We start from the raw sequence: 57671 nt of genomic DNA on the forward strand, positions 1-57671 counted from the left end.
GGCAAGTATGTGACGCCGGAATTAAGTGCCCAGATACTCGATGCAGGACATAACATTGACTATGTAGATGCTGAATCCGTCATGGAACTGGGTGTGAATTATCCCGTTCTGATTTTGCCGCATGTGACCCGGCTGTCACCGGCAGTCATTGCCAAATTGAATGATTATGTGCGTGTTGGTGGCAAAATCATTGCGGTGGGCAGCAAGCCATCGCTGGCACCAGGCTACCTGGATGCGGCGCGCATCAGTGCAGAAGTGCAGGCTGCATCAGATACCCTGTTTGCCAATCAGGACAAGGTAAGCCTGGTCAATAGCGATAGCACCTTAGGCGTTGCTTTGAAAGCTGCTATTCCCGCAGATATGGAGTTGAGTGCAGAAAAAGAAAACATAGGATTCATTCGCCGCCAATTGACTGATTCGGATGTCTATTTCATCGCCAACACCAGCAATCGCGATGTAACTGCGAATGCTGCCTTCCGTAGCAAGTACAAGACAGCTTACTGGTGGAATCCGTACGATGGCAAGATCAGCAATGCTGATACCAAGCCGGTTTTACGTCTGGCTCCGTATGAATCACGGGTGCTGGTACTGACGGATACGCCGCAGAATGCAACACCGGAACCAAAGCTGGCAGATGCCACCACCGTTGTTGATTTAAGCCGTGACTGGAAAGTGCAGTTCAGTGAAAAACCACAGGCGGTAAACATGTCCAGTCTGCGTTCATGGACTGAAGATGAAGCAACGCGTTATTTTTCTGGTATAGCAAGCTATACCAAAGATCTGGAATTGAACGCGGTACAATTAAAGGACAGCAGGCTGACATTGGATTTCGGTCCTGGCACTCCACTGGAGGTGACGCCCAAAGTTCCTAGCGGCATGCGTGCCATGCTTGACAGTCCTGTGCGGGAAGCTGCCATCGTCTTCGTCAATGGCCAGCGCGCCGGTTCCGTATGGAAACCGCCTTATCAACTGGATATCAGCAAATTGCTGCGTGCCGGTAATAACCGTCTTGAGATACAGGTCGCCAACCTGGGATTGAATGCCCTGGCTGGCCATGCCTTGCCGGACTATCGCTTGCTGTCTGCCAGGTATGGACAACGATTCATACCGCAGGACACACATCTGATACAGGCTCAACCTGCCGGTATTTTTGGACCAGTCAAGCTAATAGGCGCGAAGTTGCAATGAAATCCTTGGTCCGGCGCTGGTTGCGCCATACTGACATGGTATTTGTCTTGCCGACGCTCTTGCATCTGGTGGTTGCTGCAGTATTGATGTTCTTGTTGATGTTGACATCGTTGACCGCAGTTGCAAAAGAGATCAGTACTGACATCTATGGTGCCAAAGGTGATGGCAAGACGCTCAACACCCTCGCCATACAAAAAGCAATTGACGCTGCGGCTAAAGAGGGTGATACGCTGATTTTTCCGGCTGGTACTTACCTGACCGGGGCCTTGTTCCTTAAAACTGGCGTCATGCTGCGTCTGGACAAGGGTGTTACCTTGCTAGGCTCACAAAACATACAGGATTACCCTGTCATGCCTACCCGGGTTGCCGGTATAGAGATGAGCTGGCCAGCAGCGCTGATCAATGTGTACGAACAAAGCAAGGTTGCCATTACCGGTGAAGGTGTGATTGACGGTGACGGCAAGGTATTCTGGGAAAGTTACTGGAAGCTGCGCAAGGCCTATGAACCACGTGGCCTGAGATGGGCATCGGATTATGATGCTGGTCGCCCTCGCTTGTTGCAAATCTACAAGGCATCTGATGTGCGTGTGGGCGATGGCTTGCTGTTGCGTCGCTCAGGTTTCTGGACTTTGCATATCTGTTACTCGAGCAAAGTTGTCGTAGATCGCCTCACCATCCGCAATAATGAAGGCGGACATGGCCCATCCACTGACGGCATAGACATCGATTCATCCAAAGACATTCTGGTCCAGCATGCAGACATCGCAGTCAATGATGATGCGATCGTCTTGAAGGCCGGGCGGGATTCTGACGGCCTGCGGGTTAATCGCCCAACGGAAGATGTGGTCATACGCGATATCACTGTCAGGGAAGCAGTTGCCGGATTGAGTTTTGGTAGCGAGACTTCAGGCGGATTCCGACGTATAGAAGCATATCGCTTCACGGTAATGAAAGATGTACCCGTAGGCATACTGTTCAAATCAGCACATACACGTGGTGGTTTTGGCGAAGACCTGAATATTCATGATTTTGTCATGAATGACGTGCCAGTGGTATTGCGCGTGATCATGAACTGGAACCCCCAATACAGCTATGCCAAGATTCCTGATGATGTGAAGGATGTACCGGCTTACTGGAAAGTACTGGTCACGCCAGTACCAGAAAAAGACGGCATATCCAGACTGCGTCGCGTCAATATCTCCGGCATCAAGGCACGCGGTGCAAAAACCGCTTTTGAAATTGAAGGATATGCGCAAGCTCCGCTTGAGGATTTCAACCTCAGCAGGCTGGACATTGAGGCGAGCAGCGGTGGTTTTATCCGTTATGTAAGACGCTGGAAGTTGTCAGACTCCAGACTGGTTTTTGAAGATGGCAAACCGGTACAGATATCAGTAGATTCAGAAGTGTCGGGACTGACTGCAAACAGCAAGACATCCGACCTTGCAAAGTAAGAATGAATTAAACAACAATAAAATAAAGGAGAACACTTTGAAAATTAAAAAGAAATATCTGATGCTTGCCAGCCTGGGTTTTGTCGGCAGCATGTTGCCAGCCTTGGCTTTGGCGCAGAATTATCCACTCCCTACACCAGCCATGCAAGCCATCATTGACAAGGATACTTCACGTTATTTTGGTGATGCGCCTGCCGATGGTGGCCCTCTGGCAACCGATTTGTCCGCAGAGCTGGAACCGGCAGCAATAGAAAAAGTCTTGCGCAAGGTGGCTGATTGGCAGCTGGTCCGGTCGCAGGGCCACTTTGGTCGTATCTGGACATCCAGCGTAATGTACACCGGCTTCATGGCAGCATCAGAAGCAACAAACGACAGTAAATATAAAGACGCCATGCTGGCCATGAGCCAGCAACATCAATGGCAGTTGGCGAAGCGTTTGCCAAATGCGGATGACCAGAGTGTGGCGCAAACATATCTGGATCTGTATTTCCTCAACAAGCAGCCAGAATTCATCGCTCCGACCAAAGCTGATCTGGATACCCTGATTGATCTGAAGACTCTCAAACCAGGTGATGACCGTTTGCCGTGGTGGTGGTGTGATGCCTTGTTCATGGCACCGCCGGTATGGGCGAAAATGTATGTGGCGACAGGCGAGCGCAAATACCTGGATTATGTGCATAACCAATGGAAAAACACCTACGACCTGCTGTACGACAAACAAGAACACCTGTACGCCCGCGACGTCAGCTATATCAACAAGACCGAACCCAATGGCAAGAAAATTTTCTGGTCACGCGGCGAAGGCTGGGTCATGGGTGGCATCGCCAGGACACTGGACTATATCCCCAAAGATGATCCACAACGCCCATTCTACATACAACAATTACGTGAAATGTCAGCCCGCTTAGCGCAGTTGCAGGATGAAAATGGCCTGTGGCATGCCGGTTTGCTGGACCCGGCAACTTACCCCTTGCCAGAAATTTCTGGCTCAGCCCTGTTTGTGTATGGCATGGCCTATGGTATCAATCGCGGCATTCTTGATCCCAAAGAATATCAGCCAGTGATCGCCAGGGCATGGAAAGGTATCCTGAAACATGTATATGCAGATGGCCGATTGGGTGGCATACAACAAACTGGTGCCGAACCGGCCTTTTACAGGCCTGCATCCAGCTTTGATTATGGCGTCGGTGGCTTCATGCTGGCCGCTGCCGAATTGAAGAAGATGGTCGCAGTCAAACCAGCTAAATGAAAGCAGGAGAGCCAGCCATGATAACCCGTGCTTTCCGCATGAAGCTGAAACCTGGCAATGTAGAGGAATATCAGCGCCGCCATGATGAGTTATGGCCAGACCTGGCAGATGCATTGCACGCTGCAGGTATTTATGATTATTCCATTTTTCTGGATGAAGAGACCTTGCATCTGTTTGGCGTACTCAAATTGCATCCCAACCACCAGATCGATGACTTGCCTGCGCATCCTGTTATGCGGCATTGGTGGGATTACATGGCGGACCTGATGGAAGTCGAAGCCGATAACCGCCCCCAGCAATTGGCATTGAAACCCGTATTTTATTTCGAGTAAATAAGAAATCGCCAGCCTGTACATGACATGGGCTGGCGATTTTTGTATGTCTGTGTCGCTTATTTCCTGCTACTTATTTTTCTGATTGGTTGTCGGATTGCAGTATTTTTCTATCCCTCAGCCATTCTTCGGCACGATGCGGCCAATCGGATGCATTGCCGTTACCAAGACGCATACCCATGCCATGTGTGCCACGTTCAAACAACAGCATTTCTGCTGGCACGCCTGCTTTGGTCAGGGCCTGATAAAACAGGATGCTGTTTTCGACTGGAACGGTTTTGTCATTCTGGGTATGGATCAACAAAGTAGGGGGTGCCGTGCTGCTGACCTGTTTTTCCAGTGACATCAACTGCATGGAATCTGCGCTGGGTGATGCACCCAAAAGGGCTTTGCGAGATCCAGCATGTACTGACGGGTCTTGCATTGTGATGACGGGATACATCAGTATCATAAAATCAGGGCGTGCATTGACACCATCAAGTGCAGCACCGGTGCGTCCCAGTGGGTGATCAAACAGCGTGCCAGCACTGGCTGCCAGATGGCCGCCAGCAGAACTACCCATGACACCGATGCGTTTTGGGTCTATGCCATATTGCGTTGCGCTGGAACGTACCAGGCGAATGGCGCGCAAGACATCCTGCAAAGGGGCAGGGTGACCAAATTCTGCCAGGCGGGATTTCAGCACAAAGCTGCTGACACCCAGAGTGCTGAGCCAGTGGGCGTATTGCTCGCCTTCGCGCAGGGTAGACAGGCGTACATAGCCACCACCGGGGCAAATGATCACGGTACTACCGTTTTTTCTGTCGGCAGCAGCAGGGTAAAAAGTCAGGGTAGGTTCGCTGACATTCGAGGTACGGCCATCAGCCACTTGTTCTGGTCCTATGCTTTTCGCTCCAGGCACGCCTTCTGGCCACAGGGAGATGGAACTTGATTGTGCATGAGAAGAAAAAGCCGACAGGGCCAGTAACAAAGTAAAAAAAAGTCGTGTCATGGTAGTAAATGAAGTATGTTATAAAAAATATCAATCCCATTTGAGAAAGAACATCATGCGTCAACTTTCCCGTTTTTTGAAGCCTTTTCAATTATCCGTATTGCCTGTCGCATCCATTCTGTCTCTCATGGTCAGCCCCGTTGCCAATGCAGATGAACTGTTCAATGGCCGTGATTTCAAGGGCTGGGAAATTCAAACTACACCCGCAAGCAAGATTGAAGAAGTGTTCAGTTTCAAGGCTGACGGCGTTATTGTTTCTACCGGCAAGCCTTCGGGCTATATCGCCACGACAGAAAGCTATAAAAATTTTTCACTGCATGCAGAATGGCGCTGGACTGCTGCTCCTGGTAATGGCGGTGTGTTGATACACATCAGCTCTGGCCCCAAAGACAAGGTCTGGCCACTGAGCCTGCAAATCCAGACCAAATACAAAAATGTCGGCGACCTGTTGCCCATGGCCGGTGCCAGCTTTGCCGAACCCCTGACTACGGCCGAGGGAGCTTACCCTCCCATCAAGGCAAAACTGGCTGATAGCGAAAAGCCGGTTGGTGAATGGAATAGCTGCGACATTCTTGCCAGGGATGGCACTGTTGAAGTCAAGATCAACGGCATCGTGCAAAACAGGATCAGCAAATCCAGCCCGGATTCTGGCCACATCGGTTTTCAGCTTGAAGGCACTGCATATGAACTGCGCAAAGTGCGCGTTCAAAAACTGGATTGATGCTCGCCGCATGATCTGAATACGCCTGTCAATTCATATCAATTTGGCACAGGGATAATGCAGATATTCAGCGCCCGGTTATCTGCAGACAGCATGGCTGACTGAATCTCTATCTTCTTGCCGTCAGGGCTGAATGTAGGGTGAGGGTGGTCCGCCGCCGTGTCCTTGTGCCCGGTACTGAGCAAACTCATCTTGCCGCTCAGACGGTCTATCAGATAGATGCTGCGGCTGAAATCATCACCAACCGCCCAGCGACCATCACTAGATCCATGCACATGCCACAAGCCGCTTCCTGATGGTGTTTGTCCCGCGATACGCATTTCACGTGTGCGCAAATTCACTATGGCAAGACCGCTGGGTTTTTCACGTGTGCCAGCGTTGCCCCAGCCCGGATCTTGCCCTGGGTTGGCGCCCTCAACGGCAGTACCTTTGTTGGCACTAGTATTTGCTCCCCCGATGCTGCGATGACCCATAATCGCCATTGCCACTTCATCTTTTGAAATGACAGCTTCATGGGTTACCCATTCATAGTCAGCTTCAGGATAAAGCGGGCGCAAGCCACTGCCGTCTGCCATCACTACCCAGGTGCGCTGAGGTGATTTGCCGCCGGTTTCCCAGCAAAAAATAATCTCACCCGGATTCCATAGGTTTGCCTGGATATGACCGATCTGGAACGGTACCGAGATAACGTGGCGTATCTCCCCCGTCTTGACATGCATTTTTGCAATGCCGCCAGGGCCAGCACCCATGTTTCTTGGGCCGAAACTTTTTTCTACACGTGCATTTTTAGCCAGGTATTTTGCCGCCTCCTGAGACGTCTCACGGAAGTATATCCATTCATCGGCAGCATCCAGTGCCAGGTCGGCAGCTTGTCCGACTTCAGCAGGTACTACGCCGCATATACGCTGGTAGCTTTCTGCCGACTTCATCTTGCCAGCTTTGCTATCGGCAAATACCGCAGCAAGATCGACCTCTACCAGTTCAGTCGGCGAGACCTGACGTGGTCGGCCAGCTTTTCCTTCGCGTGGAGATTTATCCGTACTACGCATGAAATACAGTTTCATGGCACGTGTCGATACATTCAGCATGCCGGTATAGCCACCTTCAGACACCTGCACGATATCCCCGGTTTGCTCATTGACGGCCATCGCTTCACCTTTTGCGATGCCTGAACGAAAGATCAGCCATTGCCCGTCCGAAGTCCACTGTGGATGGGTAGGGTAGATTTTGGAATCGCCATGCGGCTGGCTAGTCAAGAATGTCAGCATCACCCCTGTGACCGGGTCTTTGATTACTTTGCGTTCGCTAGGGAAGCGATGGCCTATTTGCGCAAAGGCAGGTGTAGAGCAAAGACAGGACAGGCACAAGAAGAGAATTGGAAAGAGAGTCGAGAAACGGGAGGTCAAGATGCGAACAGATAAGCGGTTCATGGAATTTTGATATGTGTGGGAGTAATCGGTTAAATCCCGGATGATCATTCTCTTAATATGTTTGAATGGAATGACATCAGCGCTGCATATTGTGCTCGTTTTTCAGGCAAATTTTCCAGAAATTGCATCGTCCAATCAACTTGATCATTTTTTTGATTCTTTAAGCAAGTCTTGCAGTCAATTACAAGCTCTCGCATAAAATGAAATCATATGAAGAGGCTGTTCAGATCCTTGTATTCTGACCTGTGTATGATGATCAATGTCCATCAGTCCTCCTATAGTCGACGATACTTAACCATTATTCCTGTCATCCATTTATGAATACCAGTATGTCTGCGGTGCGCCGCCTGATCTGTGTCAGTGTGTTGGGCTGGACTTGTTCTGCCATGGCACAAACTACACCGCCGCCTGCGGTGAATACAGACCCTAATGCAGCAGCGCGTATCGTATTGCCTGAACCAGCAAATCTGCATTTGCCTTCGGTTTTCTTTATTGGTGATTCAACCGTGCGCAATGGCCGGGATGATGGCCAAAACAAAGGTGCAGAAGGGCAGTGGGGCTGGGGTAATCCTATCAAGGCCTATTTTCAGGCGGATAAAATCAATGTCGTTAACCGTGCCATCGGCGGTCTCAGCAGTCGCACTTATCTGACCGGTGGACACTGGCAAAGAAGTCTGGCATTGATGAAACAAGGTGATTTCGTCATCATGCAATTCGGCCACAATGATAATGGTCCATTGAACGATACCAGTCGTGCAAGAGGAACTATCAAAGGTGTAGGTGAGGAGGTAGAAGAAATCGACAACCTGCTGACCAAATTGCCAGAAACAGTACACAGCTATGGCTGGTATTTGCGCAAATTTATTGCAGAAGCCAGGGCAAAAGGCGTGCAGGTCATCGTATGTTCTCCTATACCCCGCAAGAACTGGGATGCAAATGGAAAAATCAATCGCAGCAAAGCCAGTTATGGTGGCTGGGCTGAACAGGTGGCGAAACAGGAAAAAGCGGATTTCATCGATCTGAATGAAAACATTGCCGCAGCTTATGACGCCATGGGTAAGGATGACGTGATGAAGCTTTTCCCCGTGGTGATACCGGATGAACATACCCACACCAATCTGGCCGGTGCAGAATTCAATGCACGAATGGTCGTGGCGGGTATCAGGACCTTGCAGTATGCCCAATTGAAAAACTATTTGAATGATAAGTCAGTCGATCTTAAATTGCCTGCTGCATCACCAAAATAGTCATTTATAAAATGATACTCATGCTTCATGTTCGAACAAACCTGCGACCGGTTTGCACGGCTATTTCAACTCTCGTTGTCATGATTCTGGCTTTGCCTGCAGTTGCGCAGACTACAGAAGCATCTTGCAGCCAGTGGGGCAAGCCTGGAAAATTAATTTATCAGGATGATTTCGATACCGATCTGAGGCAGTGGCAGATAGAGTCTGCTGACGCAAAGAACTCCGACATTAGCGTTGCCAATCACCAGCTTTTGATCGATGCAGCGAAAGGGGTAACGGTGTGGTTCAAACAAAAACTATCTGGCGATATCTTGATCAGGTATACGCGCAGTGTCGTCATGGAACAGGGTCGCAATGACCGACTGTCTGACCTGAATCAATTCTGGATGGCGACTGACCCGCGTAATCAAAACATCTTTACCCGCAAGGGCGTATTTGAACAATACGATGATTTACGCCTGTATTACGCCGGTATAGGCGGCAACACCAATACCACGACCAGATTTCGCAAATACCAGGGCAATGGTGAACGTACCCTGCTGACCGAGTTGATTGGAAGCGACGCCTTATTGCAGGCGAACCGGGACTACGTCATAGAAACTACGGTGTATCAGGGCTGCACGCGCGTTCTGGTTGATGGCAAAGTGTTCTTTTCATACAAGGATAAAGACGCCCTGCGGGATGGCTACTTTGGATTCCGCACGACACAATCCCGACAACAAATACGTGATTTCAAGATTTACCAACTGGATTGAATACCCACAAGATTTATTTAAAGACCAAAAAAGATGATAAAGATGAGACAGAAAAAACAATCCGGCCTGCGTTCAACATTCAAATTATTGGCCATCGCAGGCATCAGCTGCATACTGCCATTCAGCATGAATACAGTAGCTGCCGCCGGTAAAATAAATAGCGCAAACAACGCAGCCAAGCCAGCCAATGACGTCACTGCACCACTGCATTTGATGCAACCAGATTACCCAACGCCGTATGGACAACCGACAGCAGAAGATGTCAAAAAAGTGCTGTACCGTGTGCATACCTATCTGGACAATGTTACGCCCGCAAAAATTATTGATAGTAAAACAAAAAAACAGATCACTGATTTTTCCCAGATCAATGACGATACGATATTGGCCCCCGGTGATTACCGTCTGACCAGCTATGAATGGGGAGTCACTTACGCAGGCATGCTGCTGGCTGGCAGTGCCACGGGTGACAAGCGCTTCAGCAATTACGCAAGTGAGCGCCTCGGTTTGCTGGCAGACCTGGCACCGCATTACATTGCGCGCCTGAAGGCCAATCCCAAGAGCCCGTCACCTATCCGTTCCTTGTTGCAGCCTCATGCGCTCGATGATGCGGGTGCCATGTGTGCCGCCATGATCAAAGCCACCAGGGATGGTGTCTCGAATAAATTGTCCGGTCTGATTGATATTTGCAGTAGCTATGTCAGCACCAAGGAATTCCGCCTGCCGGATGGCACGCTGGCACGCAACCGTCCACAGCCGAATACCTTGTGGCTGGACGATTTGTTCATGAGCGTACCAGCCTTGGCGCAAATGGGTAAATTGACAGGAGACAGCAAGTACTATGACGATGCCGTGAAACAGGTAAAACTGTTTTCTGAACGCATGTTCAACAAGGAAAAAGGCGTGTACATGCATGGCTGGGTGCAGGATATGGGTGTACATCCGCAATTTCACTGGGCCAGGGCAAATGGCTGGGCTGTCATGACCCTGGTTGAATTGCTGGATGTACTGCCGCCAGAGCACCCAGGCTATGCTGAGGTGCTGGCGCAATTGCAGGCCCATGTCAAAGGTCTGGCGTCTTACCAGCATGGCACAGGATTCTGGCATCAACTGCTGGACCGTAATGACAGCTACCTGGAAACGTCCGCCACTGCCATCTATACCTACGCCATGGCGCACGCCATCAATCGCGGCTTTATCGACAAGCGCGCCTACGCACCGGTAGTCATGCTGGCATGGAATGCAGTAGCCAGCAAAGTGACGCAAAAAGGCCAGGTGGAAGGTACGTGTGTGGGTACCGGCATGGGCTTTGATCCAGCGTTTTACTATTATCGCCCGGTAAATGCATTTGCCGCGCATAGCTACGGCCCGGTATTGCTGGCTGGTGCAGAAGTTATCAACCTGATGAAGGCCAATACCTTTGAAATCAATGATAGTTCACTGCAGATCAAGTTGGTAAAACCCTGATTTTAATTTACAGAAAATAGATTGATAATGTATTAAGGGGGAGGTTGTTGATATTATTGCCTTACCATTACTTCCTTATTTTTATATAAATAATTTACTTGAAGTTGATGCAAGTGCAATATCGAAAATGATATCAAAAATGCCGAAAATATGATTGGAGAGATTTTTAGGGGCAGCTTAAGATAAAGTCAGAGCATGAATGATAGATGCCACCCCTGAATTACAAAACTACAATTATATTGGAGACTTATGAAATCTCAATTACCTGGCCATGGTAGGGTCAAGACTTGCCGCTTCACTTTAAACGCAACAGTAGCGGCACTTGCCGGTGCCGGCATACTCAGTAGCGCCTCGGTATGGGCGCAAGAGATAATTCCACCAGCCAAAGCTGAAGAAGCTGTCGTTACCGTGACGGGCGTGCGCAAATCTGCGCAAAGCGCCCAGATGATCAAAATGAAATCAGACGAAGTAGTTGATTCTATCGTCGCTGATGAAGCAGGTAAATTCCCTGACAAGAATGTAGCAGAAATTTTAGGTCGTGTGACTGGTGTGCAGATACGCCGTGAATTTGGTGAAGCCAACGCGGTCATTGTTCGCGGCTTGCCAGGCCTGGTTACTTTGCTCAATGGCCGTGAAATGTACACATCCTCTGGCCGCAGTCTGTATCTGGCCGACATTCCTATCGCCATGTTGTCACGCGTGGATGTCTATAAAACCCAGGGTGCAGAAATGGTGGAGGGTGGTACTGCTGGTGTGATTGATGTGCGTACCAGCCGTCCTTTTGACTTCAAGGATTTTTCTTCAAATGTTTCTGCCCGTATAGAAAACCGTGACAAGGCAAAAACCAATGACCCTAATGTCAGCGGCATGGTTTCGAATCGCTGGAAAACCGGTTATGGTGAAATAGGTGCGCTGGTAGGTTTGTCCTATCAGGATGGTCATTATAGTGACGAGGTAACCTGGAATTCTCCACCGGTCAATCGCCCAGGCGGCATCACTGGCCCAGATTCTCTGGGACACGTATTGTATTCAGGTGACCGCAAGCGTCTGGCAGGTAATTTCGCTGCGCAATGGCGCCCGAATTCTGAATTTGAATTGTATGCAGAGGGCATGTCTACCCGTATCGATCATGATGCACAAAGGCAGTTCTTTGTTGCTGATCTGGGCTGGGGTGGTAATCCTGCAGTCTCATTGATACCAGGTACCAAGCAGGCTGCTACTGTCACGTCGACTAACTCTTATCCTTTTACCTTGTCGTCAACGCAGGCACCGCGTGATTATTCCATAGGCACTCAAGGGGCAATAGGTGCGCGTTGGGATGCCACGCCACAATTGCGCATTACAACAGAATTGGCCCGCACAGTCAGCAATTGGCGACAAGAATTCCCCATCATGGACTTCATTGCCTCGCCACTCAGCGTGACAGGTAATACTTATGTCAACGGCGGCGCGCAATTCTACTATCCCGGTTACAACATGATGGACCCGAAGAATTATCGGGTCGCGACTTTGTTTGATAATCATAGCCATTCAGAAGGCCGTTCAACCGACTGGCGTGCAGATGCTGTTTATAATCCTGAAAACGAAGGCTTCTTCAAAGAATTCAGCACTGGTGTCAGGGTCGCCAAGCGTACTGCCTCATATGGACATGAATTGAATGGTTTCATACCAGCACCTGCTGGCATCATGGCAAATTCAGTTCCTGGGTTGGCCTGCGGTTCGCTGCCTATGGCAGGTGATTATGGCCTGGCGCAGTGGCTGACACCATGTGCTGGCTATTTGCATGACAATATCACTGCAGTGCGCAAGATGTTCAACGGCACGGGTGCAGCAACGCTGGAAGACCCATTGTCTTACTACAATAATCAGGAAAATACCTACGCAGCTTATGGCAAAGTACGCTATGGTTTTAATCTAGGTACTGTTCCTTTTGAAGGCACTGCCGGTTTGCGTGTCGTCAGGACAGATTCAGCACTACACGGATTTTCGCAAGCCAATGGTGTCTTGAAGGCGGTCAACAGTGAGCCTTCTTCGACCGATTTGTTGCCGAACTTCACGCTCAAAGCCAATTTGAAATCTGACCTGATTGCCCGTTTTACTGCTGGTAAATCGATACAGCGTCCGGCCTTTGATCAGTTTAATCCCGGGGTCTCGTATAACGTGCCAAGCACCACTGTATTGGCAACTGGAACGGGGGGGAATCCTGACCTGAAACCGATAGAAGGTCACAATTTTGATGCGGCACTGGAATGGTATTTTGCCCCGACTGGTTCCGTTACCGCGACCTTGTTCAGGCATGATTTCAAGAACTATATCGTGGTGGGGTCGACCAAGGAAACCTATAACGGCATCGTGTATGACGTCAATCGCCCACGCAATTTGTCCAGTGGTCGCTTGCAAGGTGCAGAATTGTCTTATCAGCAGTTCTACGATAAATTGCCGGGCTGGATGAGCGGTTTCGGCATGCAGGCGAATGTCACCTATATGCAAGGGGATCTGACCGATGCCAATGGTGTAACGGGTCCTTTTGCCGGTATGTCAAGGTTGTCGTATAACATCGTTGGACTGTATGAAAAGAATGGTATTTCTGCTCGTCTGGCTTATAACTGGCGCGACAAATTTGTCGATACTTTCAATTATCGCGGTCTGGGTTTTGATCTGATCGTGGCACCTATCAAGACGCTTGATGGTTCCATTTCATACAAGATCAGTGAAAACCTGAGTGTGACGCTGGACATGGAAAACATGCTCGACCGCACTTACCATGACTATCACGCCATACCGAGCAATCCACGTGATTTGCGCCGTTATGACCGTACTATAGGTTTGTCAGTCCGCTGGAAAAATTAATCCAATCAATTGATATCCCGGGAGCTTGGGGCCATAGTTGGCTCAGGGCATCCGGGATATGTTTGTTGGTGACGGTGGTTTGCCGTAGGGCGGTTTTTCTGTACTATAAAATACCAGTTTGAAAATTCGTGCGGCAAATGTGGCGCATGAAAAATGTAGTATTACAGTGGATAAAAAATAATGGAGACTCAACAATTATCGACTCTGGAAAAAGTCGGCTTTGGTGCCGGGGATATGGCACTCAATGTCGTGATCTCTTCCATGATGCTGATCATTACTTTTTTCTATACCGATATCTACGGATTGAAGACAACTGACCTGGCTTTATTGTTTGTGGCAGTGAAAGTCATAGGTGCGATTGCTGATCTGGCGATGGGGCAAATGACAGACCGGTATACCCGCAGTAGCGGGCGTTACCGGCCTTATCTTTTATGGTTGGCCATACCTTATGGTGTCAGCGTGTTTTTTGTATTCAGTACACCAGAGTGGGCCTATGACGCCAAGCTTATATGGGCTTATTCGACTTATATACTCATGACGCTGATGACAGCGGGTGTTGGCATTCCCTATATTTCTCTGGTCAGTGCCTTGACGAATGATCCTAAAGAACGGCTGTCGGCGAATGGGTATCGCTTGTTTTTCGCTAAGGTCGGTGCATTTATGGTGACTATCATAGTCCCCATACTGGCGCAAAAATGGGGCGGTGGTAATGCCGCGACTGGCTACCAGGCTGCAATGGCAGTGATGGCATTCATGGGTGTAGCCTTGTTTTTATTCTGTTACTTCACTACCACTGAAAGAGTCACTCACGTGGTGGAAAAACAATCATTGCTGGAACAACTGCAAGTCTTGTTGCGCAATGATCAGTGGCTGATATTGTGCGGCGTCTGCGTAACTGGCACGGTAGGGTATGTCGTGCGCGGTTCGGTAGCGATTTACTATGCCAAATATTATCTGGGCGGCGACACGGCAACGGTGTCGGCATTCTTGTCTGTAGGTGTGGCAGCAGCCATCTTGTCCATGGTGGCATCGACCTGGATCACCAAATTCTATTGCAAGGTCAAATTGTTTCGTTACACCCAGATTGCGGTAGCCGGGATTAGTGTGCTGATTTATTTCCTGGTGAAACCGGGCGATGTGGTGCTGGGTTTTGTCCTGTATTTTTTACTGTCGTTCGTGGTGGATTTGCACGCGCCGGTATTCTGGTCTGCAATTGCAGAGACCATAGATTACGGTCAGGTGAAAACTGGTAAGCGGGTATCCGGTTTTGCTTTTGGTGGTATTTCAGTTTGTCAAAAAGCTGGTATGGCGGTGGCAGGTGGTCTTGTAGGTATTTTGCTCACGTATTTTGATTATCAGCCAAATCACGAACAAACCCAGTTTGCCCTGACAGGTATTGCGCTGATGTTTTCGCTTATCCCTGGTGTGTTTCATTTCATCATGGGGATGTTGATGTTCAAATACCGTATCAGTGATGATTATTATGGCGCAGTCAAAGAAGAAATGCGCAGCAAGGGCTATCTCCTTGCACAAGCCTGAACTGGAGAATGATGTGACCGAAATTTTAAAGCCGCTGATACTGCAGCGTGCCGATCCATATATTTATAAGCACAGCGACGGTTATTATTATTTTACTGCCTCGGTACCGCAATACGATAGAGTAGAAATACGTCGCGCTACTACGATTGCTGGTCTGGCGACTGCGCCAGCGGTAGATGTTTGGCATAAACCCGACAGCGGTCCTTATAGCGAATTGTTGTGGGCGCCAGAACTGCATTTCAATCAGGGGGCCTGGTATGTCTATTTTGCTGCTGCACCCAGCCGTGAAATTAAATATAAACTTTTCCAGCACAGGATGTATGCGCTCCGTAATACGAGCGTCAATCCACTTGAAGGTACGTGGGAATTCATGGGGCAGATAGACACAGGTATCGATACCTTCTGCCTTGATGCCACTACCTTTACGCATAATGAGGTCTTGTATTACCTGTGGGCGCAAAAGGACAACGCCATAGAAGGCAATTCCAATTTGTACATCGCTCCCATGAAAACTCCCTGGCAACTGGCGGGACCACCTGTCATGTTAAGCAAACCGGAGTTTGACTGGGAGATACGCGGCTTTTGGGTTAACGAAGGGCCATCGGTATTGAGGAGAAATGGCAAATTGTTTATTTCATATTCAGCCAGTGCAACCGATGAAAATTATGCCATGGGCTTGTTGTGGGCAGATGAAACGGCGGATTTGCTTAATCCTGCATCCTGGAGCAAGTCGCCAACGCCAGTATTGCAGACTTGCTATGAGCATGGTATCTACGGCCCTGGACACAATAGCTTCACATACGCAGAGGACGGCGATACCGTAATGCTGGTATACCATGCCCGTACCTATACAGAAATTGTCGGCGACCCTCTCTGGAATCCCGATCGCCATACCTTCGTCAAGACCTTAGCCTGGGATGCACAGGGTATGCCGCAATTTGGTAGACCGTCACTGGCAGATTGATCATGATGTCCGCAGAACAATTCACTATTGAAACACCGGTGCCGGGCGTGCAACAAAATATATTTGGCTATCTGGTAGATGGTCAGACCGTTAATTTATATACGCTGCGCAATCGCAAAGGGATGTTGGTCAAGGTAACAGATTTTGGTGGAATTATTACTGGATTGCACGTGCCAGACCGGCACGGCGTATTGGCAGATGTGACACTGGGCTTTGCTGATTTGCTGCCTTATAAAGGTGAGTCTGCATTTTTTGGTGCATTGATAGGGCGCTACGGTAATCGTATAGCGCAAGGGAAGTTCGAGCTTGATGGCAAGCCATATCAGCTTGACTGTAATGACGGTGTAAATCACCTGCATGGCGGACTCGCAGGGTTCCATAAAGCGAAATGGAATGCGACGCCTTTCCAAAAGCCGGATAGTCTTGGCCTCAGCCTGCGTTATTTCAGTATCGACGGTGAGCAGGGTTACCCAGGCAACCTGGATGTGACTGTCACTTATGAACTGGATGACGATAATCAGCTGCATGTCAGTTATCTCGCTACTACTGACCAGGCGACGCCAATTAATCTGACCCAGCATGCCTACTTTAATCTGGCGGGGCAGGGCTCAGTGCTGAACCATGAAGTGATGATTAATGCAGACAGGTATACACCTGTCAATGCTGGTCTGATACCGACAGGAGTAATGGCCCCAGTGGCTGGCACTGCATTCGATTTTCGCCAGGCAAAACCTGTTTCCGCACATATAGCCGATGATGATCAGCAATTGCGCTTTGGCAGGGGGTACGACCATAATTTTGTCTTGAACCAGCCATCGGCAAAAGAAATCAGCCTGGCTGTGCGCATTCATGAACCTGTGTCTGGCCGTGTGCTGGAATTATGGACGGATGAACCGGGACTACAGTTTTATAGCGGGAATTTTTTGGATGGCAGTCTCGCAGGCAAGGGACAGGTTTATGAAAAGTACAGCGGTTTTTGCATAGAGCCACAGCATTTTCCAGACTCACCAAACCAGCCGAATTTTCCTTCAACAGTATTACGACCAGGTGAAGAATATCGCTCAAGCTCAATATATCGTTTTTCTGTTCAGACTTGATAAGGTTGAATAGTGAGAGGCAAAAATTACTATTGCAAACGATCATATGCGTGATTATTTTTTTGCGACGCCATGCCTCACTTCTTCATTTTAAGTAAAAATAATTGAAAAAATCAGCTGTATCAGATACTGAATCCGGGCTAAATCCCGGATTTTTTGCTTGCAGGGATCAATTCGTTTTTATGTGATATCAATTGCAGTATCAATTGCGAATAAAAAGTCATTGGAAAGACATCATTGGAGTCTTTAGTATCTCTACATCAAGTGCAGGTCCATACGTCTATCGCGACCTAGCGCCATAAAAACAAGGAGATACTGCATGTCTGAAACAAAGAAAAAAGTGGCATTACGCTCGACGCAATGGTTTGGTACACAAGATAAAAACGGCTTCATGTATCGCAGCTGGATGAAGAATCAGGGCATTCCTGACCACGAGTTTGACGGCAGACCTATTATCGGTATCTGTAACACCTGGTCGGAACTGACGCCGTGCAATGCGCACTTCCGCAAGCTGGCTGAACATGTCAAACGTGGCATTTTGGAAGCGGGTGGTTTCCCGGTTGAGTTTCCGGTATTTTCAAATGGCGAATCCAATTTGCGTCCAACAGCGATGTTGACGCGCAATCTGGCCAGTATGGATGTGGAAGAATCCATACGCGGCAACCCCATGGACGGCGTGGTATTGCTGGTCGGTTGTGACAAGACCACACCTGCCTTGCTGATGGGAGCAGCAAGCTGTGATATTCCTACTATTGTCGTCAGCGGCGGTCCTATGCTGAATGGCAAGCTGGATGGCAAGGATATAGGTTCCGGTACCGCGGTATGGCAATTGCATGAAGCAGTCAAGGCAGGTTCCATCACCATGCATCAATTCATGGCGGCAGAATCCGGCATGTCACGCTCAGCCGGTACCTGCAACACCATGGGCACGGCATCCACCATGGCTTGTATGGCCGAGGCACTGGGTACATCATTGCCGCACAATGCAGCGATTCCAGCAGTTGATTCCCGCCGTTATGTGCTGGCACACATGTCAGGTATACGCATAGTTGAAATGGTGCGTGAAGATTTGCGTTTGTCCAAAGTGTTGACCCGCGAAGCATTTGAAAATGCCATACGCGTGAATGCAGCAATTGGTGGTTCCACCAATGCGGTCATCCATTTAAAAGCAATCGCTGGCCGTATAGGCGTGCCGCTGGAACTGGAAGACTGGACCAATATCGGTCGCGGTACACCTACCATCGTTGACCTGATGCCATCTGGCCGCTTTTTGATGGAGGAATTTTATTATGCAGGTGGCTTGCCAGGCGTCGTACGCCGTCTGGGTGAGGGTGGTTTGTTGCCACACAAAGACGCTTTGACAGTGAATGGCAAAAGCTTTTGGGAAAACTGCCAGGAAGCCCCGGTCTATAACGATGAAGTCATACGTACACTGGATAATCCCTTGCTGGCCGATGGTGGCATCTGCATCCTGCGTGGCAATCTGGCACCACGTGGTGCGGTACTCAAGCCTTCTGCCGCCACACCGGCATTGATGCAGCATAGGGGCAAAGCCGTGGTGTTTGAAGATTTTGAACATTACAAACAACGCATACTTGATCCTGATCTGGATGTGGATGCGAATTCCATATTGCTCATGAAAAATTGTGGCCCCAAAGGTTACCCAGGCATGGCCGAAGTCGGCAATATGGGCTTGCCGCCGAAATTGCTGGCGCAGGGTGTCAAGGATATGGTCAGGATTTCAGACGCCCGCATGAGTGGCACCGCTTATGGCACCGTGGTCTTGCATGTGGCGCCGGAGGCCATGGCAGGCGGCCCCCTTGGCATAGTGCAGGATGGCGACTGGATCACGCTGGATTGCCGCAATGGCAGGTTAGACCTGGATGTTACAGATGAAGAAATTCAGCAACGCCTGGCCAGTCGTGCAGAAAAGCTGCAACCATCCACCAAGACTGGTTATCAGCAGTTATATATCGATCATGTATTGCAGGCTGATCAGGGATGTGATTTTGATTTCCTGCTGGGTGGCCGTGGTTCGGCTGTGCCCAAGCATTCTCATTAATTCAGTGATCAGCAACATTACGCGGTTTCAGGAGAAAATATGTTACTCGTACAATTTACCAGCCCATCTGGCACACGCCTGTTAGGCGCGCTGGAACAAGATCAGATTCGTGTCATCGACGCATATCCCAGCAGCTATGCACTGGCGCAGGCTGCAATCAAGTCACGCACCAGCATAGAAAAGCTGGCCACTGCAGCATTGGGTAATACGATCTATAACTATGCAGACGTAGCCAGTGAAGGACGCTTGCTGCCGCCACTGGATCATCAGGATGATGCACACTGCTATGTCACCGGCACTGGTTTGACACACCTGGGCAGTGCTGATGCGCGCGACGCCATGCATAAGAAAATCGGCGGCGACGTTGAAAACCTGAGCGACAGCATGAAGATGTTTCGCATGGGTGTTGAGTGCGGGAAGCCGGCTGCAGGCGCAAATGGCGTACAGCCAGAATGGTTTTACAAGGGCGATGGTTCGGTTGTCCGCGCCAGTGGACAGAGTCTGGACATGCCAGACTTTGCATTGGATGGTGGTGAGGAACCAGAGATCGCTGGTCTGTATGTGATCGGTGACGATGGCGCGCCGTATCGCGTTGGCTACTCGATTGGCAATGAATTCTCCGATCATGTGACGGAGCGTCAGAATTATCTGTATCTCGCGCATTCCAAGTTACGTGCCTGTGGTCTGGGGCCTGCTTTGCTGATTGGTGAATTACCTCAGCATGTCGCTGGTACTTCCCGCATTTACGACATTGAAGGCAAGCCAAGATGGGAAAAAGCTTTCGTCAGCGGCGAGCAGAATATGTCGCATACCATTGCCAATCTTGAATATCATCACTTCAAATATCCTTTGTTCAATCGCCCCGGTGATGTACACATCCATTTCTTTGGTACGGCGACATTGAGCTTTGCTGATGGCGTCAGTGTCAAAGCTGGTGAAACCTTTGAAATAGAGTCACCAGCATTTGGGCCTGCATTGCGTAATCGCCTGGCTATCAAAAACAGTGAGTTTGCCAAGGTCAAAGCCCTATGAATATCACTGGCGAAGCCCTGATAGGTGGTATTGCTGAAAAAGGGAGTGGCAATTCTTTCCTGGCATTTGATCCCGCACAAATGCTTGGCATGGCCCCGGCTTTTTATACTGTGGAAAAGCAACAGATTGATACCGCCTGCAGTCTGGCACAGGCAGCATTTGACTTGTTTCGTGCCAGTACAGGCGAACAAAGAGCAGTTTTCCTTGAAACCATAGGCCAGCAGATCACGGCCCTGGGCGATCGCCTGATCGAGCGTGCGATGGCCGAAACCGGTTTGTTGCGCGGACGTCTGGAAAGTGAACGAGGTCGTACCATTAGCCAGTTGCAATTGTTTGCCGATCTCTTGCATGAAGGTTCCTGGCCGGATATCCGTATCGACAGCGCCTTGCCTGATCGCCAGCCACCGCGCCCGGATTTACGTATGCAATTGATAGGCCTGGGGCCGGTTGCCGTATTTGCGGCCAGCAATTTTCCTTTGGCGTTTTCAGTGGCTGGTGGCGACACGGCAGCGGCTTTTGCGGCAGGTTGCCCGGTGGTGTTGAAAGTGCATCCTGCCCACCCCGGTACGTCCGAGCTGGTTGGTCGCGCCATCGTCAAGGCTGTGCAATTGTGCGGCTTGCCTGCTGGCGTGTTTTCCTTGTTGACAGGTACCGGCAATGAAATCGGCCAGGAGCTGGTGCGTCATCCTGCCATACAGGCTGTGGGTTTTACCGGATCACGTTTTGGTGGACTGGCCTTGATGGCTGTGGCTGCAGCACGCCCGCAACCCATACCCGTGTATGCGGAAATGAGCAGTATCAACCCACTCTTTCTGTTTCCGCAAGCATTGGCACAAAGAGCAGAAGAGATTGCCAAAGATTTTGTTACCTCACTGACTCTGGGTGCCGGTCAGTTCTGCACCAACCCCGGCCTGGTGTTGGCGGTGGATGGGCCAGACCTGGACAGGTTTGTCAAATCGGCTACCCAGATCATATCCGGTGTATCGCCCGCCCCCATGCTGACACCGGGTATTGCAGCCAACTATCAGCGTGGAGTAGAAGCCTTGACTGAAGCAAAAGAAGTCAGCGCCCTGATCAAGGTTAATGTCGAAGAAGGCATGGGTAATCCGGCCATGTTTGTAACCACTGCAGATACCTTCCTGAACCAGCATGCATTGCAGAACGAAGTGTTCGGCCCGACCTCATTGCTGGTCGTTTGCCGCGATGCAGGCCAGATGCGCGCCGTGACTGAAGGGCTGGAAGGGCAACTGACTGCCACGATACAGATAGAAGAAGCCGATTTTGAACAGGCCAGTGCATTGCTGCCAGTGCTGGAACGCAAGGTAGGGCGGATATTGGCCAATGGCTTTCCCACTGGTGTTGAAGTTGCCACTGCCATGGTGCATGGTGGTCCTTATCCAGCCACTTCAGATGGCCGCAGCACCTCAGTGGGTACCGCAGCCATACATCGCTTCTTGCGTCCGGTCTGCTATCAAAACCTGCCACAGGCTTTATTGCCTGAGAGTCTACGTGATGAAAATGCAGGGAATATCTGGCGTCGTTATGATGGTCTGTTAGGAAAAAAATAGTTTGTCATTGGAATAGATGCAGTAAATCGGCTTAGCCGACATAAAATAGCTACACCATAAAACCCCAAGTAGGAGACAACATGAAACAATTGGCACACTATGCCAGCCTCAAAGGGCGAACAGTGTTTATTACTGGCGGCGGCACTGGCATAGGCGAAGAACTGGTCAGTGCTTTTGCCCATCAGGGCGCAAAAGTAGCATTCGTGGATATCGCCAAGGATGCCAGCGAGGCATTGTGCAACAAACTGACTGCTGCCGGCTTGCCTGCTCCTTTATTCCGCTATTGTGATATCACTGATATCCCGGCACTGCAAAAAACCATGGCTGAACTGGCGGCAGAGATAAGCGATTTTGATGTACTGGTCAACAATGCAGCCAATGATCAGCGCCATCAGACTGAAGAAGTCAGTGTCGATTATTGGAACGAACGTATCGCCATTAACCAGCGCCCCATGTTTTTTACCTGTCAGTCTGTTTTGCCGGGCATGAAGAAAAAAGGTGGCGGCTCCATCATCAATGTCAGCTCCATTTCCTGGCACATCAAGGGTGCCGGTTATCCCGTTTACGCCACTGCCAAGGCGGCAGTCGTCGGCCTGACCCGTGGCCTGGCACGTGAATTTGGTGCGCATGGCATACGGGTGAATACCGTATCACCTGGTTGGGTGATGACGCAACGTCAGATTGATTTGTGGGTGGACGAAGCTGGCGAGCAGGAAATCAAACGTAATCAATGCCTGCCCAGCAAACTGATGCCTGCTCATATTGCCTCCATGGTGCTGTTCCTGGCGGCGGATGACGGTGCCATGTGTACCGCACAGGAATTTATCGTTGATGGCGGCTGGGTCTGATCTCTTGGGTTTGATCCCGTGAATTTGATCTCGGCAGCGGTCAGGCCGTATAGCGTATAGCAATACCTGTTGTCCCTGATGCATTGTGACCCGCCTGTGGAAAAACAGGCGGCTGGGTGAACTCATGCCTTATCTTCAGATGGGAATGAATATGATATTCAGATGTAGCCTCGCTGTGCTATTGAGCACATTGCTCAGTCTGCTGGCAGATGATTGCCTGGCGACGACGACCTTGTCCAGTCCGGATCAACACTTGCAATTGAAAGTGGAATTGTCTGCGCAACAGCAAATCGTCTATAGCGTCACGCGTGACAATCAGGCTGTGATTCTGTCATCTGCCTTGGGCTTGCAACTGGATGTTGCCGATTTTACCCAAGACTTGCGCATAGTGAAGGTCTCGCCAAAGAAACTGGTGCAAGACAGCTATGAAATGCAGGTGGGGAAACGTCGCTTCAATCACTATTCAGCACATGAACAGATATTGACGGTTGAAAATACCAGCCATCAAAAAATGGATGTGGTGTTCCGGGTGTCGAATGATGGCGTGGCTTTTCGCTATGTAGTCAGTGATCCTGCCATCAAATTCAAGAAATTTATCAAAGAGACGACATCATTTTCATTTGATGGCAAGTCTAAGGCGTGGCTGCAACCTATCGCCGTAGCACAAACCGGCTGGAGCAATACCAACCCGTCCTACGAAGAACATTATCTGATGAATATCCCGGTAGGAACTGCATCGCCATCCAAGGCGGGCTGGGTGTTTCCAGCCTTGTTCAATAGCGGGGATAACTGGGTAGTGCTGACCGAAGCGAATATGGATGGTAGCTGGCATGCCTCGCGTTTGCAGGCTATGTCACCCGGTGGCGTCTATCAGCTAGGCACACCCATGGCAGCGGAGGTCTTCACCGATGGGAAAAATGCAGGTCCATTGCTGGCAGAAACTCGCAATACCATGCGTTCACCCTGGCGCATTATAGGCATAGGTAGTTTGCCAGTCATCATGAATTCAAATCTGGGTTCTGATCTTGCAGCGCCAGCTATCAAGCTGGATAAGAACATCATTAAACCTGGCCACGCTTCCTGGAGTTGGGCATTGCTTAAAGATGATTCTACAATTTTTGAAGTACAGAAAAAATTCATTGATTATGCCGCTGACATGCATTGGGAATATACCCTCATCGATGCAGACTGGGATCAAAAGATAGGCTATGAAAAACTGCAGCAACTGGTCGAATATGGTGCAATGAAGAACGTAGGCGTGCTGGTCTGGTACAACTCTTCCGGTGCCTGGAACACGACTAAATACAGTCCCAAAGGCCAGTTGCTGACAGCCGCGCAGCGCAAACAGGAATTCAGCCGCTTGCGCCAGCTCGGCATCAAAGGGATCAAGGTTGATTTCTTTGCTGGCGATGGCCAGTCCATGATTGCCTACTATATTGCCATTTTGAAGGATGCGGCAGATGCCGGCCTGTTAGTGAATTTTCATGGAGCTACTCTGCCGCGCGGCTGGGCACGTACTTATCCCAACTTGATGAGCATGGAGGCCGTCAAAGGTCTCGAATTTACGACCTTCGGGCAAGCAGATCAGGACGCCGTTGCCACGCATGCAGCCATGTTGCCGTTTGCACGCAATTTGTTTGATCCCATGGATTTCACCCCCATGGTATTTGGCGATATCCCCAAGATTGAACGCAAGACGCGCAATGGCTTTGAGTTGGCGGAATCAGTGCTGTTTTTGTCTGGCATACAGCATTTCGCCGAAATACCTGAAGGCATGGCTACCGTACCAGCCTATGTCAAAAGTTTTTTACAGACTTTGCCAGTGTCCTGGGATGACAGCCGTTTTGTCGATGGTTACCCGGGCCAGTATGTAGTGATCGCCAGACGCGCTGGTAAAGCCTGGTATGTGGCTGGGATCAATGCTACTGACAGCGATAAGCAACTGAATCTTGATCTGTCATTTATTGATGGCCAGAAAGCGCAAATGATGACCGATGGTGATAGCAGCAGGGCATTTGTGCAACAGCCTGTGCGGGCGAGCAAAGAAACCAGAATCACGATCAAGCCACGCGGTGGCTTTGTCGCAGTTTTTGAATAAATTAGTATCAGTACTATCTTAAAAATGAGGAGACAAAAAAATGAAAACATTAAAAACCAGTTTTAAAGCAGGTGTATTTTCTGCAGTAGTTTTTGCTTTTGCGGCGATTGCCATTCCGGTTTCTGCTGGTAATCAAGTCAGCATCAGCATCGATGCAAAAAAACCAGGGCCGGTTATCAACAAGAATATTTATGGTCAATTCGCTGAGCATCTGGGCACAGGCGTTTATGAAGGCATGTGGGTAGGACCGGATTCACCTATTCCCAATACCAAGGGCTGGCGCAATGACGTCATCGGCGCGTTGAAAAAAATGCATGTGCCGCTGGTGCGCTGGCCAGGGGGCTGTTTTGCAGATGAATATCACTGGCGAGATGGCATAGGCGCGCGTGAGAGCCGTCCAGTCAAGATGAATACCAACTGGGGCAATGTGGAAGAGCGCAATGCCGTCGGTACACACGAATTTTTTGATCTGGTTGACCTGTTGGGGGCAGACGCCTATGTGAATGGCAATTTGGGCTCTGGTACACCACAGGAAATGGCAGAGTGGCTGGAGTATATGACGGGTGATGGCAAGTCCACGCTGGCAGAGTTACGCCGCAAAAATGGCCGCGACAAGCCATTTAATGTTGCATTCTTTGGCGTCGGCAATGAAGCCTGGGGTTGTGGTGGCAATATGAAGGTTGAACACTACACCAGTCTGTTCAATCAATATGCCAGTTTCTTGAAAGCTCCCAAGGCTTATATGCCGAAAATCATCGCCAGTGGCGGTCATGATGATGACACGACCTGGACAGATTATTTGACGAAGAACATCCATGAGCAATGGAATATGCGCTTTGATGGCGTCAGTTTCCATTATTACACCCTGCCTACTGGCGTATGGGAAAAGAAAGGCATGGCGCTTGGTTTTGGGGAAGATCAATGGATATCCACGCTAAAAAATACGCTGCGCATGGATAGCCTGATCAAGAACAATGTCGCCAAGATGGAAGTCAACGACCCGAAAAACAAGATTTCTTTCAATGTCGATGAATGGGGTACCTGGTATGACGTGGAGGTAGGCACTAATCCTGGATTTTTATATCAGCAAAACAGTTTGCGAGATGCCCTGGTTGCTGCGTTGAATTTCAATATCTTCCATGCCCACGCAGCTCGTGTTCGCATGACCAATATTGCCCAGATGGTTAATGTCTTGCAAGCCATGATACTGACTGATAAAGACAAGATGCTGCTAACACCAACTTATCATGCATTTGAAATGTATGTGCCATTCCAGAATGCGACTGCCTTGCCATTGACGATAGCCAATAATCCTGAATACAGTTTTGCTAAAACCAGTATCCCTGAAGTGAGTGCTTCAGCCGCTCGTGCTCTTGACGGGAAATTGTATTTGTCGCTGGTGAACACCAATCCCAACAAGAGCGTTGATGTAGACATTGATGTGGCTGGTGAAAAGCTGAAAACCGCCAAAGGCCGAGTACTGACCGCCAAGGCCATGGATGCGCACAATACCTTTGCTCAACCGCAATCAGTGCAGCCGGGCAGTTTCAATGCCAGTGCAAAAGCGGGCAAGTTGACATTGAGTATCCCGGCCAAGGCGGTAGTCGTGGTTGCGCTTGAATAATTGCTACATGTCGTTGTGCAATTGTCAAAATTATACAGGAGTAAAAATGGCGTCATCAAAATTAACGCAGGCGATGGCATTGACCGGCTTGTTGATGCTAGCTGCCTGTGGTGGAGGTAGTACCGGAGGTGGAGCAGTTGCGGTGGTCAGCACAAATACTACTACAACAGGTACTACCAATACAGGTGCGACGAATGGCGGTAGTGTAGCTCAGGCCGCCTTGAGTTTTAATAATGTATCTGTGCATGACCCGTCGATAGTGAAGACTGGAGGCACTTACTATATTTTTGGTTCACATCTGGCAGCGGCGAAATCTACCGATTTGATGAACTGGACCAAAGTAGCTGACGGTGTCAATGCGGGCAATCCTTTATTTGCTGATGTGACCAGGGTTTTATCTGATTTGTTTTCCTGGTCGCAGGTAGTCGATTTATGGGCACCCGATGTAGTCCAGCTTGATGACGGCAAATTTTATTTTTACTATAACTCCTGCAAAGGGGATTCTCCCCGTTCGGCCTTGGGTGTAGCGGTTGCGGACAAGATAGAGGGGCCGTACGTCAACAAGCAGATTTTCCTGAAATCCGGCATATGGGGACAGTTAAGCGAAGATGGCAAGACCATCTATGACGCGCTGGTGCATCCGAACGCAGTTGATCCCAATGTGTTTCGCGATAAGGATGGCAATCTGTGGATGATCTATGGTTCTTATTCTGGCGGGATTTTTATCCTTGCCATGGATAAAACCACGGGCTTGCCCAAAGCGAATCAGGGTTATGGTAAACACCTGATGGGTGGTAATCATAGCCGCATAGAAGGTGCTTACGTCATGTATGGCCCGCAATCGAAGTATTACTATATGTTCACTTCTTTTGGTGGGCTGGATGCAAATGGTGCCTACAATTTACGCGTTGCTCGTTCGCTGGCACCCGATGGCCCATATCTGGATGGCAGGGGAAATGATATGGACAAGGTTAAATCCAATCCTGCACTGCCTTTGTTTGATGATGCAAGCATTGCGCCATATGGACAAAAGCTGATGGGTAACCACCAGTTTGCACTGGCTGTGGGTGAGACTGGTACACCTCTGGGTTATGTGTCACCCGGTCATAATTCAGCTTATTATGAAGCCTCAACTAATCAATATTTTTTGATTTTCCATACCCGCTTTCCAAACACTGGCGAACTGCATGAGGTGCGTGTGCATGAGATGTTCATCAATGAAGATGGCTGGCCGGTAGTTGCCCCTTTCCGTTATGCGCCTTTAAGCAAAAGCGTGCCTGTGCAGACGGCAGAAGTCAGTAGCAAGGATGCTGAAGGCAGTTACAAGATGATTAATCATGGCAAGGATATTTCCATTAACTTAAAGCTGTCGCAAAATATCAAGCTCAATGGCGATGGTGGTATCTCCGGCGCGGTTGGCGGCAGCTGGAAACATCGTGGTAATAACAATATCCAGATTACTCTTGATGGCGGGGGCATATTCAGCGGTGTTTTGTCGCGCCAATGGAATACCAATGCCTCAGCCTTTGTCGTCAGTTTTACTGCACAATCGTCAGACGGGGTATCAATCTGGGGTGCACGTACAGGTAGTTAGAATTGTTTAAGGATGATCAGTATGAAATTTCTCTGCTTGTGGTTCATTGCTAGTGTTTTTAGCCTGTTGATGCAGTCAAAAATCATGGCCGCAGAAGTCAGTGTGCATGACCCGGCGATGGCGAAAGAAGGTGATACGTATTATTTGTTCAGTACCGGGCCTGGTATTACTTTCTATAGCTCCGCCAATATGAAAGACTGGCGCCTGGAAGGCAGGGTGTTCAATGGCGAACCGGCATGGGCACGTAAAGCTGCCCCCAGTTTCAATGACCATATCTGGGCACCGGACATACAGTTCCATAACGGGAAATATTATTTATATTATTCGGTATCGGGATTTGGCAAGCTGACCTCAGGTATTGGTGTCACGGTTAACAAGACACTCAATCCGCGTTCACCAGATTATCGCTGGGAAGACCAGGGCATGATATTGCAATCTGTCCCCGGGCGCGATTTGTGGAATGCCATTGATCCGAATATCGTCACTGACGACAAAGGGCAAGCCTGGATGTCCTTTGGTTCATTCTGGTCTGGCATCAAACTGGTAAAATTGAACGAAGCATGGACAGGCTTGGCCGAGCCACAAGAATGGCATGCGATTGCGCAGCGTGCCCGCCCGGCCTTTACGCCTGATGAATCAGGTGGGCCAGCAGAAATTGAAGCACCCTATATTTTCAAAAAGGGTGATTATTACTACCTGTTCGTCTCATGGGGACTGTGCTGCCAAAAAGAAAAAAGCACTTATCATCTGGTTGTCGGGCGCTCAAAAAATGTGACGGGGCCATATCTGGACAAAAGTGGCAAAGACATGCTGAAGGGTGGCGGCTCGCTGTTCTTGACTGGTAACAAGGACTGGAAAGCACTTGGGCACAATAGCACATATCATTTCGATGGCAAGGATTACCTGGTATTACATGCCTATGAAACAGCCGACAATTACCTGCAAAAACTGAAAATTCTCGATCTGCAATGGGATGCGGAACAATGGCCGGTCGTTGATGCCGCCCAGCTCAACACTTACCGCAGTGTGCAGTTGCCTGCTAAATAGTATGAGTAACCTGGAATTGCTTAAGCTGTTCATGCCGCAGGCATATAGAAAACCAGTCAGAATTTTTCTAGCCTTGGTATTGCTGTTTGGTGGGCAAGCAGCCACAGCCGTGCAATTGTTTCCTTTGGCTGATGTGAGGCTGACCGCGAGCCCTTTTTTAAAGGCGCAAACTACCAATTTGCAGTATTTGATGGCACTCGATCCGGATAAGCTGCTTGCCCCTTTCCGGCGCGAAGCTGGTTTGCCAGTGCCGGTTGCCAGCTATGGCAATTGGGAATCCAGCGGGCTGGATGGGCACATGGGCGGACACTATCTGTCAGCCCTGGCATTGATGTATGCTTCCACCGGCGATGTACAGGTATTGGCAAGGCTGAATTATTTTGTCGCAGAACTCAAGAAATGCCAACAGGCACACCACACCGGTTATCTGGGCGGGATCCCAGGTGGTGCCGGCGCATGGCAGGATATTGCCAATGGCAAACTCAAGGCAGATAATTTTTCTGTCAATGGCAAATGGGTTCCCTGGTATAACCTGCACAAAATTTATGCAGGGCTGCGAGACGCTTATCGCTATGGTGGTAATCAGGATGCGCGTGGGATGCTGATAGAGCTGGCAGACTGGGCTGCCCAACTTGCCGTGCATCTGGATCAGGACCAAATGCAAACCATGTTGCGCAGTGAGCATGGTGGCATGAATGAAGTATTCGCCGATGTGGCTGAAATGACAGGCGACAAGAAATACCTGGACTTGGCGATGCGTTTTTCACATCAGGCGATTTTGCAACCGCTATTGCACAAAGAAGACAAACTCAATGGCCTGCATGCAAATACCCAAATCCCCAAAGTCATAGGCTTCAAACGCATAGGTGACCTCAGTGGGCAGCAAGACTGGCAGCAGGCGGCTGCATTTTTCTGGCAAGTGGTGCATGACCATCGCACCGTGGCCATAGGCGGCAACAGCGTCAAGGAGCATTTTCATGACGATAAAAATTTCTCGCCCATGATCAATGAGGTGGAAGGGCCGGAAACCTGTAATACCTATAATATGCTGAAGTTGACTGAGCTATTGTTTTTGAGCGACCCCAAAGCTGCTTACAGCGACTATTACGAACGTGCGCTGTATAACCATATTTTGTCATCGCAGCATCCTGACACCGGTGGCCTGGTGTATTTCACGCCCATGCGCCCCAATCATTACCGCGTATATTCACAGGTGGACCAGGCGATGTGGTGTTGCGTGGGATCAGGCATAGAAAGTCATGCCAAGTACGGTGAATTCATTTACGCCCATGATGCCGACAGCCTGTACGTCAATCTGTTTATTCCTTCAACGCTGAACTGGCGTGAAAAGAAGGTGGAACTGACGCAAAGCACAGACTTCCCTGACCAGGGGCGTACCCGCATTTTTATCCAGTCTGGCCAGGAATTCACGATGAAAATTCGTTATCCTGCCTGGGTTGCCGCTGGCAAGCTGGAATTGCGCGTCAACTATCAGGTAGTCAAGGTCAAGGCCACACCGGGCAACTATATCGACATCAAGCGGAAATGGAAAAAAGGCGATCAGGTCGAGATTAACCTGCCTATGCGCACGACACTGGAGCGTATGCCAGACGCGAGCAACTATTATGCAATTTTGCATGGCCCGATCGTGCTGGCTGCGAAAATCAGTTTGTTTGCGAATGAAAAGCTGAATTTTTTTGCCGACGATACGCGCATGGGGCATATTGCCAAAGGCCCGGTATGCCCACTGGAGTCAGCACCTGTCATGGTGGATGATGCTGACAACTTCCTGCGCAAGATTAAACCTGTGAAAGGAAAAACCTTGCAATTCTCTGCCCCCATCGCGACGGACGGGCAAAACCTGCAGGATGTTACGCTGATTCCTTTCTTTCGCTTGCATGAAGCACGGTATACGATTTATTTCCCTCATGCGATGACAGAAAATCTGGCAAGCCGCAAATCAGACACGGCTGCTGCCGAAGCCGCCAGCCTGGCGCTGGACGCATTGACTATCGATCAGCTCGCACCAGGCGAGCAGCAGCCTGAATCCGATCATTTTTTTAAAGGAGAGGGTGCTGATGCTGGTATTCATCTGGGGCGACGCTGGCGTCATGCCAGTGGCTGGTTCAGTTATGAACTGAATGACAAAGATGGTCAGGCAGGTAGCTTGCGCTTCAGTTTCGCGAAAACCGATGTGGGACGAAAATTTGATATCTATATCAACGACACTTTGCTCAAGACACTGGTATTAACTGCCGACCATGCCGAAGATATCTATGATCTGGACATACCGCTTCCAGTCGACGTAGTGACAGAGGCTGCAGGTAAGCTGACATTGCGTTTTGCAGCAAAGCCTGGGTCGATTGCCGGTGGCTTATACGGCTTGCGCTTATTGCGAAAATAAAAATTTATCTTGTATGAGCATCCCGGTATAAAAATATTTCCCTGCTACGCCATGGCCATTCCAATAAAAAACAAAGTAGTCTTATATGGGATGCTTACCCACATTGATGTGGTAGCCCCATCAATGCACCTCAGTAATCTATCCGCAAGCCAGGCTTGCTGAGCTCAGGCAAGCTGGTATTGCGTCAGAAAGAAACCAAACCAATCACCACAAAGTACATGCGTGAGTGGAAAATCAGACTGCCAGGACTGGTTTTACGGTGCTGATCAATTATTTCAAAATAAATATCTAAATTGCCAGTATATTGAAGGTTTGGTGCCGCAATTGATACGGTGTAATCCTCGTAAAATCCGCTAAGTGAATGCGATCGCTTGCTATATAATTATTCGGCTTATGTTGGCGGTTTTACCCAGGAAATATAGGCATATTCACATTGCTGTGAAATCGGCATTGTAAGGAAGGTGGAAAAATGCCTAAGGAAAATACATTGACTTCGCACTCGCTTCGACGCAGACAATTACTTGGTGCCGGCTTGGCTTCTGCGTTACCTTTGGCTGCGCCGCATGCTTCTGCTGCCAACAAATCCATCGTAGTGGGGGGCTTGCCTGTCACCTGCAACCTGACCTTGCCTATTGCTTGCGTTGCTAACGCGACCAATAACAGTAATAGCGCCAAAGCAGGCGCTCCTTTGTTTGAGTTCGAATACAGCAAATACAGTGGCTGGCCAGAAATTAAAGAGTCCCTGATGACGGGGCGTATACAGGCTGCGTATATGCTGGCACCGTTGGTGATGGATCTGGTCGATAAAAAAATACCACTGAAGATTGTCTCTCTGGGGCATCGCTCCGGTGCAGTGATCATGGTACGTACCGACTCTGCACATAAACGGTTTTCTGATCTTAAAGGCAAGCGTATTGCCATTCCCAGCCGCTTCGCGGTCGATTTTTTATTTTTGCGCAAGATGCTGGCGCGTGATGGCATGACGGCCAAAGACATAGAGATTGTAGAGATGGCCCCGCCCGATATGCCAGCCGCCTTGTATGCCAAAGCGGTGGATGCGTATTGTACCGGCGAACCCTTCGGTGCTGCCGCACAAAGAGCAGGTTACGCCCGGCCACTGGCGATGACGCGCGACGAATGGCGTAACTATATTTGTTGCGTGCTGACAGTACGTGAAGAGCTGATTAAAGAGAATCGCCCGCTGGTGCAAGAACTGGTGAATTACGTACAGGCCGCCGGTACCTGGCTGGATACTGGCCCAGTCAGCCGCAACAAGGCAGTGGCGATTGCTGCCGGGCGCAAATTCTTCAATCAAGATCCGAACATCATCCGTTTCGTGATGGAAAACCCGGCTGACCGCGTGACATATGGCGACCTGCGCATGATCAAGGCAGAGTTCGATGATCTGATGAAACTCTCATTGGAAGCCAGTACCATCAAGCGTCCTATTGCTTACGAATCTTATGTCGATGAAAGTTTTGTCAAGAGTATCAAGCCCGTCGTTATTACGCTTTAAGCATGTGCGGGTTCAAAGCTTGATCAAGGCTTCATTAGGCTTTACCAACTCAAGTTTTGCATCATAAAGGATGATCAATTGAAAGCAGCATTTTTCACCGTCTTTTTTCTTTTGTTTTCCAGTTGTATTGATACGGCGAATGCCGCAGAAGATACCACTCTGAAAGGTGGAGCATTTGATCCGCCGCGCGTTGCACCCGATTTCTCTTTGCGCGGATCAGATAGCACGGAACTTAAGCTGAGTCGCTATCGTGGCAAACTGGTCGTTCTTGAATTTGGTTATACCTCATGTTTTGATGTATGCCCCACCTCATTGGCGATGCTGGCGCAGGTGCGCAAAAAACTTGGCGCGCTGGCAGCAGACGTGCAGATTGTGTACGTGACGGTTGATCCTGAACGCGATACTGTCGCTATCCTGAAACCCTACCTGGCTGCATTTGATCCCAGCTTTGTTGGCGCTACCGGCAACCCTGAACAGTTAGCACAGGTACGTAAGGATTATGGCATCAGCGCGAGCAAAAAAATGCTGCCAGGAAGTAAAACTGCTTACACCATGTCGCACTCATCATACTTGTATCTGATAGACAGACAAGGTAGCCTGCGCAGCATGATGCCATTTGGCAGTAGTGTCGATGACGTCGCGCACGATGTGCGTATTTTGTTGAATACGCAAAAGAAATAGCTGAGTGCCGATGATGAGATTTTTCCGCCGACGGCGTGTATGGCTCGCGCTGTTTTTTCTCATGATACTTTTGGGTGTCATGGGCTGGGGCGCATTTGCGACTATTCAATCAGCCACGCGTGATGAACTCTTCGCGATACCAAAGGGAACCTGGGCGCGTCGTATGGCAGGTGACAAGGTAGAAATATTACCCGCCAAAGTATATCTGACCTTAGGCGTGAACGATGTTCTCTTGCTGAAAAATCTGGATGATGTGCCACAAATTTTTGGTCCTGTGCTGATCATGCCGGGGCAAAGTTTTCGTCTGCCGTTTGCGCTGGCATCGGATTACCAGTTTGAATGCTCGGCGCACGCCAGTGGACAAATGAGCGTCATCGTTGCAGCGATGCCTGAGCAAGGTTGGGCGCGCCTGCAATGGCGTGTGCAATGGTATTGGAATAAGCTCAGTAGCATCATCCAATCAAAAAATCTGTCATGAAATTATAGTAAGAACTGAAAAGTCCAAATGGAAAAACTCAAGAAAATAGCGGCGCCACTAGCCCTGATCGCGAGTCTTATCGCGCTCTGGTGGGTGGTGGTTGTACAGACTGAAAGCGTGATCTTCCCTACACCTTTGCAGGTAGTGACTGGCACCTTGGAGCTGGCGGCAGACGGCATACTGTGGGAGCATATTGTTGCCTCCCTGTTGCGGGTGGGCGCAGGGTTTTTACTGGCGATCCTGGTCGCTCTGCCTTTGGGCTTGTGGATGGGGCGTGTAGAAGGCGCTTATCGTACTCTCAACCCCTTGTTTCAGATAATGCGTCCAATCTCGCCTATAGCCTGGATACCGCTGGCGATACTCTGGTTTGGTGTGGGTAATGTGTCACCGATTTTCCTGATCTTTCTTGCCTCGGTATTTCCCATGATAGTGCAGACCGCTTCTGGCGTGCACACCATAGAAAAACGCTATTTGCGCGCTGCTGAAAATTTTGGTGTCTCTCGCTCTACGTTATTCCGTCAAGTCATCATCCCTGCTGTGTTGCCAGAAATTATCGTTGGTATGCGCATTGGTCTGGGTGTTGCCTGGCTCGTGGTAGTGGCAGCAGAAATGATCGCTTTGCGTTCGGGTCTTGGCTACTTGATTATGGATTCGCGCAATGCAGGCAATCGCTACGATCTGGTGATCGCAGGCATGTTGATTATTGGTGTTATCGGCCTGGTGCTGGATGGCTTGATGCGCTTTCTGGAGAGTCTTAAATCAGTCAGGTGGCGCTATGGACGGTAAGATCGTCGTCAAGGATGTCAAGAAAAGTTTCACATCGGGCAAACTTAATTTGCCTGTAGTGGGTGGTGTCAGCTTGAACGTCACTGATGGCGAATTTGTCGCCATCGTCGGGCCTTCCGGTTGTGGTAAGTCGACGCTGATGAAAATTATTTCAGGTTTCGAAAAACCTGATTCTGGCAGTGTCAGCATAGATGGCGCAGAACGCCACGGCCCAAGCGCAAAAGGTATTGTTATTTCGCAGCATGGCTCGGTGTTCCCATGGATGACAGTGCAACAAAATCTGATGTTTGGCTTAAACGGAAATGACTTTGGTGATAAGGCAGCATTAGCCGATCACTATACCGCGATGGTTGGCTTGAAAGGTTTTGAAAAGAGTTATCCGCATGAACTTTCTGGTGGCATGCTCAAGCGTGTAGAGTTAGCGCGTGCCCTGGTGGTCAAACCAGAAATTCTGTACATGGATGAGCCATTTTCAGCGCTCGATGCTCTGATGAATCTGCGCATGCGTACCGAGTTATTACGCATCCTGACAGAAGAGCGCCATACGGTGTTACTGATCACGCATGATGTGGAAGAAGCCTTGTTCATGGCCGACAGGGTACTGGTGCTGTCCCCACGCCCGACCCTGATACAAGCGAGTTTCGATGTACCATTCCCGCATCCACGCAAGCTTTCGAACCCTGCCTTGCAGGAATTGAAAGAGAAAATTCTGGGTGAGTTGGGTGTGCTGTAAGGGGAATGTTGAATAAAACAGTCAAGACACCTGTATTTAATTTTAATGCGCTGCATACGATGGCTTCATGTCATTTTTAAAATGCCTTGAGTCATATATTTTATTATTGAGATATCAAAAATGGTATCGCAAGCTGAAAATAAGTCATTGGATGGCTATGCCTGTTTCTTTTACACTGTGCTAATAAAATAGCCCTGCTGAATGTGTCGTTTTGCATTCAAGAACAGGGCGCATAGCAGGGTACAACAAATACTCAGGAGACCAGCATGACATTCAGCCGTAGATCGTTCTTGGACAATGCAATCCAGCTTGCCATTATCACCATAGCGGGATTGGGTAGCACATCTGTCCTGGCAGCCAAACCTGTCGTCATGGGCTTTTCGCAAGTGGGTGCCGAGAGCGAATGGCGCACCGCCAATACCCTGTCCATCAAGGATGCTGCCAAAAAAGACGGCATTAACCTCAAATTTGCTGACGCTCAGCAAAAACAGGAAAATCAGGTCAAGGCGATACGCTCCTTCATCGCCCAAAAAGTGGATGTCATCGCGTTTTCACCAGTCGTGGAAACCGGCTGGGATACGGTCTTGCGTGAAGCCAAGGCTGCCAAAATACCGGTTATTTTGACTGACAGGGCTGTCAATGTTGCCGACACTTCCCTGTATATCACCTTTATCGGTTCAGATTTTGTTGAAGAGGGGCGTCGCGCCGGGCGTTGGCTGGTCGAGCGTGCCAAGAAAACGCCTGATCGCACATTGAACATCGTTGAACTTCAGGGCACAGTAGGTTCGGCACCGGCCATCGACCGTAAAAATGGCTTTGAACAAGTCATCGCAGGTAATCCCAAACTGAAAGTTATTCGTTCACAAACTGGTGACTTTACCCGTGCCAAGGGTAAGGAAGTCATGGAAGCTTTTCTCAAGGCGCAAGGTAAAAACATCAATGTTGTGTATGCGCACAATGATGATATGGCGATTGGTGCCATACAGGCGATAGAGGAAGCTGGCCTGAAGCCGGGTATCGACATAATCATCATTTCGATTGATGGTGTGAAAGGTGCGTTCGAAGCCATGATCGCTGGTAAGCTCAATGTCACGGTGGAATGCAGCCCTTTGCTGGGTCCGCAACTGATGCAGGTGGCGCGTGATGTGTTGGCGGGTAAGCCTGTGCCCAAGCGGATTACGACAGAAGAGGGTGTGTTCCCGGCTGAAGTTGCGGCTAAAGAATTTCCTAATCGCAAATACTGAAGTCTGCAGGCAGTTGCTGGAGATTTGCAGACAAGATAAATTTATCCATCTTCCAGCGTCGACTGCCAGCGGAACACTTTTGCCGCAAATTCAATCTAATAATGATTATGAGCGTATCCGATAACGGAGCATCTGCCACGCCTGTGCTGGAACTGTGTGGCATAGACAAGAGTTTTCCCGGCGTGAAAGCGCTGAGCCAGGCTGGCTTGCGCCTGTTCGCCGGTGAAGTGCATACCCTGATGGGGCAGAACGGTGCCGGAAAATCCAGTCTGATCAAAGTGCTTACTGGTGTATACGCGCCTGATGGCGGCAGCATTTTACTGGATGGCAAGGCGGTGCAGCCACAATCCACCTCAGACGCGCAAGACCTGGGTATCAGTACCGTCTATCAGGAAGTGAATTTGTGCACTAATCTGTCGGTCGCTGAAAATATTTTCATCGGTCGCTACCCAAAACGTTTTGGTCGCATAGACTGGCGCAGCATGCGCCAGCAGGCGGTTGGCATACTAACGCAATTGCAGATTGATATCGATGTGACTGCACCGCTGGCGCATTATTCCCTGGCGATACAGCAAATGGTGGCAATATCGCGGGCGATCAGTGTGTCGGCCAGGGTATTGATACTGGATGAGCCGACTTCCAGCCTCGATGAGGCCGAAGTGCAGTTGCTGTTCAGCGTGCTGAAACGTTTACGTGAACAGGGCATGGCCATCCTGTTTGTTACCCACTTCTTAGAGCAGGCCTATGCGATTTCTGATCGCATTACCGTACTGCGCAATGGCATGCTGGAAGGTGAATATCTATGTCAGGATCTGTCACGGCTGGCGCTGGTGAATAAAATGATAGGTGTACCAGACGAGGCTGAGCAATTGCAATCCAGTATGAATGATGCAAGTGCTGTCACATCTACAGGCAATGAAGTCGTCACTTTTCTGGAAGCGCATGGCTTGGGACGCAAGGGCGCTATCCTGCCCATGGATTTGAAGATTAATGCCGGTCAGATACTGGGTTTTTGTGGATTATTGGGTGCCGGTCGTACCGAAGCGGCGCGTCTGTTGTTTGGTGCCGACAAGGCTGATACTGGCCATATTCGTATAGGTGGCAGAGACCGGCATTTTTCGTCGCCCAGGGATGCCATTGCTGCCGGTATAGCTTTCTGTTCTGAAGATCGCAAACATGAAGGTGCGATATTGTCTTTGTCCGTGCGTGAAAACATGATGCTGGCCTTGCAGGCCAGGACCGGTATCTTGCGTGCCATGCCCATGAAAGAACAGCAGACGCTGGCGCTGGAATATGTGCAAAGCCTGGGCATTAAAACCGCCGATATCGATACCCCCATAGGCACGCTGTCTGGTGGCAACCAGCAAAAGGTATTGCTGGCGCGCTGGCTGTTGACATCGCCAGGTTTGCTGATACTGGATGAACCTACCCGTGGCATTGATGTGAAGGCCAAGCAGGAAATAATGGATTTCGTATCCACACTATGCCGCAAGGGACTGGCAGTCTTGTTCATCTCATCCGAGTTGCCAGAGGTCTTGCGCTGTAGCGATCGCATGCTGGTCCTGCGTGACCGCAAGATTTGCGGCGAATATGCAAAAGGCGAACTGGATGAAACATCCGTCCTGGAAGTTATAGCAGGGGGCGCGTGATGACCATGTCAGCAAAAGCAGATACATCATCTGCGCCGTCAATGCCATCCAGTCCTGTACCGACCTTGTCCATGAAAAACAGAATATTCATCTTGCTGCAGCATCCCATGTCCCGGCCGATACTGGCATTGCTGGTGCTGTGCGTTATTGATTTGCTGTTGATTCCTGGTTTCTTTCATTTGCGATTGCAGGATGGCCATCTGTATGGCAGCGTGATTGATATCCTGAACCGTGCCGCACCGCTGATGTTGACGGCAGTGGGGATGACACTGGTGATTGCCACCCGTGGCATTGATATTTCTGTCGGCGCTGTAGTGGCCCTGTCTGGCACTGTCGCTGCCATGCTGATAGGCGGCACGTTGAGCATGAAAAACGGCACGCCTGAATATGTCAGCAACACTCCCATGGTATGGGCATTGTGTGCAGCGCTGGGTGCGGCACTGCTGTGTGGGGTGTGGAATGGCGCGCTGGTGGCCTTGCTGGGTCTGCAACCTATCGTGGCGACGCTGATACTGATGGTGGCAGGGCGTGGGTTGGCGCAACTGCTGACAGATGGGCAAATCGTCACCGTGTATTACCAACAGTATTTTTTCATAGGCAGCGGCTATTTGTTCGGCTTGCCGTTTTCATTGACAATAGTTGCCGTGGTGTTCTTGCTGACCGCGCTGATCATGCGCAAAACAGCGCTGGGCCTGTTTATACAGGCTATCGGCATCAACCCGGTGGCAGCCAGGCTGGCCGGCGTCAGGACCGCTACCCTGATCTTTTTCGTCTACCTGTTTTGCAGCCTGTGTGCCGGTGTTGCCGGTTTGATGATCAGTGCCAATATCAAAAGTGCCGATGCAAATAATGCCGGGCTCTTGCTGGAACTTGATGCCATTCTGGCAGTAACCCTGGGTGGCACGTCGCTGAATGGCGGCAAGTTTAGCCTGATAGGCAGCGTGATAGGTGCGCTCATCATACAGACGCTGACGTATACGATTTATGCCATGGGTGTGCCGCCAGAGGTGAATATGGTCGTCAAATCCATCGTCGTATTTGTGGTGTGTCTGTCGCAATCCGCCGAATTCAAAGGCATTTGGCAACGTGCCGTGGCACGTGTCAAACGTCCTTCCTAGCTTACGAAGACTTCTTCGACATGAATCCTTTTTTTCTTACTTTGCGCAAGCTCACACATAGCGCGTATTTTATTTCGCTAGTGACAGTGGGCTTGTTGTTGCTGATGTTGGTGCTGGGGGGGATGGTTTATCCAGGTTTCTTGTCCTTGCAAGTGATTTGCAACCTGCTCATTGATAATGCCTTCTTGCTGGTGATTGCCATTGGCATGAGTTTTGTCATTTTGTCGGGTGGTATTGATCTGTCTGTAGGATCAGTGCTGGCTCTGAGCACTATGATTGCCGCCTGGATGCTACAGATGTGGCACTGGCCGCCCGTCGTGGTAGTGCCGCTGGTACTGGCGTTGGGCAGTCTGTTTGGGGCCGCCATGGGGGCCATGATACATTTCTTTAAATTGCAGGCATTTATCGTTACCCTTGCCGGCATGTTCCTGGCGCGTGGGCTGTGCTATCTGATCAGCATCAACTCCATCACCATTGATGATCCGTGGTTTGTCAGTATGTCGCAAAGCCAGTTGGCGTTTCTCGATGTATTTGTTTCACCGGGCGTGGTGATTGCCCTGCTGATGCTGGGTCTGGCCATTTACCTCGCGCACTATAGTGAATTTGGGCGCGCGGTATATGCCATAGGCGGGAATGAACAAAGCGCCCTGATGATGGGCTTGCCAGTCGCCCGGACCAAGATCATGATTTATGCATTCAGTGGTTTTTGTGCGGCGCTGGCTGGTTTATTGTTTTCGTTTTACATGCTGTCCGGCTATGGTCTGCATGCGCAGGGCACGGAGCTGGATGCCATCGCTGCCGTGGTCATCGGTGGCACATTGTTGACTGGTGGTGTCGGTTATGTGGCTGGTGCGCTGACTGGCGTGCTGGTACTGGGCACCATACAAACCCTGATTGCCTTTGATGGTACGCTAAGCTCTTGGTGGACCAAGATCGTTATCGGTGGTTTGCTATTTGTCTTTTGTCTGGTGCAAAGAATCATGGCAATCAGTGTTGCCAGAAGACCATCGGGTATGGTCGCCAAATCTTGAACAGAGTGCTACACCTGTCGCATACAAACGTGACAAGTCGAAACAACAGCATACGGTCCTGTGAAATGTCGATAAAATCGATTAAAAGAATTTAATATGGATTACGACCCTGCTCATTATGGATACACCCAACCCCAACTGGTTTTTACGTGCACGTCTGAAAACCAGGCAGCTCTTGCTTTTGATCGCCCTCGACGAACATCGTAATATCCATCGTGCGTCCGAAGCCTTGCACATGACCCAACCGGCAGCTTCCAAACAATTGAAAGATCTGGAAGAAATGCTGGACGTGCAATTGTTTGATCGCCAGCCCCGCGGGATGGAACCCACCATCTTTGGCGAAACCATGATACGCCATGCGCGTATGGCTTTGACCAGCCTGGCGCTGGCTCATGACGATATTGTGGCTCTGCGCTCTGGTCTGGTTGGTCAGGTAGAAGTTGGCGTCATCATGACACCAGGCATGGCTTTGCTCCCCAAAGCGATTGCCCGCGTAAAGCAGCAGGCACCTTTATTGCGCATAGGTGTGCATATGGAACAAAGCAATATTTTGCTGGAACAGCTACAGCGCGGAACCCTGGATTTCATGATAGGCCGTATTCTGGACAAGGAAAACAGTTCCAGCCTCAGCTATGAAGAATTGACTGAAGAACCAGCTTGTGCCGTGGCACGCTTAGGCCATCCTTTACTGGAACACAAAAATCTGCAATTACAGGACATCAATACCTGTCCCTGGATATTGCCCCAGCGCGGCAGTGTATTACGCCACAGGTTTGACATGATGTTCAGGCGGGCAGGGCTGGAGCCACCCGTGAATGTAGTGGACACTACAGCATTGCTCTTGATAACGGCATTATTGCAAGAGACAGATTCGCTGCATGTTATGCCACAGGATGTAGCGCGCTACTATGCATCATTGAATGTGTTAAGCATTTTGCCAATAGAATTACCTTGCAAAATGGATGCTTTTGGCATTATTCGCCAGAGTGAACATTTATTGTCGCCTGGCGCCGATCTGTTATTACGCACGGTACGCGATATGGCGAAAGAGCTGTATAAGTGAAGTTGTAAAAAAGCTGTTTTTTTACAAATATATCTTATTCCTGTAGTAATTATTTAAAATAAAGTCTATCTTTAATTGCATATGTATTGCGCAATTCAATGGATAGAGGCCCAGCCTCTGCAACCTCGCATTGTCAGAGGCTTAAATGAAATCATCCTGTTTATTCCGCAAGCGGCGAATAGATTCCCTGATCAGCTTTAAGACCTCAAGTCTGTTGTTTGCCGTGACAATGGCAACGCCATGCTATGCGGCTCTGGCAGCATCAGATAATTTTCTCGATCTTTCCTTCGATGAGCTGGCTAATATACGCATCACTTCGGTTTCGAAAAAAATCGAAAGTGTTGCCAAGGCTCCTGCCTCCATTTTTGTCATTACGAATGAAGAGATACGTCGTTCAGGGGTTGCCAGCCTGCCCGAAGCATTGCGCCTTGCACCAAACCTGCAGGTGGCGCGGGTAGATGCCAGGAATTACGCGGTGACCGCAAGAGGATTCAATAGTCCCTTTGAAAACAAGTTACTAGTCCTGATTGATGGCCGCACTGTTTATTCCCCCCTGTTTTCAGGGGTATTCTGGGATGCGCAGGACGTGGTACTGGAAGATATTGAGCGTATAGAAGTTATTAGCGGTGCAGGCGCTACACTGTGGGGGGCGAATGCCGTCAATGGCGTGATCAATATCATCACCCGCTCCGCCAAAGATACTACGGGTAGTCTGGTTAGTGCAGGTATCAGCCCACACGAGCGCAATATGGCAGTGCGATATGGCGGCAGTTTTGACAATGGCGCAAACTACCGGGTATATGCCAAGCACACAGACAATGATGATAGCCGTAACTTGACCGGCAACCCATTATTGGAAGGTTGGCGTCGTGACCAATTTGGGTTCCGTTCGGATTGGGAGCAAGCGGAGCGTACGCAGGCTTTTATTGGCAATACTTATCATGCCAGCCTGCGCCAGGCTGGCACCGCTGATATTGAGCTTGCCGGCATTAATTTGCTCAGCCGCACGGGTTGGAAGGCTGCTGACAATATCGATAGCAGTCTGCAATTGTATTGGGATCATACTGAGCGCAACCAGCCAAACGCTTATAACGAACATCTTGATACGCTGGATCTGGAATTTCAGCAATCTCAGACCATCAGCAGTTTGCACAATCTGGTTTGGGGAGCGGGCTACCGTTATGCAATAGATAGGGTGCAGAACGGCAATGGCTTTGGATTTTTGCCAGGCGATTTGAACATGCATTGGGCGAACATCTTTATTCAGGATGAGATTCGTTTCAGGGAAAATTTGCGGCTGACACTGGGGCTGAAATTTGAAAAAAACAGCTATACCGGTCTGGAAAGCTTACCTAATCTGCGCCTTGCCTGGGAGCCTGCAGACAGACACTTGCTATGGGCATCACTGTCGCGTTCAGTGAGGACACCCTCACGTATAGATCGTGATTTATTTGCGCCAACCAAACCCATACTGCTAGGCGGGAAGCTCAGGTATATTTATGCTGGCGGTCCAGATTTTGAGTCAGAGATAGCCAAAACCACAGAGCTGGGATACCGCGGCCAGCTAAATAAAAACATTACTTATTCAGCGACCATTTTCTATACTGAATATGACAAAATGCGAACATTGGAACCGGGTGCTTTGGGCCTGGATGCGGTTTTCCGTAATTTGGCTGAGGGCAAGACCAAGGGGGTTGAAATGTGGGCAACCTGGCAAGCCAATCCTGCGTGGCGTTTGACTGCGGGAGGGGTCTGGCAAAATATCAACACCCAATTGAAGGCAGGCAGCAAGGACATTTCAAGTGGAAATGGCTTAACCATAGTCAATGATGCCGATAGCTACTGGATGATACGCAGCAGTTTCGATCTGGCGAAAGATAAGGAGTTAGACATCCATCTGCGCCATGTGGGGAGCCTGCCAAAACCTGTAGTGCCAGCTTATACTTCATTAAATATGCGCTTAGGTTGGAAAATCAGACCTGGTATTGAGCTCTCATTGATAGGACAAAATCTGCTACAAAAATCGCATACTGAATTTGGAGCCAGTCCAAACAGGGCTGAATTCGAACGCAGTCTGATGGTCAGGGTGATATGGAAGCTTTAAAGTCTGGAAAATTATGGTCTGTCCCAAAACCGGAGGGAAAACTATTTTCTGGCTTTTTGCTTTCATTGATGTTGCTCTTGCTGGGTGTTTCGCATGCACAAGCGAATGACTTGAATGACAATCTTGAACAGCGCGTCAAGGCTGCATATCTGTTTAAATTTTGCAGTTATGTTGAATGGCCGGAAAAATCATTTTCTGCAGCAGACAGCGCATTGCATATTGCCGTTCTTGGCTCCGATGGTGTGGCGAATGAATTGATACAGATGGCCTTGGGGCGCAACATCAATGGCCGTGCTTTTCTGGTGAAAAAACTAAAAGGCGATGAGGGTGTTAATGGGTTGAATGGCGTCCATGTACTTTTTGTCGCACGTTCCAACAATAAAATAGCGGATGTTCTGGCGACAGCCAAAGGACGCGCCATCCTGACAGTGACAGAAACAGAAGGTGCCTTGTCTATAGGAAGCATGATCAATTTTGTTGTCGTTGACGGTAAAGTCAGATTTGAAGTCGCCCCGAAAACGGCAACCCAGGATTTAGTCGCCATCAGTTCACGCCTGATCTCCGTCGCATATAAGGTCGCCAGTGGGCAGTAGTGCTGTTTTTCATTCAGCTTTTACTCACCCGGCGATGGGCGATAACGCCGGAATGCTTCGCTGATATTTTGCCTGAGCAGTTCATCATCCCATGGTTTGGTCAGGAAACGGTAGATTTCGCCCCGGTTAATGACATCAAGTACTGACTGCAATTCTGTGTAGCCGCTGAGTACAATCCGCATGGTATCGGGATACAGTTTGGCTGCTATCGTCAGAAAATCCGAACCCGTCATCTTGGACAGGCGTTGTTCACACAATATGACTTGCACCGGGTTGACTGCCAATAGTTCCAGGGCTTTCTGGCTGTCAGGTGCAGTGAGTATGCGGTATCCCTGGCCACGCAAGGACCGTTTCAAGGCTGCCAGTATGGCTTCTTCACTATCAACAAGCAGCAAGGTTTGCTGTTCACTGTCAGCTTCTGGCGCTAATTGCTTGTCGTTCAGTAGCATCAGGGCAAATTCTTTTGCTGGTACCGGGGGACTGAAGAAGTAGCCCTGTATCTGGTCGCAATTACGGGTACGCAGGAATTTTAACTGTGCTTCAGTCTCAACCCCTTCGGCAATGACATTCATATGCAAACTGTGCGCCATACCTATGATGGCAGTAGCGATTGCTGCATCCTCGGGATTTTGTGTAATATCGGTGATAAAAGCCTTGTCAATTTTCACGGTATTAAATGGAAAACGTTTCAGGTAAGCCAGGGAAGAGTAACCAGTACCGAAATCATCGAGCGACAGACATAGGCCATGTTCGCGAAACGCATGCATGATGACTTCAGCATCTTCAGGCTTGTGCATGATCGTAGATTCTGTCAATTCCAATTCTATGGACTCTGGGCCCAGCTTGTTTCTTGAAAGGGCTTCACGCACGATTTCCAGCACGTTGCCTTCCTTGAATTGCAGTGCTGAGAGATTGACGGCAGCTGGCACGATATGCAGTGCATCACGCAACCAGGCAGCCTGCTGTGCGCAAACAGCATTGATAACCCAGGTACCGATGGGGACGATGAGTCCAGTTTCTTCAGCCAGCTCAATGAATGCTGCAGGCGGCAATAATCCCCGTTGAGGATGTTGCCAGCGTATGAGTGCCTCGCTACCTATGATCTGACCGGTTCTCAGGTCTATCTTGGGTTGGAAATACAAGACAAACTGGTTCTGGTCCAGGGCTGTTTTCAACATATTTTCCATTTCTATCATGTCAGAAATCCTGGCATTGATTTCCCATGAATAGAATTGAAAACGTTTCTTTTGCAACTTGCATTGTTTTAATGCAGCCTCTGCATTTTTGAATAAAGATTCAGCGTTAATGGCATCTGTGGGATAAATCGCAACCCCTAGTCTTGCTAATACCTGCGTGCGGCAATCGTCAATCAGCATGGGTTCTTGTAATAAGCTGATGATCTGTTCGCAAGTGGCACTGACGTCTGCATTGCTCGCCAGTTCACCCAGTATTGCAAAATTATCTGCACCTATGCGTGCCACACTGTAATGGCCGGGCAGAGTCTCGATGAGACGTTTGGCAACCAGCTTCAAGATGTGATCACCTATGTGCCTCCCCAAGGTATCGTTCAAATGCTTGAAACGATCCAGGTTGATTGCCATGACAAATACACCGTAATTTTCCCTGTGGGCCGACTGTATAAGTTGATCTACACGGTCCAGAAAAAGGCTGGTATTGGGGAGGGCCGTGAGAGGATCAAAATAGGATAAAAAATTTGCCCGCTTCTCATTATTGATTGCCAACAATGCAAACGACATGTCACCTGCCAGTTCACTGAGCAGTTTCATTTCTTCGTCATCAAAATAATGACTTTCTCGGGCATACAAGACCATGACGCCAACCACCTTGTCATTTACCATCAAAGGCAGACCGACAATGGACAGGTAACCGCGCTCAAGAGCGTCACGGCAGCTACGATCTGAATCTGCCCTGGTTCGTACATCATTGCAGTAGGCCGCCTGCCCAGTTTTAAGTATCTGTTCAGGTATCCCTGGCTCAGCTGGGACGCTGTCCGTTTCTGAGCGCAAGGACGCATTCATTTGCTCAAGTCCGACCCCCTGGCTTGCTGCCAATTCGAAAGAACTGTCCTGGTCGTTAAAAATAGCTATCCAGGCGATGCCAAAACTACCTTGTTCGACGGCGATATGGCAAGCTTCTTCCAGTAGTGCTTGCGGCTCCCTTATGCGGACAATGGCAGAATTGGTGCCACTTAACACGGCATGTATGCGGCTCAGGCGGGCAGTTTTTGCCTGTTCGATTTCAAGCTGACTAACGTAGCGTTCAAGTATGGTGGTGCGCACCAGTGATAAATGAGTACGCACGCGTGCACGTACCAAGGCAGACGATACCGGTTTGATTATATAGTCAACACCACCACAATCGAAACCTGCAGTCTCATCTCCGACTTCACCCAGGGAAGAAACAAAGATGATGGGTATGCTTTCAGTTTCTGCGTCAGCTTTGAGTATTTTGCAAACAGTATAGCCATCCATGTCAGGCATCTGTATATCAAGTAGTATCAAGGCAGGCTTGTGTTTTTTCGCAGCATTCAGGCACTCTTGACCGCTACGTGCAAATACCAGCAGGTAATCAGTTCCCAAAATCTGTTTTAGCGTGGCTAGATTGCCAGGTTCGTCATCCACGATGAGAATTGGGGCGGTGGGCATGGATTATTCCTTCAATTCGATCTCGAAATCTTTAGCCAAGTGCCAGGTCAGTGTCTCCGCACCCCGAAAATCAAAATCATCAACACATGAGCGTAGCGCAGCAAGTTTGTCACCAGGCAGTAAAGGCTTGAGTGCTTCAAGTAACTGGTTGGCGTGATCAGGATGGTCTGTATCCAGTGCCTGCAAAAGCTCAAGCAGCAAAGGACCAACTTTTCCTTTGTCGATATAGTCAGGTTCTGTCAATGACTCTTCTATTTCTTTTTCTTCAGCTGACAAGATTGCGATGGACGCAAAGGTTTTGTCCATCGCCACTTGCAGTTTATCCAAGACAAATTGGCTCTCTTCTGATGCCCCGGTAGTTTCGATTTCTGTCGCAGCATGCGCAATATCAAAAAGCCCTAAATTCCCTGCACACCCTTTCAACTTATGTGCCAAAGTTTTAATCGCATCAATATCATTTGCTGCGTAGCAAGCGGAAAAATGGCTGACACTATCAATATAGTCGATCTTGAATTTCAGCAAAAACTTGCGATAAACTGCGAAGTCATTCCATACCGCCATTGCCTCTTTTACGGCAATCCCTGGAAGTTTTTCAATCTGCTGTGTTGCCACGATGTTTAAGGCTTGAGCCTGATCGTCATCTTCAGACATCTGTGAATGGCAGTGAGTCAACTGCTGTATGGCAGTCATCAACTCTTCAACATTGAAAGGTTTGGCAACAAAAGCATTCATGCCCGCCTCATGCGCAGCTTCCTGTTGCATTTTGAATGCGCCAGCAGTGAGGGCGATGACTGGCAGTTGACCTGCATCCGGCAAGGCACGTAATTGTCTTGTTGCTTCGTAGCCGTCCATCAATGGCATCTGTACATCCATCAAGACAATATCTACCACTTTTGGATGCTTGCGTAACCAGTCCACCGCTGCTTGTCCATCGTTTGCCAAATAGACAGTGGCGCCATCCGCAGCGAGGATTCTTTGTGCGACTTCGCGATTGACTTCGCTATCATCAACGACCAGCACATTTACTCCCGGGATGCGTTTTTCTTTTAATATCCTGGCCTGACGTTTCCTTTGCAGGCGGCCGCTACCTCGACGACCCAGTACTTCGGCGACGCAGTTATACAGGGTTGAACAGGTCACAGGTTTGCTGAGTACACCATCGATCAGACCGATATCTGCATGCTTCAATAATTCATCCCGCGAAAAAGCAGTGACCATCACAACAATAGGTGAAGCATCGTCTTTCAATACATTACGAATCAGGCTGGCAGTTTGCAAACCATCTATCCCCGGCATTTTCCAGTCAAACAGCAACACGTCATATTTAGTATTACTCTCAAGTCTGGCCTGAACTTTTTGAATGGCGGCTTCGCCGGAATCCACCTTGGTCGGGTTCCAGCCCACCGACCGCGCGGTGAGTGCCATGTTTTCACGGGCATTTTCACTGTCATCGGCAATCAGGATGTCCAGTGCAGCCATTTCGGATGGTGCATAGGCACTGGTTGGTGTCCATTCAAAAGGTATGGTGAACCAAAATTCGCTACCCACTCCAAGTTCACTGATGACGCCTATCTCTCCCCCCATCTTGTTCACGAGATGGCGGCAGATGGTCAATCCCAGGCCAGTGCCGCCAAAACGACGGGTAGTGGAGATGTCGGCCTGAGAAAATGCCACAAAAATCTGCGATTGTTTTTCCAATGGAATACCAATGCCCGAGTCTCGTACTGAAAAACGTAAGGTAATCGTATTGTTGTCTCTGGCGAGTTGGCTGATACTCACTATGACAGAGCCATGTTCAGTGAACTTGATGGCATTGCCGGTAAGATTAATCAGTACCTGTTCTACCCGTAGTGCATCACCCAGCAATTGGCCACTGAATGCAGGGGGTGGGGAAATGCTCAATTCAATATCCTTGTCACCAGCGGTGGCAGCCATAATCCCTGCCAGATTGTCCAGCAAATCGACGATACGAAAAGGGGCATGTTCCACTTCCAGTTGTCCGGCTTCGATCTTGGAGAAATCCAGGATGTCATTGATGATGGCTTGTAATGAACGGCCTGCATTGCGAATTTTTTTGACCAGATCTATGGCCTCATCATTAAGTTGATTCTGTTCCAGTAAATAAGCGAATCCCAGAATGGCATTCATGGGTGTACGGATTTCATGGCTCATGTTGGCGAGGAAATCCGCCTTGGCCCGATTGGCACTTTCAGCCTCTTCGGTCCTGCTGATCAAAGTTTGATTGGCAATTTGCAGTTCATTGGTGCGGTCAATGACTCTGCGCTCAAGTTCTGCATTCAGGGTACGTACAGCCTGTTCTGCCTGACTCTTTTCACTGATCTCACGCTCGAGAGTTTGTAGCATGTCATTGAAGGACTGGGCCAATTGACCAATTTCATCTTCCGTACTTTTACTGGCCCGCAAATGATAGTTACGCTGTTCCATGACTTGTCGTGCCACTGTGCTGATGGCATGAATTGGAACAGAAATCCAGCGTTGTAGATGAGATGAAATAAGTACGCCCAAAGCGAGGCTGCCAAATAAAACCAGGCCAAGTATGAAGAGATAGTCAAGCAGCCACTTACCCAACTGATAATGTTGTTTCAGATATATGGTGCCAAGAACTTCGTGATCTGAATTTATGCGTTTGAAAACTGCAAGTTCACCGCCTTCAAAATGAGAATTTTCGACGCCTGGACTTAACGGCAATTGATCCTTGCGGCCAGGCTCTCGCAAATAATGAGCAAATAATTTGCCTTGGGACGTGTATATCGCCGCAGCGACGATATTTGGATTAGCCCGTAATTGCGCCAGATTTTCATTCGCCACCTTGATGTCATCAAATTCCAGCGCTACTGCACTTCCTTGCGCCAGGATACTTGCCAGCACCGATAATTCAGCAACCGTCTTGGCGCGATTTTCCATTAACTCATGGTAGAGGAGGGCACCGCCAGCGGATGCTAAAGTGACGAAGTTGGCGATCAAGACCATGAGCAGCAGTTTGTGGCGAACCGTGCGCAATCTTAGCGTGGGCATTCTCATAAGCACCTGGCTTTCCAGCGTACTTGCAAGCGTAATAAATCTGAAAATGGAACAAAAGAAGCATGCAAGATGAAGAGATGCTTGAATTGACAGGGCAAGAAAAAATGAGAGGCAGCAGCAATCAGTGCGTGTTTACATGCGATGGCACGCTGAACTGAAACGGTATTTTGGTGAGTCTGTAAGCGTTTTTGTTGAGCTTGAATGGAACCGGAGAATATCAACTCATCGCTCTGTTTAGCGTAAGGACATATATTGATGTAACAAAGCTTTTGTTTCATCTTACCCACGCTCAAGTATTTGCGCCGTCAGAGTCTTGCTAAGCTATTTTAATCAATTTTAGTGATTGATTATGATATTTATATAAATATTTCCAATTTAATACAAAACGCTAAACTTGCAAGATTTTTAGATTGACGCGCGAAATATTTTAAATGCAGCAATGCTAAAAATTGATCGAAATATGAGGGAACAACTTGATTTTTTGAGTAAACTGAATTGCCGAAATAGAAAAACCTGCACGAGGCAGGTTTTTTTATTCTTCACAAAGAGTATTGAGAATTTCTTCAATATACAATGCTGATTGTATGCTCAGCATTCGACATAAGTCTTTGATTTTATTGGTCGGGGCGAGAGGATTCGAACCTCCGACCCCGTGCACCCCATGCACGTACGCTACCAGGCTGCGCTACGCCCCGACACTGAGCGAAAGATTATAGTATATCGTGGCGAATTTTGCTATGTTTGGCCAGAAACTTCTTAAATGCTTGCCTTGGTGAAAATATTTGTCCGATTTTATTCATTATTTGACTGAAATATTTTCATAATTCAGAAAAAACTGTGAAAATACTCATCCTAGGTCGCCGTATCAATACGGTGCTTAAAAACATTTCTGAATAAATACAACATGACAATTAAAATCAGTCAGAACTTCGACGCGGGAGCGATTGAAGTCGTCAAGGCGGAACAGGCGGGGGCCATCGATTTGAATTTGCGCAAGGATTCACATGCCGATATCTGGCAATGGTTTCACTTTCGCTTGCAGGGCGCACGTGGGCAAGAGACTGTCATGCGCATTCTCAATGCAGGCGAAGCCACCTATGCCAAGGGGTGGGAAGGCTACCGCGCAGTAGCAAGTTATGACAGGGCCAACTGGTTCCGTGTGGACACCGAGTTTGATGGCAAGGTCATGACCATACGCCATACACCTGAGCGTGACAGCGTGTACTACGCTTATTTTGAGCCTTACACATGGGAGCGTCACCTGGCCTTGCTGGGTGGAGTGGAAAATTCTTCGGTTGCCCGTGTTGAAGACCTGGGTAATACCGTCGATGGCCGTGATCTTAACCTGATCGTTGTCGGTGACCCTGCGGCTGAAAAGAAAGTCTGGATCATTGCGCGCCAACATCCGGGTGAAACCATGGCTGAATGGCTGGTGGAAGGCACTTTGAATGCCTTGCTGGACCCATCTAATCCAATTGCACGCTGCATCCTTGATAAAGCGGTTGTATATATTGTGCCGAACATGAACCCGGATGGTTCTGTACGTGGCAACCTGCGTACCAATGCCGCAGGTGCCAACTTGAACCGTGAATGGATGACACCGTCACTGGAAACCAGCCCGGAAGTGTATTACGTCAAGAACAAGATCCATGAAACTGGTTGTGACCTGTTCCTGGATATCCATGGTGATGAAGCCTTGCCTTACATTTTCGTTGCTGGCAGCGAAATGCTGGCTGGCTTTAGCGAAAAGCAGATGCAAGAGCAGCAGCATTTCGTTGACAGCTTTTGCCTGGCAAGTCCTGACTTCCAGACCAAATACGGCTATGAAGCATCGAAATATAATGAAGATGTGCTGAAGCTGGCATCCAAGTATATTGGCCACACCTTCAAATGCGTTTCACTGACGCTGGAATTGCCGTTCAAGGACAATGCCAATTTGCCAGATGCTGAAGTGGGTTGGGATGGTTCCCGCAGTATCAAGCTGGGTGAAGCGATGTTGCAACCGATTTTGGCGACATTGAGTGCATAATTCCGGTATTTATTGATCGGAGTAGTAATGGGCGTAGAAATTGAACGCAAATTCCTTGTTGTGAATCAGGATTTCAAACAGCAGGGGCAGGGCACATTTCTGCGCCAGGGTTATATTTGTCCTGACCCCGGTCGCATCGTACGGGTACGCATAGAAGCTGAGCGTGCGATGCTGACCATCAAGGGCATGTCAACTGGCATTAGCTGCGGCGAATGGGAATATCCCATCCCACTGGCCGATGCGCAAATCTTGCTGGACACAGTCTGCCAGCAACCTCTCATAGAAAAAACACGTTATCGCATTCCTCTTGCCGGTTTGATCTGGGAAGTGGATGAATTTATTGGCGATAATCTTGGCCTTGTCGTGGCCGAGGTCGAGCTTGAATCCGAACAGCAGCAATTTGATCGTCCGACGTGGCTGGGTGAAGAAGTCAGTCACGACAGGCGCTATGCAAATGCGAATTTGCTCAAGCATCCCTATAAGGACTGGGCATAATCATGGCCAGGTTGATTTTCACCCAGCAACTCAGTCGCTTTACTGAAGTTCCTGAGGTGGAAACCGTGGCTGATAATTTGCGCGATGCGATGGAAGCAGCATTCCAGGTCAACCCAACTTTGCGCGGCTACATCCTGGACGAACAGGGTGATCTGCGTTTTCATGTGGTGGTTTTTATAGATGGCAAGCGTGTCATGCAGCGCAGTGGCTTGCGCGACCCTTTAGATTCAAATAGCAAGGTCTATGTCTTGCAGGCTCTTTCAGGAGGCTAATGATGAAAGCAATGGTAGCAACCCGCAAGGGTTTGTTTGAATTGATCCATATGGATGGCAAATGGAAGCTGGATCAGATCAGTTTTCTGGGTGAGCCCCTGAGCATGTGCCTGCATGACAAACGCGATGGCGCTGTGTATGCGGCATTGAACCTGGGGCACTTTGGAGTCAAGCTGCACAGACGCGATGAGGGCCGTGATGACTGGACAGAGATCGCCGTGCCAGCCTACCCTGAACACACAAAGACAGACGACGATGTCGAATGGAAGCTGAAGGTAATCTGGTCGCTGGAAACGGGTGGCAGTGAAGAGCCGGGTGTGTTGTGGGCAGGTACCTTGCCAGGTGGTTTATTCCGTTCAACAGACCGTGGCAATAGCTGGGAATTGGTGCGCAGTCTTTGGGACAGGGAAGAGCGCAAGGAATGGATGGGCGGTGGTTATGACACGCCTGGCATACATTCGATCTGTGTCAACCCGCGCAATCCTCAGCATATTCTACTTGGCATCTCCTGTGGTGGTGCCTGGAAAACTGAAGATGGCGGCAAGAATTGGGGATTATGTGCATCCGGTATGCATGCCGCTTATATGCCGCCCGACATGGCAGACAAGCAAAATATCCAGGACCCGCACTTGATCGCTCGCAGCAAGTTTGCCAGCCACGTTTTATGGTGCCAGCATCATAATGGCATTTGGCGCAGTGAAGACGATGCATTGAGCTGGCAACAATTGCATTTGCCAGAAGGTATTCCAGATTTTGGTTTTGCAGTAGCTGCACATCCACGTGACCCCAACACCGCTTGGTTTGTACCTGCTGTGGCTGATCAAAAGCGTGTGCCCCTGCATGGTGCCATGAGTGTCACGCGTACACGGGATGGTGGCAAGACCTTTGAATCTTTGCGAAATGGTTTGCCACAACAAGATTGCTATGATCTGGTTTATCGCCATGGCTTGGCTGTGTCAGAAAATGGCAAAAATCTGCTGATGGCTTCGACTACCGGCAATTTATGGGCGAGTGAGAATGAAGGGGATGACTGGTACCAGATATCAGCTAATTTGCCACCGATTTACGCCGTCAAATTTTATTGATCTCGTTCACCTGAGGTATTAAGGCCAGAGTATGTACTCTGGCCTTAATGCATTTCAGACGCTGGGTCTTTGCGGAATTCGCTGCGCCGGATCATAGAAGAAGGTTTCTTCAGCTATGCATTCACCTTCCCAGCGCTGGTAGGCAAGTTCTTCCATCTGCGTAACACTGCCATCCAACCACTCGAATCTGAAAATCCAGCGTATGACGACATGATCGCCATTCACCAATACCGGATGCACGCAGGTAGATGTTACTGACTTGGCGCGTGACATGACGGCATGTTCTGCGTCCACATGCGCCGCACGGCCTATCCTGGGCTTGGCCTGGTTTTCCTGCATGCTGGAATTTTCGGTATAAAACTCTTCACATGCTGTGGCATGTTCGTTTGCTTCTACCTTGGCGATAAAACGTTTTAATGTGTCTTGACTGGGCATGGATTCGTTCTCAGAGAGATACAACTAGGCTGAACTAATAGCAACGTGAAATTGATTCTGCTACGCATACCGGTTTATCCTGGCCTTCGCGTTCTATCGTGACTTCCCAGGTGAATTGCGCGCCATCTTTGATGTCTTCAATTTCCAGCAGTTTCAAACGGGCGCGTACCCGGCTGCCGACAGGAACAGGGGAGGGGAAGCGTACCTTGTTGAGTCCATAATTGACGCCCATTTTGACGTAAGTGAGCTTGATGGCATTGGCAACCAGCATGGGCAGCAAGGACAAAGTCAAAAAGCCATGCGCAATCGGCCCACCAAAAGGAGATTCACGTTTGGCTCTTTCTACATCAATATGTATCCATTGATGGTCGCCGGTGGCATCGGCAAAAGTGTTCACCCTTTCCTGACTGATTTCTACCCATTCTGACTGGGCAACTTCCTGGTCTATCAATTCTTTTAATTCAGCAAGGCTATTAAATTCTCTCATCATGTTTCCTTGTTTTTGTTTTAATCAGTCAGGGCGGCGGCCAAACATGCCCATGCCGGTAATCGTGCAGACCAGCTTGCCTTCCTGGTTATGCGCTTTCCATAATGTATTGATGACACCCCGGTCTGGCTTTGAGGTAGAGAGTTTGCTGCCGGTGGTTTCGGCTGTGACAGTCAGGGTGTCGCCAGGGCGCACTGGCAGTATCCAGCGTATTTCATCAACGCCTGGTGAGCCCATGCTGCTTGAATTGGCCAGGAAGCCATCCACCACCATGCGCATGATCATGCCGCAGGTATGCCAGCCGCTGGCGATGACGCCTCCAAAGATGGAATGGCTTGCCGCTTCTTTATCGACGTGAAAAGATTGTGGGTCGAATTGCCTGGCGAATGTGATGATTTCTTCTTCAGTGACTACACGTTGCCCCAGCTCTATGACTGTGCCGGGAACAAAGTCTTCAAAATACCAGCGATCTGTTTTGATACTCATAGTGTGTCCTTGTTGTTTCCTTATTGTTTCAAAAGGCAAAAAAAATCCCGAACACAGTCGGGATTTTTCTACAGCATTCAGGCTGCGCTTTTGAAGCCGGGTTGTGCGACAAATCTGGCGAGGTGATGATCAGTGTCACCCAATGACAACTCTATCGTGGTCAGGCGCTTGAACATGTGGGCTACCGGCAGTTCATTCGTGACACCCATGCCACCATGCAATTGCACGGCTTGCTGGCCTATGTATTTGGCAGCCTGACCTATCCTGGCCTTGGCTGCAGATACTGTACGGCGGCGCTCTTCCACATTATCAGAGGCGATTTTGACAGCAGCCAGTGTCGCCATGGAGCGGGCTTGTTCCATTTCCATGAACATTTCTGCCATGCGATGTTGCAAGACCTGGAATTTGCCGATAGGTACGCCAAATTGCTGGCGGGTTTTCAGATAATCCAGGGTAGCTGCGGTAATTGCTTCCATGATGCCTATGGATTCTGCACACAGCAGGGTAACACCATAATCTGCCACCGCATCCAGCAATTCCCAACCGCCATCCACTATACTTAATAGTGCATCTGCACCGACTTGTACCTTGCTAAAGGTAATATCAGCAGCACGATAACCATCGATAGTGCGGTAATCGCGACGGCTGATGCCTTCTGCATTGGCATCAACGATAAACAGGCTGATGCCATTTGTATCGCGCTGCGCTCCACTGCTGCGTGCTGAGACGATCAGTTTATCTGCCTGGGCACCATGCAGTACCACAGTCTTGCTGCCATTGAGTACAAAACCTTCACCACTCTTGCTGGCAGTGGTGGCAATATCAAACAGGTCGTGACGTGATTGTCTTTCGCCCAGTGCGTTCGCCAGCTTGATTTCACCACAAGCGATCTGCTCCAGTACATCCGTATGTTTGCCAGATTTTTTTAAAAACTCTGCGCCCATGACAGTGGCAAAGTAGGGCTCGATAACAATGCCCCGCCCCAGCTCCTGCATGATGACCAGCATGTCGATGGCAGAACCATTGAAGCCACCTTGCTCTTCCGGTACAGGCAAGGCCAGTGCGCCCAGTTCTGTGAGGCCAGCCCAAGCCTTTGCAGATACACCTTCAGCCGATTCTATAATTTGTTTACGTTGTTCAAAGCCATAATCTTTTTCTACCCAGCGACGTAAGGCATCAGCAAACTGTGTTTGTTCTTGTGTTAAGTTGAAATCCATTTTGCTCTCCTCACAGACCCAGGATCATCTGGGTGATGATGTTTTTTTGAATTTCGTTAGAACCACCATAAATGGAAGTCTTGCGGAAATTGAAGTAATACGGTGCCAAAGGTGCAGCATCATCGTCACCGACTATGCTGTGTTCAGTCTCACCTTCCAGGAAGGCCGGATCAAATGGCAGACCGTAAGGGCCAACTGCTTCTACCATCAACTCCGTCAGCCTTTGCTGGATTTCCGTACCCTTGATCTTGAGCAGTGATGCTTCCGGGCCAGGACGACCACTGTCCTGAGAAATAACGCGCAGGACTGTAATTTCCAGCGCCATCAATTCCACTTCCAGACTGGCGACCTTGCTGGCATAGACGGCATCGTCAATCAGCGGCAGGCCATTCTTTTGATGTTTGGCAGCTATGCGCTTGAGGAACTGCAATTCACGTTTGGCACGGCCTACGGCAGCGATATTCGTGCGCTCATGGCCGAGCAGGTATTTGGCATAGGTCCATCCCTTGTTCTCTTCGCCTATCAGGTTCTCTACAGGGACTTTGACATTGTCGAAAAAGACTTCATTTACTTCATGCTCTTCGTCGAGCATGATAATCGGGCGCACTGTAATGCCCGGCGTTTTCATATCGATCAGCAGGAAAGAGATGCCTTCCTGTTTGCGTACACCAGTGTCAGTGCGCACCAGGCAAAAGATCATATCGGCGTGCTGGGCCAGGGTGGTCCAGGTTTTCTGGCCATTGACGATGTAATGGTCACCATCGCGCTCGGCGCGAGTTTTCAGCGACGCAAGGTCAGAACCTGAGCCTGGTTCTGAGTAACCCTGGCACCACCAGTCTTCGCAGCTCAATATGCGCGGCAGGTAGTAGTCTTTTTGTGCCTGGTTGCCAAATGCCATGATGACGG

46 protein-coding genes and 1 tRNA gene (2 of these 47 cut by a window edge) are annotated in these 57671 nt (G+C 49.4%); 37 read left to right on the forward strand and 10 right to left on the reverse strand.

Annotated features, from left to right (window positions below; genetic code table 11):
- The 4 genes in view from ACO0LD_RS04485 to ACO0LD_RS04500 are tightly spaced (at most 37 nt apart) and all read left to right on the forward strand, a layout consistent with a single transcriptional unit that may run on beyond the window.
- Window positions 1–1188 carry the end of a glycosyl hydrolase gene (locus tag ACO0LD_RS04485; RefSeq protein WP_423004169.1) on the forward strand. It extends 1593 nt beyond the left edge of the window, so 1188 of the gene's 2781 nt are visible here — the last part of the coding sequence; the start codon falls outside the window, past its left edge; its stop codon occupies window positions 1186–1188.
- Complete coding sequence (locus ACO0LD_RS04490; RefSeq protein WP_423004171.1) at window positions 1185–2639, forward strand: glycoside hydrolase family 28 protein; 1455 nt, start codon at window positions 1185–1187, stop codon at window positions 2637–2639. Before ACO0LD_RS04485 ends, ACO0LD_RS04490 begins: the two co-directional genes overlap by 4 nt.
- Window positions 2640–2676: 37 nt before the next feature.
- On the forward strand, window positions 2677–3888 hold the full coding sequence (locus ACO0LD_RS04495; protein WP_423004173.1) for a glycoside hydrolase family 88/105 protein: 1212 nt from the start codon (window positions 2677–2679) through the stop codon (window positions 3886–3888).
- A 17-nt stretch (window positions 3889–3905) separates the two neighbouring features.
- Window positions 3906–4220 carry an L-rhamnose mutarotase gene (locus ACO0LD_RS04500; protein ID WP_423004175.1) on the forward strand — a complete coding sequence of 105 codons (315 nt, stop codon included), beginning with the start codon at window positions 3906–3908 and terminating at the stop codon, window positions 4218–4220.
- Window positions 4221–4293: 73 nt separating this feature from the next.
- On the opposite strand, the gene ACO0LD_RS04505 is transcribed toward ACO0LD_RS04500, so the two are convergent.
- Complete coding sequence (locus ACO0LD_RS04505; RefSeq protein WP_423004177.1) at window positions 4294–5211, reverse strand: alpha/beta hydrolase; 918 nt, start codon at window positions 5209–5211, stop codon at window positions 4294–4296.
- Window positions 5212–5266: 55 nt separating this feature from the next.
- Here ACO0LD_RS04505 and ACO0LD_RS04510 point away from each other — a divergent pair, with 55 nt between their 5' ends.
- Entirely contained in the window at window positions 5267–5932 is a 666-nt protein-coding gene (locus ACO0LD_RS04510; RefSeq protein ID WP_423004179.1) for a 3-keto-disaccharide hydrolase, read from the forward strand.
- A gap of 38 nt (window positions 5933–5970) precedes the next feature.
- Here the strand turns inward: ACO0LD_RS04510 and ACO0LD_RS04515 are convergent, their stop codons facing one another.
- Entirely contained in the window at window positions 5971–7362 is a 1392-nt protein-coding gene (locus ACO0LD_RS04515) for a hypothetical protein (RefSeq protein ID WP_423004181.1), read from the reverse strand.
- Between the two features lie 317 nt (window positions 7363–7679).
- Here ACO0LD_RS04515 and ACO0LD_RS04520 point away from each other — a divergent pair, with 317 nt between their 5' ends.
- The 28 genes from ACO0LD_RS04520 to ACO0LD_RS04655 all read left to right on the forward strand — a co-directional run bounded on the left by ACO0LD_RS04520 (window position 7680) and on the right by ACO0LD_RS04655 (window position 44551).
- Window positions 7680–8609 (forward strand): rhamnogalacturonan acetylesterase, encoded by a 930-nt coding sequence (locus tag ACO0LD_RS04520; RefSeq protein WP_423004183.1) that lies wholly within the window; start codon window positions 7680–7682, stop codon window positions 8607–8609.
- Window positions 8610–8629: 20 nt separating this feature from the next.
- Window positions 8630–9364, forward strand: coding sequence for a DUF6250 domain-containing protein (locus tag ACO0LD_RS04525; RefSeq protein ID WP_423004185.1), 735 nt, complete (start codon window positions 8630–8632; stop codon window positions 9362–9364).
- Window positions 9365–9406: 42 nt separating this feature from the next.
- Window positions 9407–10828, forward strand: coding sequence for a glycoside hydrolase family 88/105 protein (locus ACO0LD_RS04530; protein WP_423004187.1), 1422 nt, complete (start codon window positions 9407–9409; stop codon window positions 10826–10828).
- Window positions 10829–11077: 249 nt separating this feature from the next.
- Window positions 11078–13678: a TonB-dependent receptor gene (locus ACO0LD_RS04535; protein ID WP_423004189.1), complete on the forward strand. Its 2601-nt coding sequence runs from the start codon at window positions 11078–11080 to the stop codon at window positions 13676–13678.
- A gap of 180 nt (window positions 13679–13858) precedes the next feature.
- Complete coding sequence (locus ACO0LD_RS04540; protein WP_423004191.1) at window positions 13859–15217, forward strand: MFS transporter; 1359 nt, start codon at window positions 13859–13861, stop codon at window positions 15215–15217.
- A gap of 13 nt (window positions 15218–15230) precedes the next feature.
- On the forward strand, window positions 15231–16181 hold the full coding sequence (locus ACO0LD_RS04545) for a family 43 glycosylhydrolase (protein ID WP_423004193.1): 951 nt from the start codon (window positions 15231–15233) through the stop codon (window positions 16179–16181).
- Between the two features lie 2 nt (window positions 16182–16183).
- The gene (locus ACO0LD_RS04550; RefSeq protein WP_423004195.1) at window positions 16184–17278 is read left to right on the forward strand and encodes an aldose epimerase family protein; all 1095 of its coding nucleotides are present in this window, start codon (window positions 16184–16186) and stop codon (window positions 17276–17278) included.
- Window positions 17279–17597: 319 nt separating this feature from the next.
- Entirely contained in the window at window positions 17598–19340 is a 1743-nt protein-coding gene (locus ACO0LD_RS04555; protein WP_423004197.1) for an IlvD/Edd family dehydratase, read from the forward strand.
- Window positions 19341–19379: 39 nt separating this feature from the next.
- Window positions 19380–20372 carry an AraD1 family protein gene (gene araD1 / locus ACO0LD_RS04560; protein WP_423004199.1) on the forward strand — a complete coding sequence of 331 codons (993 nt, stop codon included), beginning with the start codon at window positions 19380–19382 and terminating at the stop codon, window positions 20370–20372.
- On the forward strand, window positions 20369–21940 hold the full coding sequence (locus tag ACO0LD_RS04565) for an aldehyde dehydrogenase (NADP(+)) (RefSeq protein ID WP_423004201.1): 1572 nt from the start codon (window positions 20369–20371) through the stop codon (window positions 21938–21940). Before araD1 ends, ACO0LD_RS04565 begins: the two co-directional genes overlap by 4 nt.
- 80 nt (window positions 21941–22020) lie before the next feature.
- Complete coding sequence (locus ACO0LD_RS04570; protein ID WP_423004203.1) at window positions 22021–22788, forward strand: SDR family NAD(P)-dependent oxidoreductase; 768 nt, start codon at window positions 22021–22023, stop codon at window positions 22786–22788.
- A 151-nt stretch (window positions 22789–22939) separates the two neighbouring features.
- Window positions 22940–24886 carry a glycoside hydrolase family 97 catalytic domain-containing protein gene (locus ACO0LD_RS04575; RefSeq protein WP_423004205.1) on the forward strand — a complete coding sequence of 649 codons (1947 nt, stop codon included), beginning with the start codon at window positions 22940–22942 and terminating at the stop codon, window positions 24884–24886.
- A 40-nt stretch (window positions 24887–24926) separates the two neighbouring features.
- Window positions 24927–26510, forward strand: coding sequence for an alpha-N-arabinofuranosidase (locus tag ACO0LD_RS04580; RefSeq protein ID WP_423004207.1), 1584 nt, complete (start codon window positions 24927–24929; stop codon window positions 26508–26510).
- Between the two features lie 46 nt (window positions 26511–26556).
- The gene (locus tag ACO0LD_RS04585) at window positions 26557–28104 is read left to right on the forward strand and encodes a glycoside hydrolase family 43 protein (protein ID WP_423004209.1); all 1548 of its coding nucleotides are present in this window, start codon (window positions 26557–26559) and stop codon (window positions 28102–28104) included.
- Between the two features lie 21 nt (window positions 28105–28125).
- Window positions 28126–29151, forward strand: coding sequence for an arabinan endo-1,5-alpha-L-arabinosidase (locus tag ACO0LD_RS04590; protein ID WP_423004211.1), 1026 nt, complete (start codon window positions 28126–28128; stop codon window positions 29149–29151).
- A 1-nt stretch (window position 29152) separates the two neighbouring features.
- Complete coding sequence (locus tag ACO0LD_RS04595; RefSeq protein WP_423004213.1) at window positions 29153–31555, forward strand: beta-L-arabinofuranosidase domain-containing protein; 2403 nt, start codon at window positions 29153–29155, stop codon at window positions 31553–31555.
- Window positions 31556–32087: 532 nt separating this feature from the next.
- The gene (locus ACO0LD_RS04600) at window positions 32088–33071 is read left to right on the forward strand and encodes an ABC transporter substrate-binding protein (RefSeq protein ID WP_423004215.1); all 984 of its coding nucleotides are present in this window, start codon (window positions 32088–32090) and stop codon (window positions 33069–33071) included.
- Window positions 33072–33149: 78 nt separating this feature from the next.
- Complete coding sequence (locus tag ACO0LD_RS04605; protein WP_423004217.1) at window positions 33150–33752, forward strand: SCO family protein; 603 nt, start codon at window positions 33150–33152, stop codon at window positions 33750–33752.
- 10 nt (window positions 33753–33762) lie between these two features.
- Complete coding sequence (locus tag ACO0LD_RS04610; protein WP_423004219.1) at window positions 33763–34230, forward strand: hypothetical protein; 468 nt, start codon at window positions 33763–33765, stop codon at window positions 34228–34230.
- A 27-nt stretch (window positions 34231–34257) separates the two neighbouring features.
- Entirely contained in the window at window positions 34258–35016 is a 759-nt protein-coding gene (locus ACO0LD_RS04615; RefSeq protein ID WP_423004221.1) for an ABC transporter permease, read from the forward strand.
- Window positions 35006–35749, forward strand: coding sequence for an ABC transporter ATP-binding protein (locus tag ACO0LD_RS04620; RefSeq protein WP_423004223.1), 744 nt, complete (start codon window positions 35006–35008; stop codon window positions 35747–35749). Before ACO0LD_RS04615 ends, ACO0LD_RS04620 begins: the two co-directional genes overlap by 11 nt.
- 266 nt (window positions 35750–36015) lie before the next feature.
- Window positions 36016–36993, forward strand: a complete 978-nt coding sequence (locus ACO0LD_RS04625; RefSeq protein ID WP_423004225.1) for an ABC transporter substrate-binding protein — start codon at window positions 36016–36018, stop codon at window positions 36991–36993.
- Window positions 36994–37094: 101 nt separating this feature from the next.
- Complete coding sequence (locus ACO0LD_RS04630; RefSeq protein WP_423004227.1) at window positions 37095–38642, forward strand: sugar ABC transporter ATP-binding protein; 1548 nt, start codon at window positions 37095–37097, stop codon at window positions 38640–38642.
- 41 nt (window positions 38643–38683) lie between these two features.
- On the forward strand, window positions 38684–39760 hold the full coding sequence (locus ACO0LD_RS04635; protein WP_423005023.1) for an ABC transporter permease: 1077 nt from the start codon (window positions 38684–38686) through the stop codon (window positions 39758–39760).
- A gap of 20 nt (window positions 39761–39780) precedes the next feature.
- Window positions 39781–40791, forward strand: a complete 1011-nt coding sequence (yjfF, locus tag ACO0LD_RS04640) for a galactofuranose ABC transporter, permease protein YjfF (RefSeq protein WP_423004229.1) — start codon at window positions 39781–39783, stop codon at window positions 40789–40791.
- Window positions 40792–40909: 118 nt separating this feature from the next.
- Window positions 40910–41854: a LysR family transcriptional regulator gene (locus tag ACO0LD_RS04645; RefSeq protein WP_423004230.1), complete on the forward strand. Its 945-nt coding sequence runs from the start codon at window positions 40910–40912 to the stop codon at window positions 41852–41854.
- Between the two features lie 145 nt (window positions 41855–41999).
- Window positions 42000–43958 carry a TonB-dependent receptor plug domain-containing protein gene (locus tag ACO0LD_RS04650; RefSeq protein WP_423004231.1) on the forward strand — a complete coding sequence of 653 codons (1959 nt, stop codon included), beginning with the start codon at window positions 42000–42002 and terminating at the stop codon, window positions 43956–43958.
- On the forward strand, window positions 43946–44551 hold the full coding sequence (locus ACO0LD_RS04655; protein ID WP_423004233.1) for a YfiR family protein: 606 nt from the start codon (window positions 43946–43948) through the stop codon (window positions 44549–44551). The genes ACO0LD_RS04650 and ACO0LD_RS04655 overlap by 13 nt, the downstream gene beginning before the upstream one ends.
- Before the next feature lie 20 nt (window positions 44552–44571).
- Here the strand turns inward: ACO0LD_RS04655 and ACO0LD_RS04660 are convergent, their stop codons facing one another.
- The 3 genes from ACO0LD_RS04660 to ACO0LD_RS04670 form a co-directional block, all read right to left on the reverse strand.
- Entirely contained in the window at window positions 44572–47217 is a 2646-nt protein-coding gene (locus tag ACO0LD_RS04660) for an EAL domain-containing protein (protein ID WP_423004235.1), read from the reverse strand.
- A 3-nt stretch (window positions 47218–47220) separates the two neighbouring features.
- Window positions 47221–50253: a response regulator gene (locus ACO0LD_RS04665; RefSeq protein WP_423004237.1), complete on the reverse strand. Its 3033-nt coding sequence runs from the start codon at window positions 50251–50253 to the stop codon at window positions 47221–47223.
- 624 nt (window positions 50254–50877) lie between these two features.
- Window positions 50878–50954: transfer RNA gene (locus ACO0LD_RS04670), tRNA-Pro, on the reverse strand.
- A 209-nt stretch (window positions 50955–51163) separates the two neighbouring features.
- On the opposite strand from ACO0LD_RS04670, the gene ACO0LD_RS04675 reads away from it, so the two are divergent.
- Genes ACO0LD_RS04675 through ACO0LD_RS04690 form a run of 4 tightly spaced genes read left to right on the forward strand, consistent with a single transcriptional unit; the run spans window position 51164 to window position 54140 of the window.
- Window positions 51164–52288, forward strand: coding sequence for a M14 family metallopeptidase (locus tag ACO0LD_RS04675; RefSeq protein WP_423004239.1), 1125 nt, complete (start codon window positions 51164–51166; stop codon window positions 52286–52288).
- Between the two features lie 27 nt (window positions 52289–52315).
- Window positions 52316–52783: a CYTH domain-containing protein gene (locus ACO0LD_RS04680; protein ID WP_423004241.1), complete on the forward strand. Its 468-nt coding sequence runs from the start codon at window positions 52316–52318 to the stop codon at window positions 52781–52783.
- Between the two features lie 2 nt (window positions 52784–52785).
- Entirely contained in the window at window positions 52786–53055 is a 270-nt protein-coding gene (locus ACO0LD_RS04685; protein WP_423004243.1) for a MoaD/ThiS family protein, read from the forward strand.
- The gene (locus ACO0LD_RS04690) at window positions 53055–54140 is read left to right on the forward strand and encodes a WD40/YVTN/BNR-like repeat-containing protein (RefSeq protein WP_423004245.1); all 1086 of its coding nucleotides are present in this window, start codon (window positions 53055–53057) and stop codon (window positions 54138–54140) included. Before ACO0LD_RS04685 ends, ACO0LD_RS04690 begins: the two co-directional genes overlap by 1 nt.
- 54 nt (window positions 54141–54194) lie before the next feature.
- Here ACO0LD_RS04690 and ACO0LD_RS04695 read toward each other — a convergent pair whose 3' ends face one another.
- From ACO0LD_RS04695 to ACO0LD_RS04715, 5 genes are all read right to left on the reverse strand, one after another.
- Complete coding sequence (locus ACO0LD_RS04695; protein WP_423004247.1) at window positions 54195–54575, reverse strand: nuclear transport factor 2 family protein; 381 nt, start codon at window positions 54573–54575, stop codon at window positions 54195–54197.
- 34 nt (window positions 54576–54609) lie between these two features.
- A complete protein-coding gene (locus tag ACO0LD_RS04700) occupies window positions 54610–55062 on the reverse strand; it encodes a MaoC family dehydratase (RefSeq protein ID WP_423005025.1) in 453 nt (150 codons plus the stop codon).
- Between the two features lie 24 nt (window positions 55063–55086).
- Window positions 55087–55548 carry a MaoC family dehydratase gene (locus ACO0LD_RS04705; protein ID WP_423004249.1) on the reverse strand — a complete coding sequence of 154 codons (462 nt, stop codon included), beginning with the start codon at window positions 55546–55548 and terminating at the stop codon, window positions 55087–55089.
- Window positions 55549–55625: 77 nt separating this feature from the next.
- Entirely contained in the window at window positions 55626–56765 is a 1140-nt protein-coding gene (locus ACO0LD_RS04710) for an acyl-CoA dehydrogenase family protein (RefSeq protein ID WP_423004251.1), read from the reverse strand.
- 10 nt (window positions 56766–56775) lie between these two features.
- Window positions 56776–57671, reverse strand: partial view of an acyl-CoA dehydrogenase family protein gene (locus ACO0LD_RS04715; RefSeq protein ID WP_423004253.1) — the 3' portion only. It continues 295 nt past the right edge of the window; the window shows 896 of its 1191 coding nt (coding positions 296–1191); the start codon falls outside the window, past its right edge — the gene reads right to left on this strand; the stop codon is at window positions 56776–56778.

This window comes from Undibacterium sp. Ji83W (assembly GCF_049340385.1).
Taxonomy (GTDB): domain Bacteria; phylum Pseudomonadota; class Gammaproteobacteria; order Burkholderiales; family Burkholderiaceae_D; genus Undibacterium.

What these genes read in the sequence shown, in the direction of transcription:
- ACO0LD_RS04515 (WP_423004181.1), bottom strand. Translation starts at nt 7,362, where the DNA reads ATGAACCGCTTATCTGTTCGCATCTTGACCTCCCGTTTCTCGACTCTC.
- ACO0LD_RS04685 (WP_423004243.1), top strand. Translation starts at nt 52,786, where the DNA reads ATGGCCAGGTTGATTTTCACCCAGCAACTCAGTCGCTTTACTGAAGTT.
- ACO0LD_RS04695 (WP_423004247.1), bottom strand. Translation starts at nt 54,575, where the DNA reads ATGCCCAGTCAAGACACATTAAAACGTTTTATCGCCAAGGTAGAAGCA.
- ACO0LD_RS04700 (WP_423005025.1), bottom strand. Translation starts at nt 55,062, where the DNA reads ATGAGAGAATTTAATAGCCTTGCTGAATTAAAAGAATTGATAGACCAG.
- yjfF (WP_423004229.1), top strand. Translation starts at nt 39,781, where the DNA reads ATGAATCCTTTTTTTCTTACTTTGCGCAAGCTCACACATAGCGCGTAT.
- ACO0LD_RS04530 (WP_423004187.1), top strand. Translation starts at nt 9,407, where the DNA reads ATGAGACAGAAAAAACAATCCGGCCTGCGTTCAACATTCAAATTATTG.
- ACO0LD_RS04610 (WP_423004219.1), top strand. Translation starts at nt 33,763, where the DNA reads ATGATGAGATTTTTCCGCCGACGGCGTGTATGGCTCGCGCTGTTTTTT.
- ACO0LD_RS04565 (WP_423004201.1), top strand. Translation starts at nt 20,369, where the DNA reads ATGAATATCACTGGCGAAGCCCTGATAGGTGGTATTGCTGAAAAAGGG.
- ACO0LD_RS04650 (WP_423004231.1), top strand. Translation starts at nt 42,000, where the DNA reads ATGAAATCATCCTGTTTATTCCGCAAGCGGCGAATAGATTCCCTGATC.
- ACO0LD_RS04710 (WP_423004251.1), bottom strand. Translation starts at nt 56,765, where the DNA reads ATGGATTTCAACTTAACACAAGAACAAACACAGTTTGCTGATGCCTTA.
- ACO0LD_RS04510 (WP_423004179.1), top strand. Translation starts at nt 5,267, where the DNA reads ATGCGTCAACTTTCCCGTTTTTTGAAGCCTTTTCAATTATCCGTATTG.
- ACO0LD_RS04570 (WP_423004203.1), top strand. Translation starts at nt 22,021, where the DNA reads ATGAAACAATTGGCACACTATGCCAGCCTCAAAGGGCGAACAGTGTTT.
- ACO0LD_RS04705 (WP_423004249.1), bottom strand. Translation starts at nt 55,548, where the DNA reads ATGAGTATCAAAACAGATCGCTGGTATTTTGAAGACTTTGTTCCCGGC.
- ACO0LD_RS04615 (WP_423004221.1), top strand. Translation starts at nt 34,258, where the DNA reads ATGGAAAAACTCAAGAAAATAGCGGCGCCACTAGCCCTGATCGCGAGT.
- ACO0LD_RS04580 (WP_423004207.1), top strand. Translation starts at nt 24,927, where the DNA reads ATGAAAACATTAAAAACCAGTTTTAAAGCAGGTGTATTTTCTGCAGTA.
- ACO0LD_RS04535 (WP_423004189.1), top strand. Translation starts at nt 11,078, where the DNA reads ATGAAATCTCAATTACCTGGCCATGGTAGGGTCAAGACTTGCCGCTTC.
- ACO0LD_RS04505 (WP_423004177.1), bottom strand. Translation starts at nt 5,211, where the DNA reads ATGACACGACTTTTTTTTACTTTGTTACTGGCCCTGTCGGCTTTTTCT.
- ACO0LD_RS04690 (WP_423004245.1), top strand. Translation starts at nt 53,055, where the DNA reads ATGATGAAAGCAATGGTAGCAACCCGCAAGGGTTTGTTTGAATTGATC.
- ACO0LD_RS04630 (WP_423004227.1), top strand. Translation starts at nt 37,095, where the DNA reads ATGATTATGAGCGTATCCGATAACGGAGCATCTGCCACGCCTGTGCTG.
- ACO0LD_RS04490 (WP_423004171.1), top strand. Translation starts at nt 1,185, where the DNA reads ATGAAATCCTTGGTCCGGCGCTGGTTGCGCCATACTGACATGGTATTT.
- araD1 (WP_423004199.1), top strand. Translation starts at nt 19,380, where the DNA reads ATGTTACTCGTACAATTTACCAGCCCATCTGGCACACGCCTGTTAGGC.
- ACO0LD_RS04550 (WP_423004195.1), top strand. Translation starts at nt 16,184, where the DNA reads ATGATGTCCGCAGAACAATTCACTATTGAAACACCGGTGCCGGGCGTG.
- ACO0LD_RS04620 (WP_423004223.1), top strand. Translation starts at nt 35,006, where the DNA reads ATGGACGGTAAGATCGTCGTCAAGGATGTCAAGAAAAGTTTCACATCG.
- ACO0LD_RS04525 (WP_423004185.1), top strand. Translation starts at nt 8,630, where the DNA reads ATGCTTCATGTTCGAACAAACCTGCGACCGGTTTGCACGGCTATTTCA.
- ACO0LD_RS04585 (WP_423004209.1), top strand. Translation starts at nt 26,557, where the DNA reads ATGGCGTCATCAAAATTAACGCAGGCGATGGCATTGACCGGCTTGTTG.
- ACO0LD_RS04645 (WP_423004230.1), top strand. Translation starts at nt 40,910, where the DNA reads ATGGATACACCCAACCCCAACTGGTTTTTACGTGCACGTCTGAAAACC.
- ACO0LD_RS04575 (WP_423004205.1), top strand. Translation starts at nt 22,940, where the DNA reads ATGATATTCAGATGTAGCCTCGCTGTGCTATTGAGCACATTGCTCAGT.
- ACO0LD_RS04660 (WP_423004235.1), bottom strand. Translation starts at nt 47,217, where the DNA reads ATGCCCACCGCCCCAATTCTCATCGTGGATGACGAACCTGGCAATCTA.
- ACO0LD_RS04625 (WP_423004225.1), top strand. Translation starts at nt 36,016, where the DNA reads ATGACATTCAGCCGTAGATCGTTCTTGGACAATGCAATCCAGCTTGCC.
- ACO0LD_RS04520 (WP_423004183.1), top strand. Translation starts at nt 7,680, where the DNA reads ATGAATACCAGTATGTCTGCGGTGCGCCGCCTGATCTGTGTCAGTGTG.
- ACO0LD_RS04635 (WP_423005023.1), top strand. Translation starts at nt 38,684, where the DNA reads ATGCCATCCAGTCCTGTACCGACCTTGTCCATGAAAAACAGAATATTC.
- ACO0LD_RS04665 (WP_423004237.1), bottom strand. Translation starts at nt 50,253, where the DNA reads ATGCCCACGCTAAGATTGCGCACGGTTCGCCACAAACTGCTGCTCATG.
- ACO0LD_RS04675 (WP_423004239.1), top strand. Translation starts at nt 51,164, where the DNA reads ATGACAATTAAAATCAGTCAGAACTTCGACGCGGGAGCGATTGAAGTC.
- ACO0LD_RS04540 (WP_423004191.1), top strand. Translation starts at nt 13,859, where the DNA reads ATGGAGACTCAACAATTATCGACTCTGGAAAAAGTCGGCTTTGGTGCC.
- ACO0LD_RS04500 (WP_423004175.1), top strand. Translation starts at nt 3,906, where the DNA reads ATGATAACCCGTGCTTTCCGCATGAAGCTGAAACCTGGCAATGTAGAG.
- ACO0LD_RS04655 (WP_423004233.1), top strand. Translation starts at nt 43,946, where the DNA reads ATGGAAGCTTTAAAGTCTGGAAAATTATGGTCTGTCCCAAAACCGGAG.
- ACO0LD_RS04590 (WP_423004211.1), top strand. Translation starts at nt 28,126, where the DNA reads ATGAAATTTCTCTGCTTGTGGTTCATTGCTAGTGTTTTTAGCCTGTTG.
- ACO0LD_RS04555 (WP_423004197.1), top strand. Translation starts at nt 17,598, where the DNA reads ATGTCTGAAACAAAGAAAAAAGTGGCATTACGCTCGACGCAATGGTTT.
- ACO0LD_RS04680 (WP_423004241.1), top strand. Translation starts at nt 52,316, where the DNA reads ATGGGCGTAGAAATTGAACGCAAATTCCTTGTTGTGAATCAGGATTTC.
- ACO0LD_RS04595 (WP_423004213.1), top strand. Translation starts at nt 29,153, where the DNA reads ATGAGTAACCTGGAATTGCTTAAGCTGTTCATGCCGCAGGCATATAGA.